The organism is Acinetobacter sp. YH16032 (genome assembly GCF_013417345.1).
Classification (GTDB): domain Bacteria; phylum Pseudomonadota; class Gammaproteobacteria; order Pseudomonadales; family Moraxellaceae; genus Acinetobacter.
In genome coordinates this window covers 57,672-102,503 of the sequence record NZ_VPEE01000008.1, presented here as the reverse complement: position 1 = coordinate 102,503, position 44,832 = coordinate 57,672, and the positions used below count along the sequence as shown (strand labels likewise).

Here is a 44,832-nt window from a genome sequence, read left to right as displayed (position 1 = left end):
GTTTTCATCATTTACTGCTGGTAAGGTGATATCAACCAGATCATTTAAACGACCTTGTAGCGCATCTTTTTCTGCTTGTACTGCCTCAGGTAACGCTGTCACTTTTGTTTGTGCTTCTGTTTTCGCAGCAAGTGCATCATCACGTGCTTGAGTCAGCTCAGCAAGTTCTGTTGGGGTGATTAAACCATCTGATTCGGCATCTGCTAGTGCTTGCTCTGCCTCAGCATATGCTGCTTCAGCTGCCTCTACTGCCTCTGTTGCTTCTTCAAGTGTAATATCTTCGCCGTCTGGTACGCCATCACCATCTGCATCATTGACTTCAGGTAAGTCAATATTTACAAGAGCATCTAGACGATCTTGTAAACCATCTTTAATCGCTCCATTTGGCAATACATTTACCTTATCTTGGGCAACTTCTTTTGCATCAAGTGCAGCCTGTACTTTCTGTTCAAGAATACTGAGTTCAAGCGGGTTAATTAAGCCATCTTTTTGAGCCAAAGCTAAATTATTAAGAGCTTCAGCATATTTAGCTTCAGCTGCTTCTACGGCTGACTGCGCTTCCTGAATCGCTTCTGGTAAGCCGTCTACAATGCCATCACCATCTGCGTCATTTACTTCAGGCAAACTTATGTCAGTCAGATCATCTAATCGATTTTGAAAGGCATCTTTCTGTTCCTGAACAGATTCAGGTAGAGCATTTACTTTACTTTGAGCAGTTGACTTAGCAATTTGTGCCTGCTCTAAAGCATTCTGTAAAGCATTAAGCTCTGTTGGATTAATTAATCCATCACGATTTGCAACAGTTAAAGCATTTTCAGCAGCGGCATACTTTGCTTCAGCTTCCGCAACAGCCAACTCTGCTTCAATGAGTGCTTCAGCGATATCATCTACGATACCATCATCATTTTCATCATTAATTTCAGGTAGGATGATATCCACTAAATCTTCAAGACGCTCCTGCAAAGCATCTTTTTGAGATTGAACTGATTCTGGTAATAAATTTGTTTTAGTTTCTGCTAAGGCTTTGGCACTCTCGAAAGCCTCCTTAGCTTGATCTAATTCCGCTCTTTCAGCAGGTGTAATCAGGCCGTTTTCATTCTTCTCTAAAATTAAATCTTTTAATGCTTCGTACGCTTGTTCAGCATTGGCTACAGCTTCTTCAGCATCTAGTAAAGCTTGCTCGAGATCATCTGGTACACCATCACCATTTTGATCATTAATTGCAGGCAACTCTTCATCAACCAAATCATCTAGTCGATCTTGTAAATCAGATTTTTCCTCGCCATCTACCAAGTTATCGACTTTATCTTGAGCAGCATCTTTAGCATCCTTTGCATCTTGTAATGCTTCCTCTAATTCAGCTTTTTCCTCAGGAGTAATTAACCCATCATTTAATTTATCTTCAATCAAATCTTTAAGATCTTGATAAGCTTTCTCTGCATCATTAACGAGCTGTTTTGCTTCTTCTAATTCATCGTTAATTGGTGGTTCTGGTTCCGGCGATACAGAATTAGATTTTTTATCAGAATCACTCATATTATCTGCAATAGCAACTACTCCAGCAGCTAATCCCCCTGCAATTAACCATGGAGTTAACCCTGTCAAAGCTGTACTTGAGTTTCCAGCGATAAGTGCTGAAATATCATCAATTGGATAATATTTAATAGTCGAAGCTATTTCATTGGCAGCATCTGTGAACTCAACCCAATAAAGCTGACCATTGTCATTAAATAAAATATTATGACTATTTAAGGGATCGTCAAAATAACTTTCTACAACTAATTGTTCGCCATTTTTAAAATTAATAACTAAAGAATTTCCTTCTTTCTGAAAGTTTAAGACCTCTTCGATTGATGCATCAATTTTCACAATTGAGTTCTGGTTTAATACGATTTTATTAGCAGTAGTCTTTTCTAAAACCGCCCCATCGTTTTTTGATAATATTTCTAAATTTTTCATGACATCACCCAGTATTATTAAGATATTCTTTAACCCTCTATTTTTTTATCAGATTGAGAATCAATGTAAACGTCATAAAAAGTCAGTTGAAAATCAATAAAAATTCATAGTTAAAAAATTTTTTTTACACCCCATTCGAGATTCTTAAAGCAATGTTTTTACTGAAAATATTAAATTTTTAACAAAATCACTATTTATAAATTAATTGTGAAAAATATATCACTATTTATTATTTTATATAAATTAAACATAAAATTTTCAAATATTGCAAAAAAATACCAGAAACAAAATTACACTATTACTTAATTAAAGCTACATAATAAAACCCAATGAAACAATATTTTATCTCTTGAAACAAATTAAATTTTATTTATTTTCAAAAACTTATTTTTACTAATTTATTTTTCCTATATAAAACATAAAGTTAGGATTAATGAGTTTATTTCAATTTTTTTATTCTTATTACTTCGAAATAACTTAAAAAATGGCCAAAAACACCATTGCAATGTAGAAGTTAAAATATATTTATAGAAATTTTCTAACCGTTAAAATATTGTTTTATATTGATAATTTAAAAATCATTTTTAAGTTATTAAGTTACTTTAAAAATAAAAAAACCGAGATTTAAATCTCGGTCTTTTAGATTCACTAATATTTTAGTTTGGAATTCTTAGAACCTGTCCCGGGAAAATATCATCGGCATTTTTAAGTAATGGTCGGTTTGCTTCAAAAATTTTGTTGTACTGATTTGCATCACCATAAAACTCTTTAGAAATTTTTGAAAGATTATCCCCTGATTTTACTGTATAGAATTTACTTTCAGGCTCTGGAGATGAAACAGTTAGTTGGTCATCGACTTGAGCAACATGATCAATATTTCCTACAGCCAAGATGATCTTTTCACGATCTGCTTGAGTTTGCACTTGTCCTTTTACAGTCGCTAAATCACTGCTTGCATTATAAGTCACAGACAGTCCTGTTACTGGTAAGCCAAGTGATTTAATATGCCCCAATAATTTATTCGCAATTTCTTGAGCAGATGGCTCTGCTGGCGTTGCTGGTGTAGCTTGTTGCTCAGCTGGTGCGGTATTCTTTTTCCCAATACCTTTCACAAAATCAAAAAGACCCATTGTTATTCTCCTATTGTTATTTCAGTTTGGTGATCAAATAATTTAGATCCCTTAATTTTTATACAGAAGAACTATACCTAACGCCGTTATCTTTCTTAAACTTAAGGTAACTTAATGTAATATTGCAATTTAATCCTTAATAAAAAAAAGCCACCATAAAGGTAGCTTTTAAGTTCGAAAAGAACTGAATCTGATGATTAAGCTAATTTCTTAGTTACATAATCGATAGCAGATTGAACAGTTGTAATTTCGTTAGAGTCTTCATCAGGAATAGTAATGTCGAAATCATTTTCGAAAGACATTACAAGCTCAACTAGATCTAGAGAGTCAGCACCTAAGTCATCCATGAAAGATGCTTCGTTTTTAATCTCTTCAGCTTTTAAGCCAAGTTGTTCAGCTACTGCTTGTTTGATACGTTGTTCGATATCGCTCACAGGAATTCTCCTCATTGCTTGTGGCGGCGTATAATGCCTATAGTTTAATTGAATCTTGATATATTTGAAAGTTTATACATCGCATTACGCCATGTATAAACCGCCATTCACGTGTAATACCGTACCAGTAATGTAACTTGCTTTATCAGAAGCAAGGAAACTTACTGCATTTGCGATATCTTGAGGCTGACCAAAACGGTTCAATGCCACTTGATCACTCATTTTTTTCTGAATTTCATCACTTAACTGTTCAGTCATCTCAGTTGCAATAAATCCAGGCGCGATACTATTGACAGTAATTTGACGACTGCCCATTTCTTTAGCCAAACTCCGGCTAAAAGCTTCAATCCCAGCCTTCGCAGCTGAATAATTTGCTTGACCTGGATTTGCAAAATGCGCAACGACAGAACTAATATTGATAATTCGTCCAAATCTCGCTTTCGTCATACCTTTCAATACACGTTTAGAGAGACGGAACACTGCTTTAAGATGAATATTTTGGATATCATCCCAATCATCTTCAGACATACGAAGCAGTAGATTATCTTTTGTGATACCTGCATTATTCACAAGAACAAGTACAGGACCAAAACTTTGTTCAATATCTGTAATGAGTGCATCAATTGCAGCTCCATCACGAACATCGAGTACTTTTCCTGCACCATGTTCAGCACATTGTGTAGATAATTTTTCAGCACCAGAATCAGATGTAGCCGTACCTACAACAAAAAAGCCATCTTCGATCAGCTGTTGTGCAATCGCAGCACCAATACCACGGCTTGCACCTGTCACTAACGCGACTTTACGTTCCTGCGTCATGCAATTTTCCCTTCTGCAACTAATACAGTATTTAAAGCATCTTCTAAACGAGATTTAGTATCTAAAGGCAATGCTTTTTCAACATGTGCTAGACGTTTTGCTAAATTTGTTAATACATTCCCAGGACCACATTCAACAACATAGCTCACATCTTGATCAGCCAATACTTGAAGTGTTTTAGTCCATTGGACAGACTGATAAAGTTGTGATGTCAACGCTGTACGCAATTCATCAACACTGTCAGCCACTTGTGCATTGACATTTTGAATCACTGGAATGCGAGGTAATTGAATATCAACATCTGCTAAAGCTTTGGCAAACTCTGCTGCCGCTGGCTTCATTAATGAACAATGTGATGGTACTGATACTGGTAACGCAATTGCTTTTGCACCTTGCTCTTTTACCAAAGCCATTAACGCTTCAACTCGTGCAGTATCACCTGCCACCACAACTTGACCCTGTGCATTATAGTTTGCAGCCTCCACCGAACCCTCACCTTGAGCGGTGACTTGAGCACACAGTTCTACAACCTTAGCATCATCAAGACCAAGAATCGCAGCCATAGCACCTTGACCCTGAGGGACAGCATCTTGCATCAACTTACCGCGTAAGTTCACCAATTTAACTGCATCTTTTAAGCTTAAAGATTCTGCAGCAACCAATGCACTGTATTCACCCAGTGAATGTCCCGCTAAATATTTAGGAACGACACCACCAAGCTCTAACCATACACGCCATAAAGCAATGCTTGCTGTGAGCAGTACTGGTTGTGTAAATTCAGTTTGGTTTAACCCTTCACCACTTTGCGCAATGTGCCATAAATCAAAGCCGAGTGCTTCAGAAGCTTCAGCAAACGTTTCTTGCACACTACTAAACTGTTCTGCAAGCTCCGCTAACATTCCTGCTTTTTGAGAACCCTGTCCAGGAAAAACAAATGCAGTTTTGGTCGCAAGAACGGCTTGCTCGAGGCGTTTAGCAGACATATAAAAATCCTTTATTCAGAGCTTGACTATTCAATTTTGATTCATTTCGATCATCTTGAACATCAAACTCAAGTCTTAACTGATTTGATGGAGCGAAATTTATCATTAAAAAAAAGCTTTGGTAATTGCCAAATACAACAAAAAATAGAAATAAAAAAAGGGAGCTTACGCTCCCATTTTTTCTACTAAGCTTGACGCTTAATACATCACCAATTATTCAGCATCAGCTGCTTTAGCGAATAATTGGCGACCACGGTAGACACCATCTTTAGTTACGTGGTGACGACGGTGAGTTTCACCAGTCGTTTGGTCTACTGTTAATGCATTCTCGGTTAAAGCGTCATGTGAACGGCGCATGTCACGGCGAGAGCGACTTTTACGGTTTTGCTGAACGGCCATGATGGCTCCTTACAAAGATCGAAAAAATGGATCAGAACAAATTCGATTGTCTTATACCTAAGAGTATAACACAAAAATTAGTTAAGTTTACCCTTCAAAGCTGCCAAAACACCAAACGGATTATCTCGTTTTTCTTCAACAACTTCTTCTTGGGCAGGTTGATGCTTATGCTCACAAGACTCATGTCTTGGTGACAAAGGAATCAACAATAACAATTCATCTTCTATGAGAGAAAGTAAATCAGCGGTTGCAGGTGCATCAAATGAACCTTTTGTCGTTGCTTCACTCTCACCTAAGACGATGAAATCAGCATCCTCATCCAAGCGCTCTATCAGTGACTCATCATCGACTAAAGCCAGATGAAAGTCCAATTCGAGAGGTAATTCAACAGTATCCAAACAACGTTGGCATTCCATTGGAACCTTCGTTTCAACACTACCATCAAGCCAAACGATACGATGATACGCATCCATTGATAGCTTACAGTCTATGTTGATCAATTGATTATCAATTGACCCAACAGCTTCACGGGATATACGAACAAAGCGCGACAATGGCAGTGTACCTGACCATGTGAAGCCCTGTTCAGCCCATTTAAACGGCTCAATCTGTGCCGGAAAGGTATTTGCTGACATAATTAAGGCGGCAATTCTACAAATTCATAAGTACTCTGTCAAAGATTAAGATACAATTTTGCACTTATTCAGACAGATCATTTGGGTTAATCAAGTCATGCATCAGTTGCAGCCGCAACCTGAAGTCACAACTTCATTACAGTTACACTATCCTTCGACCTCAAATTTGACCGATCACTTAGACCGCGTGCAACTCGCACCTTGGGTAAATCTGCAAACAGAAGCTCAACAGGTAGACTGGCTTATCTTACACTTTAATCATTGGTTTTCCCACTTAAATGTCACATTAGTCAAAGGCGACTTTGAACCTGAATACTTCCCTGCCTCAGACCAACAACCCGCTCGCATCCAATTCGCACATGGATTTTTCAATAGTGCTTTACATGAAATAAGTCATTGGACAATCGCAGGAGATCATCGTCGCACTCTTCCTGATCTTGGCTACTGGTATGCACCAGATGGTCGAACCGCTGAACAACAAGCCCTATTTGAACAAGTCGAAATTAAACCTCAAGCAATAGAATGGATGTTTGCCACAGCCTTTGGTCGAAAATTCCGCGTTTCTCTGGACAATTTAACGGGTGAAGGTGGTGATGGACAGTCTTTTAAAGACAATGTTTATGCTCAAGTACAGCGCTATTTTTCAGGTGACGCTCAGCTTCCAAGAGATGCTCAACACTTTATTCAGTGCATCTGTAAGTGTCTCAGAAGTGGCAAAACATTACATTTGGATGAATTTTCTCGTGCATCGCTAGATTAAGTCTAGTAAATATATATTCATGACATTGAAGTGAATGTCTATGCACGCAATAATACGAAAAAATAATCAGGAGAAAATAAAATGCTTCATTTAAGAGTACATCCTGACAATCCACAATCTCGACTTATTACTCAAGCAGTAGAAAGAATACGTGCAGGCGATGTCGTGGTTTATCCAACAGATGCGGCCTATGCCATCGGATGCCAAATTGGTAATAAGCAAGCAATGGAACGAATTGCTCAAATCCGTGATCTTGGTGCTAAGCATCAATATGCGATCTTATGTGCGGATCTCTCAGATATTGCAACGTATGCAAAAGTGGATAATGCAACTTATCGTCTGCTTAAAAATAATACACCTGCGATTACCACCTTTATTTTGCAAGCGACAAGTGAAGTCCCTCGTCGCTTGATGCACCCCAAAAAGAAAACCATTGGTTTACGTGTACCGAGCAACCCAGTCTGTCAAATGCTTCTTAAAGAGCTGGGTGAGCCTTTACTCACCAGCACCCTGATTCTTCCAGGTCAAACTGAGCCTTTGGATGATCCATATGAAATAGAACAACAATTAAGTAAAAGAATTGATGTTTTTATTGATAGTGGACTTGGTACATTAACCACAACAAGTATTGTTGATCTCTCAGGAAGTCAACCTGAAATTATCCGCCGTGGCGTGGGTGATGTGAGTGCTTTTGAGTAAAATGCCTCACCATTCATCTCGCTTTATTTAATTTACGCTGATTTTTCTTTATAAATACTTGGAGGGTCTTTATTTGTTGACCCTCTTGCGTAAAGTTGCTTGGTTCAAGCCAAGCTAAATAACTTTCTTTTAAAGTCAGCCACTCTTCATCCAACATTGAAAACCAAAGCGTGTTTCGGTTTCTTCCCTTGACCACTTTATGTTGTCTAAACATTCCTTCATATTGAAAACCGAATCGTAGCGCGGCTTTTTTGGAAGCTAAGTTCAACTCATGACACTTCCACTCTATACGCCTAAATCCTAAAGTAAAACACTCATTCAACAGTAAAAATAATACTTCTGTAGCAGCTCTAGACCGTTTTAAATCTGCTGAGAAGTATACATTCCCAATTTCAACCACTCCATCATCCAACCCGATATTCATCAATGCGATCCACCCCACTGGTTTTTTCGCTATGCGAATAACATAATAAATATACCCTTGTGTACCAAATTGCGATGAGAGTTTATATGACAAATCTTCAATCGAAGTTGGCGCATCGTAAGGCAAATAGGTAAAGCTTGAAATAAACTCATCTGTAATCTTGAGTGGGAATAGATCTCTTGCAAGCTCTTCAATATTTTGAATTAAATTTAAGGGATATAAATTTACATACGTTCCACTCAACGCTTTGAATGAGTCTATAGGGTGAGTACTTGAGTGAACTTTTATACCTACATTTTGTTCTACTTTTTGAAAATTATTCATACTGTTTTACTTCTCGTCGAATACACGCTAACAATGAACACCAGTTTACATTTATCAATTAAAACACTAAATACATCTATATAACCTTAAAAAATACTACCTATTTATTTCAAATTTTTTATCGTAAAACTGCGGATAAAGATATATTCAGCACTCGATTTAATTTAGAATACCCATATTGTTTTTATGCTATTCGAATCACTGTCCTTTTACTGATTTCGATATGTGATCTCCTGAATCGCCCAACATGCTTTTGAAAATTCGCGTGGCTAATAATTGTAATGACTCAAGCTATCCATAATCCCATGGACGCACTTCCACACATCCGTGTTTTAGATGAGTGGCAAGATACGATTCCTGAAGATTTATATATACCGCCTGCAGCATTCGAAATTCTATTAGAACATTTCGAAGGACCACTCGACTTTTTAATTTACCTCATCCAAAAAAACGGTTTCGATCTACTTCAGCTCGATATAGCTCCGATTGCAACGCAATATTTGTCATATATTGACAGTATGAAGTCACTCAATATTGAGTTGACCGCAGATTATATGGTGATGGCGGCTTTATTAGCAGATTTAAAATCACGCTTACTGCTGCCTAAACCTAAATCAATTCAAATTGAAAAAGATCCAAAACAAGAATTAATAGATCGTTTAGAGACATATTTAAGGATCAAGCAAGCTGCTGAGCGTCTCGGTCAAATGCCTATTTTGGACCGTGATACTTTTCTACCCAACGTTAGCCTTGGACAAATTAATACAGTAAATGAAGGTTATGAAGCCTCTCTTCTGCGCGATGCTATGTTTTGTATTTTTAATCGCCCAGAGCCTGTTACACACCAGATTACTCAAGAACCTGTTTTGCTTGAAGAACGTATTGCCTATATTGAACAGATGACAAAATCAGGTGAGGTTTTGAAATTTGATCAACTTTTAAAACCAAGTCAAGGTCGTATGGGGTTAGTGGTGACGTTTATGGCAATATTAGAGCTAACACGTCAGCAAAAAGTTCAAATTATTGCATCAGGTATTGAAGCCCCGCTGGCAATTCAAGGGGTAATGATATGACCATTGATCAATCAAACTCCTTTCAAGTTGATGAGTTACACCACGAAGTGCTCATGCAGCTCGAAGCTATTATTTTTGCCAGTGAAGCGCCTGTTTCTATTGCACGCTTGAAAGAGGCATTTCAAAACCAATTTTCCAAACAACAACTGCGCGCATATTTGCAACAGCTTGCAGTGTTACAACACGGTCGTTCAATTGAGCTGACTGAAACAGCTCAAGGTTTTCGCTTTCAAGTTCGTGCTAAGTATCGACAAGTGATTGCACAAACTTGGCCAGAACGTCCAACTAAATTATCACCATCATTGTTAGAAACTCTAGCAGTGATTGCTTATCATCAGCCCGTTACCCGAGCCGATATTGAGCAAATTCGAGGAGTCACGAATAACAGTCAGCAACTCAGAACGTTATTCGATTGGAACTGGATTAAAGAGTCTGGTTTCCGGGAACTTCCAGGAAGACCCGCGTTGTTGGTTACAACGCCACAATTTTTAAATGCTTTTGGTTTAAGTGATTTAAATCAACTGCCTCCCCTACAGGATGCCAAGGAAGCTTTTATGGCATTGGATGCTCACGCACCCAAGTCGTAAATAGGTGAACTGTTGATGATTATTTCTAAGGTTATGCTGTTATGAGTGAAAAATTGCAAAAGGTATTGGCACGTGTAGGTTTGGGTTCTCGCCGCTATATGGAAGAAGTCATTGCTGCCGGTCGTGTTAGTGTCAACGGTCAAGTTGCTCAAGTAGGTGAACGTATCGAACCAACCGATGAGCTTCGTATCGATGGTCGTAAAGTACAGTTCCAAATTGAAGATGAAATCCGTCGTCGTGTATTGATTTACTACAAACCTGAAGGTGAAATCTGTTCACGTAACGACCCTGAAAATCGCCCAACTGTATTTGATCAATTGCCATCAATTCCGGGTGATCGTTGGGTCATGGTTGGTCGTTTAGATATCAACTCAACAGGATTATTACTTTTCACAAACGATGGCGAGCTTGCAAACCGCTTAATGCATCCATCTAGTGAAATTGAACGCGAATACGCTGTACGTGTGATGGGTGAAGTGACCCCTCAACTGAAAAAGAACATGACAGATGGTGTCATGCTCGATGATGGTCCAGCAAAATTTGAGTCATTCTCTGAAATTGGTGGTGAAGGGATTAACCGTTGGTATCAAGTGGTTGTAAAAGAAGGACGTAACCGTGAAGTACGCCGCATCTTTGAATCACAAGGCTTGAAAGTCAGCCGTCTATTACGTACACGTTATGGTACAGTCATTCTGCCACGTGAATTACGTACAGGTCGTTGGATTGAACTTGATAAAAATGACATTGATAACTTAACTAAGTCTGTTGAGCTCAAACCACGTCAAGGTACTGGTCTTTACGGTATGGCGAAACGCCGCAATGAACGTATGCAAGAGAAACCACTTGCAGCACGTCGTGGTGGTTATTTACGCCAACAACGCCGTGACGAAGGCGAGCATCAAGAACCACGCCGTGACTTCCGTCAAGGTGGTGCTGATCAAAGCCGCAGTGATAATCGATTTAACAATCGCGCACCGCGTCAAGAAGGCTCAGAAAACCGTTTCAATGCACGTGCACCACGTCAAGAAGGATTTGAGAATCGATTCAACAATCGTGCCCCTCGCACTGAAAATCAGGATTTCCGCAATAAACGTCCTGAAAACAAAGGTGAAGTAAACGGCAATTCTGTTGATTACAAACCACGCAACGAAAATAAATTCGGTCAACGCAAACCTTTTGGTATTAACAAAGGCTTTAAGAAGTTCTAATTTTGAAATCCCTAAAAAAACCGCTCAATAGAGCGGTTTTTTTCATTTATTCAATAACAGGAATATCAAACCATTTAGCAGATGGAAAATGTTGTGATAAATACTTTTTTAAGTAGGTAGATGTATCACGTGAAATAAGCTCATCGTCAGATTCAGCATTCAAATTATATGCTAGAGCATATAACTCAAGCCCACGATGCTTCAGTGCCTCTAAGCTCAACAAAGTATGGTTGATGCTTCCCAAACGCCCCGAACTCACCAAAATTATGGGATATTTTTTATCCACCAAATAATCAATGGTTAAATATTGTGTTGTTAGAGGGACCATCAAGCCACCCGCCCCTTCAAGTAAAACAACTTCATATGAAGAGGACAACTGTTGAGTCGCTTGTTCAATTTTAGCGAAATCAATACTTCGCCCATCTATACGTGTCGCTAAGTGAGGCGATGCAGGATAACTGAAAATTTCAGGCATAGTGAGTTTTTGAGTATCTTCCTCTAACCAACCACATCCCATAATTTCACGATGTTTTTCAATATCTTCAGAAACATCCACATTACCCGTTTGAATTAATTTCTGAGTAATGACATTCCGCCCTTGTTCACGCCAAATTTTTGCCAAATAACCAGTGACGTATGTTTTTCCAATTCCAGTATCAATACCGCTCACAAAGTAGATTTGAGCACTCATGACTTACTCCGTGCGATAAAAAATATAGGGTGATACGTTAAAGGATATACAAGATTCTCTTGCTCATCAGTCGCAATAAATTGTCGGTAACCTAGATAAAACTGATTCAAACTTTCCTTCGTCCAACGAAACCCCTGTGAGGTTGCCGTCACACCTGTGGCCTGTAAATGTTTTAGGACCAATTTTGGGTGCGCGAAGTGTAATTGAGCCAATTGTTGTTCACAGTGCATCACTTCAAATCCGTTCTGCTCTAGTAAGCTTTTAATTTGGCTTTGATCAAAATATTTTAATCCTTGTCCAGTTAAGGATTTAATTTCTTTTAAGTTCTGAGGCCCATAAGTTGAAAAGCAAAAATAACCATTGGGCTTTAAAGCCGAATAAATTTTCTGTATCAATCTTTCAAACTCAGACATCCACTGTAATGCAGAGCTTGAGGCACATAAATCAAGGTCTTTGGGTAACTCAATTTTTTCGACATCACCAATACGCCACTCGACAGGCTGATGATGACTGATGGTATGCTCAACATCAGCATATAAATCATTCAAAATGACTTGATCCATTTTAAAATGATGAAGCATCTCTTGAGTTAGATTTCCAGTTCCACATCCAATTTCAAATACTTTAGCAAGCTCAGAAGATGAAACATAAAGACGCATCAGCTCGCTTAAATGCTTCGCTACATTTTGTTGAATACGTGCCTGATCTGCATAAGTCCAATGCGATTTTGCAAATCGAGTAGCAATCATTTCTTTTTGAATAAATTTGTTCAACATAGAGTCATTCATAATTGTTCTTTCAACCGCTCCAATTCATCTTGATTCAGCTGAGAATTCATACAAATTCTCAGGCGTGAACTTCCTTGTGGAACCGTTGGTGGCCGAACCGGCAAAATATAAAAACCAGATTGTTGTAATTGTTGTGCGCGCTCAAGTGCACGCTGAGAATCACCTAAAATTAAAGGAATAATCTGCGAGCTTGAAGGACATTCGTAACCTTGCTCAAGAATATATTGACGCAGTTGCAGACTCAAATCACTTAAATGAGCACGTTGCTCCTGCATTTTTTTCATTTTATTCCAAATAAAATGCGTCCAAGCCATGTTGATGGGTGGTTGTGCGGTACTAAAAATCAAAGAGCGCATTTTGTTGATTAAATAATCTTTTAAGATTGGATGACACACAATGTATCCACCAACAGATGCGAGTGCTTTCCCAAATGTTCCTACCAAGAAATCGATATCATCTATGACAGCATATTGTTCAGCGCAACCGAGTCCTTGCTTCCCCCGAACACCAATAGCATGTGCTTCATCTACATATAACATGATTTTACTGAACTGATATTTCAGACTCACCAACGCAGTTAAATCAGTTTCATCACCATCCATACTAAAAATTGATTCAGTTACCACAATGATTCTTTGATACAAGGGATCATCATGATATTGCTCGATCAATTGCTTTAAATGAAGCAGATCATTATGTCGATAACGTATCAGCTTCGCTTTACTTAAGCGAATCCCATCAATCATGCTGGCGTGAATCAATTTATCCGAAAGAATTAAAGTTTGACTATCAGCAATCGCAGGCAGAATACCAATATTCATGTGATAGCCACTGTTGAATAACAGAACTGCCCTTTGATTGAATGATTGACTCATGTCATATTCAAATTGCTCATATTCAGGATAATTTCCTGTGAGTAACCTTGAAGATGAAGAGCTCATTCTTTTTGAATCTGCTGAACAGTGATCAAAAAATGCTTCTCTTATTTGTAGATCTGACGCAATCCCTAAATAATCATTACTCGATAGATTCAACATTCTTTGTTGCTGAAGCTCAACCCATTTTCCATGCTGAACGATGGATTTAAACTGCCGAAAATTTCCAGTTTGTTTTAATGAGTCTAACTGCTCTGCGTAGTGATCCAACAGATTCATCTCATTTCCTCTGCAAGTTCCATCACAACACTCACCAACTGCGTTAGTAACTCAGTAAGTTCGACATCTGAAATCACAAAAGGTGGCATGACATAAACTAATTTTCCAAAAGGACGAATCCACACGCCTCGTTCTACGAAACGCTGTTGCAGCGTTTTCATATCAACATTTTGTTTAAGCTCAACAACACCGATAGCACCGAGCACACGAACATCTTGAATATGCGCTTGATCATCTAATCTATGTAAATAATGTTTTAGAATTTGCTCTATTCTTTGAATATTGGACTGCCAATCTTGTGACAATAAAAGCTCAGTACTCTTTAAGGCGACAGCACAAGCCAAGGGGTTCGCCATAAATGTAGGTCCATGCATAAATACGCCAGCTTCACCAGAGCTGATCACTTCAGCTACATGTCGTGTGGTCAGTGTTGCAGATAAAGTCATATACCCACCAGTCAGCGCCTTACCAATACACATGATGTCTGGTTCAACTTGAGCGTGTTCCCAAGCAAATAATTTACCTGTTCGTCCAAACCCCGTGGCAATTTCATCAAATATCATTAACACCTGATATTGATCGCATAGCCTCTTGGCTTCGCGTAAATATTCAGGATGATAGAAACGCATGCCTCCAGCACCTTGCACAATCGGCTCAATAATCATGGCAGCGATAGTGGCATGATGGTTTTTTAAAGTTTCTGCCAATACAAGAATATCTGCTGGATTCCAATCTTCATCAAATCGAGTCTGCGGTGCAGGAACAAAATAACGAGAAGGTAAACTAGAACCAAAGACCTGATGCATCCCAGTAACTGGATCACATACTGACATTGCATTCCATGTATCACCATGGTAACCAGAACGCGTCGTGATAAAACTGGTTTTATCTTTCTTATTTTGTGCGGTCCAATATTGAACTGCCATCTTTAGTGCGACTTCAACAGCGACAGAACCTGAGTCCGCATAGAATATTTTATCTAATTGAGGTGGTGTAATTTTTAATAATGCCTTCCCTAATTCAATCGCAGGATCATGAGTAAGCCCACCAAACATAATGTGTGACATGTGCTGCAATTGATCCGACACAGCTTGATTAAGTTGAGGATGGTTATATCCGTGAATGGCACACCACCAAGATGACATACCATCAATGAGTTGACGACCATCTTCAAGTTCAATCATGACCCCTGTAGCCTTTTTCACTTTATATGTCGGCAGTGGGTTTAACATCGAAGTATAAGGGTGCCATAAGTGTGATAAATCGAATTCGTCAACCATCCTGGAAAAGTGTCCTTATTAATCTAGACAGAGCATAACGCGAATTATTTTTGTTATGAATTGCCTGATTAGACAATATTCATCAGGATTTCTCATTCTTTCTTAGATATTGAACGATTTTGTCACTTAGTTGTGTAGCTCTAAAAATTGAAAAGCAATGAGAGCCTGGAATAATTTCGAATTTAAAAAACTTTGCATCTATCTTTCGAATATTATCTAGAACTTTGTTACTAACTAATCCATCATCATCAGCAAATACATGTAATTGTTTTCCGACATAATTTTTCAATATCTCGACAGTATTAAGATGATACAGTAAATCCAAGCCCTGCTTTTTTAAATCTAGCTCTTCACTCGTAATTGAATTTTGCAAAGATTGCCAATCTTGTTTAGCAGTTTGGCTGCCCTGTGAGACCAGATAACAGAATCGCTTTAAAGTGGTCATGGGGTCATTTTCAAAAGACTCTCTAAAACTTTGAAAAGTAGAAAGCGGCATACCTGTACACCAGCGCTCATTGGCAACGAAGCAAGGATTCGATGCTAAAGTAATTAACGTTTTTGCCTGACCTGAAAGCTCGAAAACCTTTTGGGTGAGCAACGTTGCTAATTGTCCGCCTAAAGACCACCCCATAATGACATCGACTTTTTTGGCTAACTCTACATGTTTAGATAATTCAATAGGATCAAGTGCATTAAAGATATTAATCAGATCGATTTGAAATCCTGCCATGTCCAAAGCAGTTTTTAAGTTTTCAAGTGGTTTTGTTCCGAGTCCCCAACCAGTTATTAATAAGATTTTACTCATGATTGCCAATCCTTAGCTGATCGTTTTCGGTCAGTATATAAAGCCAAGCACAATAACTCATTGAGCAAATCATTCAATTTCACTTTGATTTTTAGATAATTATTAAAAATGAGCCAATTCTGACAAAACTGAGGTATAAAAAAACCCAGCCTTGCTGGGTTTTAACTTACATTTGAGACTGAATATAGTTTTGTAAACCAATTAGTTCAATTAAGCGAAGCTGTTTTTCCAACCAATAAGTATGATCTTCTTCGGTATCCGACATTTGTTGACGCAACATATCACGTGTCACGTAATCGCCTTTTTCCTCACAAAGCTTTACACCTTGCGCTAATTTTTCACGCACTTCGTACTCAAGCTTTAAATCGGCTTTTAAACATGAAACAACGTCTTCACCTACTTCGATATCATCACGACTCATATTCGGTGTGCCTTCCAAGAATAAGACACGGCGAATAATAGCATCAGCATGTTGTGCTTCTTCTTGCATTTCGTGATCGATACGCTCAAAAATCTTAGTGAGACCCCAATCTTCATACATACGTGAATGAATGAGATATTGATCACGAGCAGCCAGTTCACCACCGATCAACATATTTAAGTAATCTACGACTTCTGGATTGCCACGCATTTCAATCACTCCATTCTTTAATAGCAATATTATGAACAATCAGAGCTTATTTTGCAAAAAATATAATGTGTAAGTTTATGATTTTTATATAATTAAAATGAGAAACATACGCATTTGCAGTTTGAATCACTTATTTTTTACTTAAAAAATAACCCCTTGCATACAGTTAAAAAAATTCGAGAGCAGTTTTAAACAAATTTTAGCTCTATTTAATTTTGTAACCAATCGAAGTGACTCTCATTACATTTGAGTTAATGTTGAAAATGATCAAGGACAAATCCTTTTTTTAATTTTAGAATGAATCTATTTGACCATCAGGCAATAACAATGATGACGACTACTGCCCCGATTTTGGTGACAGGTGCAACTGGCTATATTGCTGGTTGGGTAATTAAACAATTATTAGAACAAGGATACACCGTTCACGCCACTGTACGAGACTTAACTAAAAGTTCAAGTTTTCAACATTTAGAACAAATCGCATCTCAAACTTCAGGCGCTTTAAAGTTATTTCAAGCAAATCTTTTAGAAGAAGGTTCGTTTTATGAAGCAATGAAAGACTGTGAAATTGTGATCCATATGGCGTCACCTTTTTTAGTGACTAATTTTAAAGATCCAATCACAGACTTGATTGACCCTGCACTAAAAGGTACGACCAATGTACTGAACAGTGTCAATCGTACAGATACAGTAAAACGTGTCGTTGTCACATCTAGTATTGCTTCAACTTATGGCGATGCAGTGGATATTTTGAAAACTGAGCAGAACCAGTTTGAAGAAAGCCATTGGAATACCACCAGTAGTGCCGAACACCAACCTTATTTTTACTCTAAAGTCGCAGCAGAACGTAAAGCATGGGATATGCAAAAGGCACAATCTCGATGGGATTTAGTGTGTATCAATCCCTCATTGGTTGTTGGACCATCACTCACACCTTCTACGCAATCTGGAAGTGTTGAAGTCATTCAACAATTTGGAAATGGCATGACATTATTTGGTGTTCCTCCAATGTGGAATGGGTTAGTCGATGTTCGAGATGTCGCTCATGCGCATATCCAAGCAGCACTTAACCCTAAAGCACATGGACGATATATTATTAATGCTAAAACGATGACCCTACTCGAAATGGGTAAAACATTACGACAACATTTTGGTGGACGTTATCCTTTCCCACGAATGATTGCCCCCAAGTTTTTATTTAAATTACTTGCTCCTCTGTTTGGCTATACGCGAAAATTCGTTGACTTGAATGTGGGTTACCCCATTTACTTCAATGCTGAGCGTAGTAAGCAAGAATTAGGCATGCAATATCGTGACGTTGAGACAAGTATCGTAGAACATTTTCAACAGCTACTTGACGATGGCATTATCAAAAAACGTGGTTAATATCTAATTACTCGAGAAAAAAGGGCATCTATTGATGCCCTTCGTTATGTGCAAGATACACTTAAGACTCAGGTTCAGTGAGCTGACCATGCTGAATCATAAATGCAATAAACTCAGCTTCATTCATCACCGGAATACCTAGTTTTTCTGCTTTTTCAAGTTTGGAACCTGCCTTTTCACCAGCAACCAAGCATTTCGTTTTACTGGATACACTACCACTCACACGTGCACCTAATGCCTGTAAGAGTTGAGTCGCTTCATCTCGTCCCATACTGCTTAAAGTACCAGTCACCACCCAGCTCTCACCATTTAAAGGTTGTCGAGTCGGTGCTATCGGTGCATCCCAATGAATTCCAGCCTCAATTAATCGATTTAATACTTCAATATTATGTTCAGCTTTGAAAAAGTCTAATATCCATTCTGCAGTAATATCACCTATATCAGGGGTTTTCTTCAATGCTTCTAAATCAGCAGATTTCAGCGCATCTAAAGTCTGGAAAGTATTGGCTAACATTCGAGCCGTAGTCTCGCCTACTCCTCGAATGCCTAGTGCGTAAATAAATGCCGCTAATGTTGTTTTTTTACTACTTTCAATTGAGTCGATGAGATTTTGTACAGATTTCTCACCCATTTTTTCAATAGTCAATAATTTTTCACGATGCTCGTGCAAGTGATAAATATCTGCAACATCTTTGAGGAGTTCAAGATGTAATAAAGACTCAACCCAACGATCACCCAAACCTTCGATGTCCATTGCTTTACGTGATACAAAATGACGGATCGCCTCTATACGCTGTGCCGCACAATAAAGCCCACCAGAACATCGTGCTAAAGCTTCGCCTTCAGGCATCACAACTGGAGAAGCACATACAGGACATTGTTCTGGCAATTGAATTTCAGTGGTTTCTAGAGGTCGAAATTCTGGCCAAACCTTTTCAACTTTAGGAATAACATCTCCGCTACGATAGACACTCACCGTATCTCCAACGCGCACGTCCAAGCGATGTATTTCACCAATATTATGTAAAGTCACGTTTGATACAGTGACTCCGCCAACCGACACAGGATTTAATCGAGCTACAGGCGTTAAAGTACCTGTACGCCCTACTTGCCAATCAATATTTTCAACCGTTGTTAGCGCAGCTACTGCAGGGAACTTATACGCTGTTGCCCATCGAGGTTCACGACTTAAAAAGCCTAATTGTTGTTGTTGTTTCAAATCATTGACTTTGATTACCATCCCGTCAATTTCAACTGACAGGTTTGGACGCTCCTGATTTACAGATTCATAAGCCGCTTGAACCTCTTCAATACTGTCACAAACAAAATGTTTTTCCCCAACAGCAAAGCCCAACTGTTCAAGCCAATTTAAGCTCTCTGACATCGTGCTCAGACCATGATGTGGCACGCATTGCGCAATACCATAAGCATAGAATGCAAGTGGTCGTGATGCTGCTATGGTCGGATCAAGTTGACGTAAACTTCCTGCTGCTGCATTTCTTGGGTTAGCAAATGTTTTCTCACCTTTGGCATCATTTTCAGCATTTAACTTTACAAATCCGGCTTTTGGCATTAATACCTCACCACGAACTTCAAGTAGTGTGGGTATTTCTACAGAATCAGAACTCAAAATCTTAGGCAAATTACGAATTGTTTTTACATTTTGGGTTATGACTTCTCCTGTTTCACCATCCCCACGTGTAACCGCTCGAATCAACACACCATGTTCATACCATAGCGAGATCGCAAGCCCATCAAATTTAAGTTCGACGTCGTATTGGATTTTCTGGTTAGGTAAACGCTCTTCAATACGACGTGCGAAGGCAAATAACTCTTCTTGATTAAAAACATTACCCAAAGACAACATTGGAACAGTATGTGTAATATTTTCAAACTTAGATAAAGGTTTATCACCCACTTTATTGGTCGGTGTATCCGCCTGTACTAAATCAGGATATTGTTCTTCTAAGTTTTTTAGTTGATGAAACAATTGATCATATTCACTGTCTTCAATTGTCGGCTGATCCATCACGTAATAAGCATGGTTATGCCGAGCCAGTAATTGAATGAGTTGGCGCATTTGCGCAACGACCGGGTTCTGATCCATATTTTCACCATATAAAAGGGCGGAAAATTCCGCCCAATAACTTCAACCTAAACAGTATAAATGACTTTACACAAATACAGTAAGTCACCTAGGAATTAAACAGCCTGACCTGATCTATAGTCGATCGCTTTATGGCGCCAGTGTTCTTTTAACTGCGGTGTAAATTCAAGATTATTTTCATCATAGACGGTCCCATCTGTTTCACGTGCAATAAGCCCTGCAATACTAACCATACTGTCATAGCCTTTTTGAACATTATGATGCGGTAATGCTAAGAAGAATGCTAAACCTTGAACTTGTTCACCAGATAATGTTTCTAAATCAAAACCTGCAGGACCCTGATCTGTGATTCTGAGTACGGAAAACAGCAATGGGCTGACTGCATCAGGAGTTTCATAACGATGGAAACAGTTCATTTCGCCAAAGCGCAATCCATATTTCATTAACACTTTCAAAGCTTTATCACCAGAAAGTGCTTTTCGAGGGTTCGGATACATATTCAAACTAATAATGTATTCGGCATTTGCTAAAGCACTTTCATCATCAAAACGTTGCTGTTCATGTAAATGCACATCCAAGATGCTGCTTTCTTCTTCAAATTCTTTGATTTCAGCAGTTTGAATATTCGGATTTAATACAAAACTTGGCTCAACTTTTTTCGAGTCTTCAATTGTAATTTCTACGATTGAATCTTTGGAAATAAGATCTGCACTTTGAGTGTCTGTTACACCATCAATCGACTGAGCTTTACTCTCAATTGTTTCTGTATTTTTTTCTAATGGGTCAGTCTCAGTGCTATCCGTGTTTTTACTGGAGTCGAGCAGAGATTTACTTTCTTTCTCTGCAAGGTCTACCGAAGTATTCAATTGCACTGTATCTACCACTTCTACAGTTTCTTGAATATTTTCAGGCGTCTTTGTAGCTTGTTGAACAGCTGTTTGATCCAATTGAGCCACTTCACTCGCTTCAATGTCTTTCAAACTTGGTTCTACGCGCTCAGAAGAAGCCAATGGAGCGGCTTGCGCCTGTAAAAGACTACGAACATGACGCGGAATGACGGGTTGATTACATTGTTCATTTATATGTAATTCAGCATCTAATGACGGTGCTTCATCACTCGGCTTGCGCAGGATCATAAACAACCCTATGCAACAGATCACGATTGCGATCACAATTCCGATAATGGTACTGATTTCCATATTAAGACTCCGCAGCTAAACCGTATTCTTTCGCTTCTTCTAGATCAACAGTGACTAACTTCGATGTTCCTGGCTCAGGCATTGTTACACCAAGTAAGTCAGTAGCCATCGTCATCGCAACTTTATTGTGTGTAATGTAAATGAATTGGACCTGTTCAGAAAGCTCTTTTACTAAATTACAAAAACGTCCAACATTTGCATCATCTAACGGTGCATCAACCTCATCCAATACACAAAATGGTGCTGGATTCAGTCGAAATATAGCAAAAACTAATGCTAGTGCTGTTAGTGCTTTTTCACCGCCTGATAACAATGCTAAAGAGCTATTTCGCTTTCCTGGTGGTCGAGCCATTAGCTTTACACCAGATTGCCAATCATCTTCTAAACTTAAACTTGCTTCACCACCATTAAACACCTTTGGGAATAAGTTTTGCAATTCCGCATTTACTTGATTAAAGGTAGTCATGAATAGCTTTTTAGTTTCTTGATCAATGCTTTTCATCGCATCTTTTAATTGTGCGACTGTTTTTTCAAGATCTTCAATTTGATGGCTTAAATCTTCATAGCGCTTTGATACTTCTTCATACTCTTCTGAAGCTGCTAAGTTCACAGCGCCTATTTTGTCAAACTGACGCTGTACTTGCTCTAACTGCTGTTGGTGCTGACTCAGATCGATTTGCATATTTTCTAATAATTCAGCATTAAGCTCTTTTAATTGTTCAGCATAATGTTGTAAATCAGATTTAGCCACTTGCCATGCTAAACGCTTCTCTTCTAACTGGGTTCTAAAGTGCTCATCACTTTGCTGATGATTTAACCGTAGCTCCGTCAATTTTTGTTGCTTGGACTGAATTTCATTAAGCTCGACTTGCCATGAGGACCAAGTCTTTTGTAATTTTTCAGTCTGCTGCTTTTGAGCCTCATATTGGCTTTGCAAAGTGGGTAATTCTAATTGAATCGGATCCACGAAATTTTTAGCTTGTGTAATTTGAGTGATGATCTGCTGATATTGAGTTTTTAGAAAACTTGCATCTTTTTCCAACAGCTCAATTTGTTGCTGATTTTGCGTATGAGTACGGCGGTTTTTTTCTAACTCTTGTTGTTTTTTGTAGACTAAGTCCTGAAGATGCTCAACCTGATTATTCAATTCTTCAACTTGAAACTCTAAAGTTTTGTAGTGTGGAAGATTGTGCTCAATCTTGAGCATCAATGCATGTAAATCGATTTCCAAATCATCTTTTTGCATCGCATCTTCTTCAAGCTGCGCATCAAGTTGAGCAATTTGCGACTCGATGTGTAGATTTTGCGATTCAAAAGCCTGCTGAGCCATTTGCTGTTTTGCAATCTTCACTTCAACTTGGTGAGCAAGGGCTTGATGATTTTTTAACGCTTTTTGTAACTCCGTACATTCACTATTTTTTTGTTCAAGCTTTAATTGCATCTCAGCGAGTTCGAGCGTCATTGACTCATGCGCTTTCACCATTTGTGTCAACTCTGAATCAATTTCATCTAATCGAATTCGGTGGCTAAGTGCTCCTTGAGCATCTTGACTCGACTCATCAAAGTACAGACCAATCATCCAGTCAGGACCAATATGATAGCCATCCAAACTTAAAATAGACTCACCTGGTTTTAATTGAGGCTGTAATTGAAGCGCCTGCTCAAAATCTTGAGCTATCGCAACGTTTAACCATAATGAGTTTTGGGGGAAATCAATCCAGCTCGCTAATGTGGGTAAACCAAGTACAGTCCCAGATACATCTTGCTGAATAACTTTTAATTGACGGGCAGATTCGGTCTGAAATAAATCTTCACTCTTTAACGTATTCGCATGCAGCCACTTTGACAGAAATTTTTCGACCAATGCTGCAAATGGTTTCGCCTGATCTTTTAGCTTCAAAATTTGCATTAAAGGGTCATTGCTCTTCGATGCATGTCGACTGACTTTCACCACAAGCTGTTGTAATTGTTTTTGTTCAGATTTCAAAATCTGTATGTGTGAATTCAAATCTGTGCATTGACTTTTTTGCTCAGTCAATGAGATTTGATCACGTTTCAATTGAGTTTCTAATTTCTCAATTCTTTCTTCTAGACGAACGATTTCAATCTGTACATCATTTTTTTCATGCAGGAGATTGTCAATATCATCCTGTTCATACTGTGCTTGATTTTGAGATTTTTGTTCGAGCAAAGTTTGTTTTTGCTGCTCAATTCGAAGCACATTTTTAGCCAATTGATCACTCTGCGCCAACATTTGTGCACGTTGCTGTTGTTGCTTTTCAACCAATGCTTTTATTTCAGAAAATGATTTTTGCGCTTCAAGTTGCTTTGCCTTCAGCTCATTGAATTGTTGTAAATCAAGCTGTGCACTTGATTCAGTATCACTCAATGTTGTTGCTTGATGTTCTTGCTGGAGTATCAAATCTTCCAACTGAATATCAATCAGTTGCATCCGCTCTTTGGTTTGTATTTTTTGTTCTTCAAGCTGCTTTAAAGTTAAAGTATTTTGAGCAAACAATTGCTGTTTTTGATCCAAATTGGCTTGTAATTCAGCCAGCTTTTTTTCAGCTTGTTGCCATTCTTGCTGAAGTGGTGTGGATTGTTGCATTAATCGCTGAAATAACTCATTTGTTGCTGTTAAATCATGCTCAACAGTGGTGAGTTCAGAACGAACAAGCTTAAATTGCTCACCCAATTCAGTCATTTCAGTTGTATATTCTTGTTGAATTCGTTCACTTTGATGGCATTGAAATGAAAGTATCTCAACTTTCAAAGTTCGAATTTCAGTCTCTAAGGCTTTATATTGAAGTGCAGCTTCTGCTTGACGCTTTAGTGTCTTTAATTGGGATTTTAATTCAACAGCAATGTCATTTAAACGACTTAAATTTTGATGAGTATGTTCTAAATGTTGCATCGTCTCACGACGACGTGCTTGATAACGTGATACTCCAGCAGCTTCTTCGATATAAACGCGCATTTCATCTGGTTTTGCATCGACCAAACGATTAATCATGCCTTGTTCAATAATCGCATACGAACGAGGACCTAAGCCTGTTCCTAAAAAAATATCTGTAATATCACGGCGGCGGCATTTTGTGCCATTGAGAAAATATTCAGATTTACCATCGCGATTGACTTGGCGACGTACCGCCAACTCACTATAAGCGTTGTATGCTCCACCTAGTTTGCCATAGGTGTTTTCGAAGCGTAATTCTACACTGGCCATTCCCACTGGTTTACGCTTTGCTGTCCCAGTAAAAATGACATCCTGCATACTTCCACCACGTAACTGGCGTGCGCTTGACTCTCCCATCACCCATCGGATTGCATCGATGACGTTGGATTTACCACAACCATTTGGTCCCACGACTGCGGTACGGTTGGCTTTAAATTGTAAGGTGCTGCTATCCGCAAAAGATTTAAAGCCAGAGAGTTTTAAGCTGCTTAATCGCATAGTGTCCTGATTATCTGCGCGATCTCCGCGCCCAAGCTAGTTCAATTTGTTTCATTCGTGTCAGTGACTCTAACACTAGATTGCGCAAGTGTCGGCAAAAATCTTCCATAAATAAAGTAGCTTGTTGTGATTTTCGGATCAAAATTGCATCGATCACGAGCTTAATTAATTCAAGTGCTTCTTGGAGCTCTCTACGCGAAGTATTTAAGGTTAAAAAATAACTACGACGTATAGATGGCAACAGTTCGCGATAAAACTTCATTAAGTATGGGTTGGCTACCATATCTTGTTGCTTAGCTAAAAATTGAAATACACCATCGTAAAATTTTTCAGTATTACTTTGTTTAACTTGTTCAATTAAATATTGCAAAAGTTGCTGAAGCGCCTCAGCTTCATGATTACGCCAAGTTTCACTCATACGCTGGACGATCTGCCCTAACATAAGTGCACTCGTATCAAATAAAGCTCGCACTTGTTGGGCAGACATTTCTGACACAATTGCGCCGCGTCTTGGATAAATTTCAATTAAATGCGTGCGTTCAAGTAATAATAAAGCTTCACGTACCGAACCTCGACTCACGTCTAATTCTTTAGCGATACGCAATTCTTGTATACGTTCACCTTCGACCAATTCGCCACTAATAATCTGTTCACTTATATGTCTGGCTATTTGCTCTGAAAGGCTGTCCACTTCTTCCAATTGCATAATATTCCTATTTATTTTTTTTCTCATACTTCATCAAGCATGATGCTATATTATTGTTTTTATACCAATAGCATCATACTGGCTATGTCTTTGTCTGACAATTTATCAAATTTTTAAGTCAATACACATCATTATTTTCGAGAATGATTTGGCATATTTTTCTCAAAATACGCCTTGATAAATAAAATAAATCCCTACAGTTGTAAGCAAAGCTGCAAAACATTTTTTCAACATCGCTGCTGACAGTTTATGTGCAACTTTTGCTCCTACTTTTGCGGTGATAAAACTCATTACACTAATGCCAATGAATGCATAAACATGAACATATCCAATGGCATTTTCGATTTCAGCAGGTGCTTTTTGTCCGTAGAACATAAATCCAAATGCACCTGCTAAAGCAATCGGCAGTCCACATGCAGCAGATGTTGCAACAGCTTTTTGCATCACCACCCCATGATGATTTAAATAAGGTACGGTTAAACTTCCTCCACCGATCCCAAAAATTGCTGAAGCCACACCAATTCCACTTCCCGCCGCCAATTGAGCAGGTACAGAAGGTAGTTGCTTTGATTGATCGACCACCACATTAGCTCCACTGAACATACGGTATGCGACCCAAATTGCGAAACAACCGATAATCAATTGCAGCATTGGTCCAGAGATAATACTGGCCAATCCAGCACCAAAAAATGAACCCAATACCAAACCTGGCGCTAAATTTTTAAATACTGGCCATAGCACTGCACCTTTTTTATGATGGGCCATAACCGAGCTAATCGATGTGACCACAATCGTAGCTAACGATGTTCCAAGCGCCATGTGCATAATGACAGTTGGGTCATAACCCATTTGGGTAAATACAATAAATAAAATGGGTACGATGATTAATCCACCGCCCACGCCAAACAACCCTGCAGTAAAACCAGCGATTGCACCAATAGCTAAATATATGATTAACTCCATAAATCTTTTACTCTTCTCAGATTCAACATGGATTTAGAGACTCGCCACCTCAGTCAGCTTTTAACTGAAGCTCAACAACTTCCAGAAGTTTTACTGTTAAAACAGAGCACCACTTCAACCAATGATGAAGTACGCGCACTCATCAAAAAAGGTGTACAGGGTATTCTTGTATGCAGTGAGACTCAAACTCAGGGACGTGGACAACATCAACGACAATGGGTTTCCCCAGTCGGGAATATTTATTTAAGCACATTGCTAGAAACCAAAACACCCTTAGATGGTCGACTATCCCTTGAGATTGCACTCAATATTTTGCAAATTCCTTCATTTAAGTCATTGGATCATTTACAAATCAAATGGCCAAATGACCTTTATAGTGCGCAAGGCAAATGGGGTGGCATTTTGGTAGAGCCTGTAACCCCACATCAGGCGATTGTTGGTGTTGGTATTAATTTATTGCCTGTTTCTGATGCAGCAATCGAACAGCAAACCACATCAATCATGCAATTGGGTTTAGCTCATCCAAATCGAATTAAGATTATTTCAGAGCTTTATCTTGCCATCATGCAAGCTGGACAATGGTTTGAGCATGGAAGTTATAACCTCTCGGGACGTTTCAATCACTATGCTGCTTTTATGAATCAGACTGTAGAGTTTGAGCAAGTGAATAAAACAGTACAAGGTATCTTTAAAGGTATTGGAGATGATGGTCGAATTAATATTTTGACTGAACAAGGTTTAATCGGTTTGTATCAAGGGCGTTTACGCTTAAAAAAATAAAGAAAAGATAGGTCAGCGAATACATGATGAAACGTCTTTGGTTAGATATAGGCAATACGCGTTTAAAATATTGGATCACGGAAGGTGAGCAAATCTTGGAGCATGTGGCGGAGCTTCATCTACAATCTCCTGCGGACTTAATGTTGGGTCTCATCCAACACTTTAAATCTCAAAACCTATCAGAAGTCGGTATCTCATCTGTTCAAGACAAGAAAAATAACGATCGTATACTCAAAATTTTAAAACTGCTGGATATCCCAATTGTCGTTGCTAAAGTTCATCAAGAATATGCAGGACTCCAATGTGGATATACAGAACCGAATCAATTGGGTATCGATCGTTGGCTACAAGTTCTAGCGGTCGTCACCGATCCTCAAGAGAAATATTGCGTGATCAGTTGTGGAACGGCCTTAACAATTGATTTAGCAGATGGATTTACACATTTAGGGGGATATATCGTACCTAATCTCTATCTACAACGAGACTCACTTATTCAAAATACCAAAGGGATCAAAATCCCTGATGCTGCATTTGATGAGTTAAGTCCTGGGCAAAATACAATGGATGCTGTTCATCATGGTATTTTATTGGGATTGGTCAGTATGATCGAAAAAGTTTTAACAACATCTCCAAGAAAATTAATCCTTACAGGTGGAGATGCAGCACTTTTTGCTCAATATTTACAATCTTATGACCCGAAAATTGAAACCGATTTATTATTAAAAGGCTTACAACGCTATCTTGCTGTCACGCAACAAAAAACATAACTTAGTCATCAGGTCTGCTGAACTGAGTGTCTCTTAAAACAAAAAATTATTCACTCAGTGTCAGTACACACATCCAAAATACAAAAAAACAGGCTGAACAACATGAATAACAGGACGTTAAACGTTTGGAATATCGCGAAGAAACTGCCCTTTGGGAAAATACTTTTCAATCAAGTGATCCAACTCAAAACACCTTATTTCAAGTCGATTCGCACGAAAATTATTGAATTGAGACCAGATTTTTGTCAGGTCCAGATGTCTAAAGAAAAAAGGGGTTTAAATCACCTCGATACTGTACATGCGATCGCATTGTGTAATTTGGCAGAGCTTACTGGTGGTCCAATGACAGAAGTCACTCTTCCACCAAGTCATCGATGGATACCCGACGGTATGCAAGTCAACTATATTAAAAAAGCAACGACCGATTTAACAGCAGTTGCTTATCCTCTGACGCCAATTCAAGCGGGGCAATCCATACCAAATAGATTTGTAGCGTGTGTCGAAGTCCATGATCAAAACCAAGCGCTTGTCTTTAGAGCAGAAATCAATATGTGGGTGACATCACGTTAAACACGTCAGTGAGAGCCTATAGCTTCTGAATTAATCTCGAATAATCTCAGCCCAGACCTCAGGCAATGCCGTACAACCTTCTGAATCAATAAAATGGCCTTGATGTTCAGCAGCAACGACATGTGCATCAATACTTTCAGCTTGCTGGAAACTAAATTTAGGCAGAACGCGCTCATCACCTTCAGAATAAATGACCACGCGATCATGAACTTGGTCACGAATGAGTTCAAAATCTATATCAGCAGCATCAATAAATGGATTGACTTGCTCAAGCCGCCCTAAACGTCCATTGAAACCAGCAACTAGAATTAATTTTTTGATTTTTTGGTTTAAAAGCACTTGGCTTAAGTAATGTAAAGTTGCAATACACCCGAGACTGTGAGCAACAAAAATTGTTTGATCATCAATTTGAGCTATTTGCTCTTTCATTTGTTGTTGCCACGTTCCTAATAGTGGCGTCTCAGAAGGATCTAATCTCAATACTTTTAATGGAATACCATACTGATCAGCTTGTTGTTGTATCCATGGAAACCAATTTTCTTCAGGGCTTGCCGTATATCCATGCACAACATAAACCTGTGTCATTTTCTTGCACTCTTGACTGTATTCTCAACATCATGAATTGATTATTTTTTAAACTAAATAGTAAGTTTGCAAAATTATGTAGCATGAAAAAAGGCGCCACAGCGCCTTTTTAATTTTTGGGAATTATTTTGGATCTTTTCCACCGAATAACGGACCAACGCCACCGCCGCCACCAAATTTCTTTTGCATACCGCTTAATGATTTCATCATTTTCGCCATACCCGATGGATTCGCAAATTTTTTCATCATTTTTGCCATTTGGGCATGTTGTTTGATCAGCTTATTGACTTCAGCAACATCCATACCACAACCTGCTGCGATACGTTTTTTACGGCTTGGATTCATCAAGTCAGGATTGCGACGCTCTTTGATGGTCATCGATTGAATAATCGCTTCCATTTTCTTCACTTGCTTTTCAGGATTTGCTTGAGCAATCGCATCCTGAATTCCTGAGTTACTCATGCCAGGCAACTTGTCTAAGAAGCCCATCATACCGCCCATTTTATTCATTTGTTCAAACTGCATCAGCATATCTTCAAAGTTGAAGCTGCCGCCTTTTTGCAGTTTTTTCGCCATTTTTTCAGCTTTTTCTTTGTCGACTTTACGTTCAAGCTCTTCGACCAAAGAAAGCACATCACCCATACCTAAGATACGTTGTGCTACACGCTCAGGATGGAATGGTTCAAGGGCATCGAGTTTCTCCCCCATCCCCAAGAATTTAATAGGCTTACCAGTAATTGCACGAACAGAAAGTGCCGCACCACCACGCGCATCACCATCAGTTTTTGTAAGAATCACACCGGTTAAAGGCAATGCATCATTGAATGCTTTTGCTGTATTTGCAGCATCCTGACCGGTCATTGCATCTACAACGAACAGTGTTTCTGTAGGATTAATCGCTGCATGCAATTCTTTAATTTCGCCCATCATATCGTCATCGATATGTAAACGACCTGCAGTATCGACAATCAATACATCCGCAAATTGAATTTTAGCTTGTTCAATTGCTCGGTTTGCAATCGTAATTGGTTTTTCATCAGCACTTGATTCAAAGAAAATCGCGCCGACTTCACCTGCTACAGTTTGGAGTTGCTTAATCGCTGCAGGACGATAGACGTCGGCAGAAACCATTGCGACTTTTTTCTTTTGTCGCTCTTGTAAAAAACGAGCTAATTTTGCAGCAGTCGTCGTTTTACCTGCACCTTGTAAACCAGCCAATAAAACAACAACGGGAGGCTTTGCAGCAAGATCAAGACTTTCATTTGCCTCACCCATCATTTTGGTGAGTTCATCATGAACAATTTTGACGAATGCTTGGCCTGGAGATAACTGTGACATCACCTCTTGACCTAATGCCTCTTCCTTAACTTTCGCGATAAATTCACGAGTTACAGGAAGTGCAACATCGGCTTCAAGAAGTGCCATACGCACTTCACGTAACGTATCTTTAATATTGTCTTCGGTCAGTTGCCCAGAGCCAGTAACATTTCTTAAACTCTGCGTGAGTCGTTCTGTTAAGGTATCAAACATTGCAAAATCCGCTTAAAATGGTTGTTGCAAAAAAATCTTTCTTAAAATAGAAAATTTATGCATAAGATGCTATAGGATACTGTAGTTCGTTTGGAATTTATATCTTATTAGATGAATATTCAGCATCCATAAAAAGGTTTGACATGATTAGCCTCTCTTTGGTTTACACAATTTTAGCATTGATCGCCTATACCACTGCCTTTTGGTATTTGCTTACCCATTTAATGACTAAACGTGTCCCTAATCATTGGCTTATCAGTCTCGTAGCTGGATTAGGCTTGATCTTGCATGCTGTCGTCTTATTGATAGATATGAAAACGCCTTTCGGCATTAACTATAATGTTTTTAATCTCCTTTCATTTACTTCAGCACTCATGTTGTTATTGAGCCTGCTTTATAGCACTTATCGACCTGTACTTGCGCTAAATCTGATTGGAATACCAGTAGCTGCATTGGGTTTAATTTTAGGCTATTCCTTGAGCCAGCCTATACTTACACTTAAACAGAACACACTTGGACTTGATGTCCATATTATTTTGTCACTCTCAGCTTATGCAGTGCTATTAATGGCAACAATTCACGCAGTTTTGTTGTGGTTACAAGATCGTGAGTTAAAAAACAAACAGAAACATCGTGTTTGGGTAAATCTATTACCCTCCTATCAAGCAATGGAATCTCTGTTATTCGATATGCTTGTTACAGGTTTCATTTTATTAAGTACTGCACTTATCTTCGGCTTTTTTACGATTGATGATTTTTTTGCACAGCATTTGGCACATAAAACAGCGTTTAGTATTGTTTCTTGGTTTGTTTACGGTGCACTTTTATTTGGACATTATCGTTTTGGTTGGCGCGGTCAAAAAGCGAGACGCTTTACCATTATTGGTTTTATTTTACTTGCAATAGGCTTTATTGGATCAAAATTTGTATTAGAAATGATTCTAGGAAAATAACCATTATGTGACATAAATCACAATATATAATAATAATCAAATAAATATCACATTATATTAAATTTTATATAATTTAACTATATTTAAAATATAGGGAAATAAATTTAAGTATAAATAAATTCTTATATTAAAAATAGTATTTAAAATCAATTACTTAAAAACCAAAAATTAGAACAACCCCTTATGATAATTTAATAAACAATAGTTAATATTATTTGAATTATTTAATTAATTAATATTAATAATCTGTTCATCGCTTAATACCCCCCATTAATCTCCTATAAGTTGTTATTATTTAGGTTAGTAGCTAATGTTACAGTTAGTAAATGGATATTTTTGGTGATTATTTTGGGGTGTGTATGAAATTGCAAAAAGGTTTTACCTTAATCGAATTAATGATCGTCATCATTATTGTTGCAATCTTGGCTGCAATTGCAGTACCTAGTTATCAAAACTATGTCACCAAAGCAAAAATCAAAGAAGCTCAGTCGAATTTAATTGCGCTTTCATTAGCAATTGAAAACTCATATCAGCGAACTTTAAATTATCCCAACTCAATCGGTTCAAATCAAATAAACACTGCATTTTCATCATGGAAACCAAGTACCACCGCTTTCGATTTTGAATATGAAAAATTAGGACCTAACTCATATCAGGTAAAAGCTATTGGTAAACAGTCAAAAGTTTCAGGATGTATATTAATTTTGAAAAACACAGGACCTTTACCACCAACTAATTGTGGTTCAGTTACAAAGTGGGGAAATTAATATGAAAAAAATTTCCCATAGAACTTATCATCAATTAGGTTTTACATTAGTTGAATTAATGATCACCATTGTAGTGATAGCTATTCTACTTTTTATGGGAACTTCATTAACACGTGCTTGGATAGATCAAGGACATGTTGATAATACTATTTCCGCACTAAAAAATGCCACATTTCAAGCTCGTGCTGCTGCATTAAGAAATACGAATAATCAACCATCTACTTTTGCCGCTGCCAGTGTATGTTTTGATCGAACGAACCAAAATATTCTCGTTGTTCGTGCTGCCCAATTTTCAACAGATGGTTGTACTCCCAGTGCAACCAATGCCACAGATGGTAACTTTATTTTACAAAGCATCCCACTCGATAAAAATGTCAATTTAACAGTAAACAGTGTTGATTTTAACTGCTTGGCGTTTAACTCCGCTGGTATCTTGGTGAATTCAAGCTACTCAAGCCAAGTTTGTTCAAATTTTTCAGATATTAAAATAACTATCAAAAAAAATAAGGAGATCGCTGATGTTCAAATCAATTAATCAGCAGGGTTTCACACTACTCGAATCTCTAGTTGGTCTACTTATTTTTTCAATCATTGTTTTTGGCAGTGGCTTAGCGATTAGTAAAATGTTGAACACTCAACGCAATATGAATATCGACAATATTCTGATCAATGAATTGCAAAATAAATTACAAATTGCGGAACAAACAGCCACAACAGCAACGATTTGTGATGCAGATATTTTTAAAACGAATATTGTAATTAATGAGACCACTTATTTTGTTGCGTGTGCATTATTTAGCACTGAAATTGAAGCACTTAAAGGATCTTCAAACTCTAGTCAAATGAGTTGGCCAGTAATAGCAGCAAGTTCAGAAAGTAAAATTGTAGCTCAACAATGTGCTCAGGGTGTTCTAGGCGCATCCTGCTATCGCGTAGGGAGATAATCATGTCACAAAAAGGATTTACCCTCATTGAGTTAATGGTCGGACTCGTGATCGCCTTACTTTGTATGATCATGATGTTGATGCTCTTTAAACAAACAACTCAGATTGGTATCAACTCCTCTCAAGATTCTGAATACGATGCTCAAATCAGAACAGGCTTACTGGTCGCGCAAAAATTGATTCAGAATGCGGGTTATGGCACAGGTAACAGTAACGATATTGTTTCAGGTACTTTTTATAGCAACCCAGCCATTTTTTGGCGCTTCATTCCAAATATTGGAACTACGCCAACCACTTATCAGTGCCAAGGTTTAGCAGAAAAAATTTCCGATGATGGCAACTCAAAACTTCACCGACTAGTTCTTTTAAAAAGAAACTGTGGTTCTGACACAGATTTAACGGACGCAAATTGGCTAGAGGATCAAGTTATCGTCGCTTTTCGCAGTTCATCCTCCAGTCCTATCTTCAGTTATGCATTGAACGCGGGTAAATGCACCCCTTACGGAATTGATAAAAATAATTCTAATGGATTAAAAAAGTTAACAATAACAGCTCAACGTGAACACATGACAGGCACAGGTGGAAGTATCAGAAATACAGTCTGCCTGAACAATATTATTAAATCTTAAAGTGAGATCAAAATGAATAGCTTAAATAAACAGCAAGGCATGGCCACTATTCTATTGGTCTTGCTGATCGGCCTTACAGTAATGGTTATTACTTCTACTGTAGCTCGAACACTTCTTTCAAATAAAGAAGCAAACGTCGCAGCTCATGCTCAAACCAACGTGCAACTCATGGGGTGGTCTGGTGTAAGTGCATTACGTACTTATTTAATGAATGCTTATAAGGAAAAGAAGGTCACTGAGTTAAGCCTTTTGGAAGGTAAAACTATATCATTGCTTAATGATGTAACAACTGGCAGATTAATTAGTGCAAAAATAATTAAAGTTACAGGTTGTACTGGAGCAACTATTAAAATCGATAACGTCGAAGGTACTCCCTGCGTTATTTCTGCCGAAATTAGCTCAAGCAGCGCTGAATCTAGAGCTGCGACAAGCATTCAAGCTGTATATGATTTAAAAGCAGGTCAAGCAAGTATTAAAGATAGTAAGCCATCACTTAACTATGGTGGTAATACATTTCTATCGGGTACGACTTTATCAGCAGAGAACCCAGGAACTGAAGCTGTATTGAATGTAGATGGTGGTCATGCATCAATCCAGGCAGGTTTCAAAACGAATAATATTTCTGAACTTACAATTAATGTTAAAAAACGTGATGGTAAAGGTGGTGATGTCATTATTGATTGTTCCTTTACCAAATGTGGAAACACTAAAATTAATATCAATGCCGAAGGTTATGTGCATATTATTCACCCAGGTGATTTTGGATCAATCAAGGCTCTAGAATGGGTCAAATTACAAACTGGTGTAAAAGCTGACTCCATTGAAGCTTTAGGAAACGTACATCTGGCATTAAACTCGAGTGCTGGATTAATTAAGACTAATGGTAAAGTTACATTAAGTGAAGGGTCTTTCTCAGGCGATATCAAGACAAATGGTGATGTGATAATTTACACCAATGTAAAAGTTGGTTCAATTGAAACTTTAGGCGCTGTCACCGCTTCAATTTTGAGTAACATAAATGGCGATGTGAAATCTGGGAAAAGTATCAATCTTTCCAGCAGTACAATTACTGGCAGTGCATATGCTTATGAATACGTCGACTTGGATACCAATTCAAAAGTCTTCGGTTCTATTTATGCAAAAAACAAATCTAAAACTGGCATAGGTATTTACAACGCCGCAGTTCGTTTAAGCACAAGTTGGGTTGGAGGTAATGTTTATGCTGATGGTCATCTCAGACTGCTTGATAGCTTGATAGGTGAGGATGTTAAAGGATCTGTAACGCTTACAGGGGAAGTTAAATCTCTTTTCACCAATACTATTAAAGGTAGAATCAAGGAGAAACAAAATTTAGCGTCCATCCCTGAACTTAATTTCACAGTGAACAGTCCTTTTAATCCTACAGAATTTCGTTCTCAGTTTACATCTGACATTGGGAAAAACATGAAATTTGTGACGCGTATTGATGTAACCAAATATAAACCTTACGCAAATTACATTTTCACTCGCACCTACGGTGTTGCGCGGATTTATTTAAACCAGTTAAAAAATGAATCCACTGGTGAAATATATGTACATAAAATTGATACAGATGGCCGCTGGAAACAGTTTGTTAAAGCATCAGAAAATATCAGTGATGGAGATGCAACTTTATTGAATGAAGAAGGTTTTTATCTTGGTAAATACACCCGCAACGGTAAACACTATGTTGGGGCAATTTGTAAAGAGATTCAGGAACCTCAAGCACTTTCCAATAGTGCATTAATTCTAAAAGATCATTATAGCGGTTACTGTAAAAGTGAAATTATTGGATATCTACCACGTGTAAGCATGGATTTTATAGGACTAAATGGTTCTGAAAGAAGCATCTTTGGATTCCCGAATGACTATGACTTTACCTTACCTGAAACATTCTATATTCGCTCAACGAAAGTATCTTCAATGGATAATGCTGCGTTTGCACCAGGTATCATGTATTTCCATGGCAATGTGATTATCTCAGGTGATGCAAATATTAATGGTGACAGTATGACCACTACATTCACCAACACATTCTTGGCTGAAGGAGATATCGATGCGATTGCGTTTTCTCCGCGAATCTATTCACCTTACAATGTGACAAGAGAATCTAATCCTTCTACGATTTGTTCTAGAGATTTGACATCAGTTAATGGTAATAAATTCACAAGTGGGCCACCAGCGACTCAACCAACAACCATATCCCAAAAGTTTTTGACTCCAATTAATTTATGTAAGGATGCAAACACTTTTCGCTATGATATGAACAAAGATGCTAATGGTGAAATCACTCTTTGGGATATTGATGGTGTTACAGTCAAAAAACTAGATTTAGGTTTAGTTGCACTAATGTCTAACCGAATCGTTCGTATTGGTGCCTGTGCACGAATATACGGTGATGTACTTGCTCGAAGTACCGTTGAAGGCAGTGCTGCATGTGGTATTACTAATAATAAAAACTCAATCGTAGGTAGTATCAGTTCACAAGGTAGAGCACCATATATCGATGGAATAGAACAGGTGAATACTTTCGGTGCAGGTACAAACTTAGTCATTCCTGACAGCAAATATACCAACTCAAAAGACTCAGTCGTAACTAAACCTGGAATTGCAGTTACTGACGCTGACTTACAATGGGCTAAATATCAATAATTGGAAGCGAAAAGCCCAAACATAAGTTTGGGCTTTTTTTTGTGTGAAATTTCTGACTAGACAAGCTATACAAAACACCGTATAACACCGTTTTTCGCATATTCAGGTGACCAAGTGAAACTCGTTTTAGCACCCATGGAAGGTTTAACTGATCCCATCATGCGTGATGTTCTCACACATGTCGGCAGCTTCGACTGGTGTGTAACTGAGTTTATCCGTGTCACTGATTCTGTCCTTCCAGATCACATCTATCATTCTTACTGTCCCGAATTATTGAACGATGGCAAAACAGCATCAGGAACACCCGTTCATGTTCAATTTTTAGGGAATAATCCAACCATGTTGGCTGCCAATGCCGTTCGAGCGGTGGAGTTAGGTGCACCTGCAATTGATATGAATTTTGGCTGTCCAGCTAAAACAGTTAACCGACATCGAGGTGGTTCTGTATTATTGGATGAACCTGAAACAGTGTATCAACTGGTTAAAGCTGTACGTGATGCAGTGCCTGCTGAAATACCAGTTTCAGCAAAAATGCGTTTAGGTTATATGGATCGTAATTTCACCCTGGAAAATGCACATGCTATAGAAGATGCTGGTGCCGCTTGGGTGACCGTTCATGCACGAACAAAAGCAGATGGCTATACCCCACCCGCCTTTTGGCATCAACTTCAACCCATTCGTCATGCGCTTAGCATTAATGTGATAGCCAATGGTGAAATCTGGAATAACCAAGATGCGCGCCAGTGTTTAATAGAGTCAGGTTGTGAAGATCTAATGATTGGTCGTGCAGCAGTGACAACACCCGATGTCACACAATGCATCCGACATAATAAAGACGAAGCGATATTACAATGGAGCGATTTAATTACACTCCAAATTCGCTTCTTAAATGGTTCTTATAAAAAAGAAATGAATATGGTCGGACGTTATAAGCAATGGCTAGGTATGATGTCTAAACATTATCCTGAAGCAAAACTGTTATGGGATGAAGTGAAACGTCTGAAACAAGTAGATGAAATCATTGCTAAGCTCAATCATTTTCAAAACATTATGCCAACTGTCTAATTTCTAAATTCTAGAATGAATAACTCCGAACTTCACCTTGAAAATTCAGACAGTCTTGAACACGAGTGCGTTGAACCTCAGACAGTTGCTCTGGACTAAACCATGCATATTCCGTATGTTCCTCAGAGAGTTGAATTTGGGCGTTATTTTCAATCATGCATCTAAAGATAAAGGTGTGTGAGTTTACATGTGCGTGATAGTAAACCCCAGACAAATACTGGATGCTTACATCACAACCTATTTCTTCTTTACACTCTCTTAGCAATGCTTGATGTATGGTTTCACCTTGATCTAAACCACCACCAGGCAACCCCCAACTGTAATTGGCATAGTTTGCTTTCAGTAATAAGACTTGTCCCTCTGGGTTGGTGATCACCGCATGAGAACTCAAACGATAAAAATCATAAAATCCCATGACACGTCTCCAGAATTTAACTCATTCATGAAAGATAACACTGTTTAAGCCCATCTAAATGCTCAAGATAAGCTAAACCACAAGCCTTAATTTTGATTTATCCTTCAAGATGATAGCCTTTCCCGTTGCTAAGTCTACAGGCATAGAAATATGTTGGTGTACCATCACCCATTGTTCATTGGTTTTTTGTAGACATAATGTTGTACGACACCAAGGCATTTGCAACTGACCTTTTAAGGCTTTATGTTCCACTTTAGAGTGACAATGTAATACAACCAAATGATCACTCGCATGCACTTTTACATCACGGCGAGTGATTTGCATTCCATCGAAGAAATAGGGACTAAATTTTTGCCATTCTTTTCGATAAGCTTCAGCTCCCTCAAGTTGGGTGCTGACATCAAACATACTTACATTTTGCGCACATTGTTCGATTAACGCATCAACATTATTACCTACTAATGCTGAATCCCATTCTTTTAATTGCGCTAATACTTCATGAGCAGCAACAACATTACCCTCAATCTGAATAGACATGATGTGACCTTATTGTTATTAGTGTGATGAAGTTAACACTTTTAAAGAAAAACTGTAATGTTATTTTGTGCCAAGCAAAGAAATTTTTATTCTAATTTGTATCTAAAATTCAATTTAAATTGATAAAAAACAACCATTATTTATTAAAACTTATCATTATGATCAAATTAAAACCAACGACGAGTTATTATCACATAAAAAAATTGGCCCCAGTTTCACTGAAGCCATTATAAAAGCTTATGCTTTCTTTACATATTCGGACTTAAGTTTCATTGCGCCAAAACCATCTACTTTACAATCAATATCATGACCGTCCGTTGCATCTGGCAACAAACGAATACTTTTTGCTTTAGTACCGACTTTGATTACGGATGATGAACCTTTAATTTTTAAATCTTTGATAACCGTTACGGTATCGCCATCTGCAAGAAGATTGCCATTTGCATCTTTGATCTGAACCACTTCTTCGAGTGTCTCTCCTTCTTTCCATTCATGTGAACATTCTGGGCAGATCAAGAGGTCCCCATCTTCATAAGTATATTCAGAGGAACATTTTGGGCAATTTGGCAAAGACATAAAAAATCCAAAAAATAAAAAATTTTGCTCAATATACCACTTTCATCTAGCGAATAGAAAAAAACCTTAAATTTTATAAGGTTTAAATAAAAAAAACCTAAGTTCAATCACTTAGGTTCTTTTATTGGCTCTAGCCTTGTTTAGCTTTGAAACTCATCTTCTATATCTTCATCATCATATACATATGCCATACATCCCCATCCATCGTACTCACCGTCATAGTCATTGGCTATTTTGGTAAACCACTCTTCTAAATCCACAATATCTGAGTATTCTGGCTCCATATACACATAAATCGTGATAATCCATTCTGCGGATTCAGACTCTTCATCAATAAATAAACTGATCTTTTGTTCTTCCTGAAGCAAGAACAAGGCACATTTTTCAGCTTTGTCTTTAGAGCTAAAAGCAATTGAGTACTCAATCTCATGCGGCTCGCTTAAATCATCTCCATCCTGGAACATTTGCCACAGTACATCGCCATTATCATCATTTGGAAATTGTTCTAAATCACGGCTCATACGTTCATCCTTATTGTGGTTATTGCGTATACAATATCCTAGAGTAGCCTATATTTATTTCATTTTGGAGAAGAATTCATTAGAAATTGTTCTTAACTTTATATGATCGTAATTGTTAAATTTTAGTTAGGCACTCACAATACGTATTTTGCTTGAAGCGTTTCATTCAAAATGGAACTTCACTCACAATTTTAATTTCAATACCACTCAACGGTTGTTGAAACTCTAAATAACTCGCATGCAAAGCCATACGCCCTAAATCACTGAGTTTAGGGTTTGGATGATAGAGTTTATCACCTGTGATCGGATGACCTATGGCTTGCATATGTACGCGTAATTGATGTGAACGCCCCGTAATTGGCGTCAACAAGACACGACTAACATCTAAATGCGCATCATAAGCGACCAATTCAAACAGTGTTAAGGCTGATTTTCCAAGTTCAAAATGAACGATTTGTCTCGGTCTGTTTTCCCAGTCCGTAATTAAAGGCAAGTCTACTTGTCCCTGTTGTGCAATTTTACCTTGCACCAGTGCCACATAATTTTTTTTCACGGTGCGCGCTTGGAACATTTTGCTCACAGCCACTTCAGCATCGCGATGTTTTGCAAACATCAAAATTCCAGAGGTTGCCATATCTAAACGATGGGTAATTTTTGCATTTGGATATTGAGCTATCACTCTTAAATACGCACTGTCATGATGCTCAGGCAAGCGTCCTGGCACAGACAATAATCCTGCTGGTTTATCAATGACCACCAAATCATCATCTTCATAGACGATGTTAAGCGGACCTTGAGGTGGCATATATACAAAATTATCGTCTAAAGGCATGTGAACAGAGCATTTCTTTGGGATGCGGAAAAATAGCAACTGATCAACTCAGTGTCAATTTATAAGATGAGCGATTTGAGAATTGAGAATTGAGAATTGAGAATTGAGAATTGAGAATTGAGAATTGAGAATTGAGAATTGAGAATTGAGAATTGAGAATTGAGAATTATAATTTTTTTTAAGAGAATTTTGAGGGTGTCAGGGAAAACATGTTGTTTACTTCAACTATTATAACTTTGTAAGTTATAACCCTATTGCCTATAAACTTCTGGTTTATAGCGTCCTAAGCCGAATCAAGACCTTTTGGGTAAGTACTACACGCACGCGGTACGCAACTGGTAGCAATCTACTCTTTTCGATCCCGTCACACCCTTGAGATATATAATAGCGAGACTGCGTCGGGATTAATTTCCTAAGATTAACGAATTTTAGCATCGAATAAAAAAATATTTCATATCACCTTATAAATATAATATTTTTTCCCAAATAGGTTCATTGATACACTTTTTTTAGCGATTTTTAGCTAAATATTGCAATTAAAATTCAAGTTGACCTTCCATTTTAGAGACTGGCTTGAATCCAAGATGCAATGCTCCACCACAACATCATGGCAAACATGCCACACATAAGATTAGCTATTACTTTTTGTAGTTGAGATAATTCAGATTTATAAATTTTGAGGTTAATTGTATAAGCAATTGCACCGAGTGAACCACCCACAGCACCACCAATAATCAGTAGTAACAACGGCCAGCCTGCCATCATGTGGACTTTAAAAGGAAGTTTTGCGCGGGATTTTTCTTGTACTGTATTCACAGGGTGATCCTATAAGTTTATTTCAGTCTTCAATGAGCTTAAGTGCTATAAATCTAAAGCAAGCTTTAGACCAATGCTGAGCTAAAATAGCTGTAAAATTGATCGTGGTTTTTAAATATTTAAACAATCTCACTTAAAAATCAAAGATATAGTTTATTCAGAAGTCTGTAAATTCAATTCATCCACTGAATAATTTAGATATTTACTTGAACAAACGTCAGAATGATAAACAATATTACAGCTAAACCCATTAAAGGCTGTTTAGGCGCAATACTGTTAATTAATCTGGCAATTCTCTGAGCACTCAGCATAAATAATAGAAAAATCAGTAGTGTTGGTAGCGAAATCACCCACATTATTATGTAATAGATGACAAATAAGCTTGTCAAAATAAGACTACCTAGAAGCCCCATAATAATTGGATGATGCATCCCGCTCGGTTCCAAATGCAGTGTCTGTGCGAGCGTGTTGTATATCTGAACAAATATTGCTGTAAAATTTAATGAAAAAAGATAGTCCATTATTCCTGCAATAAAAGGCGTTACACTTAAAAAAGCAACTTGCTTTGCCATCGAAAGGATCATGTTTTTATGATCAATTGTCCAGGTCAAAGACAACCAAACAAATATACAAGCAACAAATGCAGCGGACAGAAGATGAAGCAAATAAATTTGTGAAGGCCATAATTTTTGGATAACGAGAAATATAATGATAAAAATTATAGATAAGTAACCATGAATCTTCTTCAACAAAAATAAGCCTGATTTTGCATTTGAATCTTTGAGCTTGTGATTCCAATTTGAAAAATTTTTTTCAGTATTTTGTAAAAAACCATCAATCTTTGGATTCTGTCTAATCAGATCACCCAAAAAGTAAAGCCCAATTAAAACTTGAAATAATGCCAATATATTTTTCATTCTTTATCCGAGATTTTTAATACTTCTTTTATAAATTTACTGAGCATCAGCTTGACGCTGCTTTTTCTTTTTGAACCAACGTACTGTCCAAACCACACCAATTAGTAAAACGATTACTACCAATACTGGTATAAAGAATGACAATACGGAAATCACCAATGCGCTGACCCACTCACCTGTAGAAACCACAGGATTTGCCACGCCACCCGTGGTTGCGGTCGATACACCCCGTGCTGCCACTGTCCCAAGTTGCACTGCTCCTGCTGTTCCACCACCAACGATGATTGCAGCAGCCCAACTTGCAAATTGCGACATTTCGCCAGAGCTGACCGCCATCGTGGTCAGTGTACCCGCCACCAATGCCGCAGGCGTCGCAATAGTATCCAGTAAGTTATCAATCCAAGGAATGTAATACGCCCCGATTTCAAAAATGGTGGCAACACCCAATGCAATACAAACCGCTGGCATCGCCAACCATTCAAAACCTTTTATGGGTTCAAAAATGCCCATAATAGCGGCAATACTCATCACCAATAATGGAACAAATACGCGGAAGCCACATGCAGCACTTAATCCTATACCAAGACATAAACCGAGTATCGTTTCCATAGTGAACCTTTTTATTAATATGTTTTTAATTTTCTTAAGGTAACAAAAAAGCCCTATGGTGTAATAGGGCTTTTGTTTAAAACAGTAGTGTCTGTTTTAGTGTGTTTGCTTGAGCGAATTATTTTTTAAATTGATTGCTTAAGCATTTGGTACACGGTGGTAAACGATCAGTACCAATTTCTAAGTAAGCACGATGCCCACATTGAACGCAAAAATAGAAACCTGTTCCTGGTTTAGAGCCAGCTGTAACCATTTTTGTTCTCCGTATAATTTTAGAAATGGTGGAATCACTATAACGGAGAATGAATGGCTTTTTATTGTCCATTTCGACGGATGATGGTGGCATAAAAGCTAAAAATGATAATAAATGTATGAGTTCTTGGATTAATAAAATTTTTAGATAGTCTGTAATTCTCTAAATAACATAACCAATCCTATTAAAAACTTATCAAAACTATCTCTATAATTTTCTTCATTAATTTCATATTTATTCATCTGCTTAGCATATTCAGAACCTTTACGATGAGCAACGCCTGTTGATCTGATAGATTGGAGCCCTCTAAGCAAATCTGTGAAATCTCTGTATCTTTCTGATTTTTCGACTAACATTAAAATTAAATTGATTGATTTACTTTCTTCACTATTTAAAAATTTGCTAAGTTCTTTTACATTTACAGAATCTATTGTAGTTTTTGCTAAAGCTAAAACCTGAGAATCAAACTCAGCTTGCTCATTTGAGAGTAATGTTCTGATAGAATTAAAAAAATGTTGGTCTTTCTCAGCTAACGGTAAGAAAAAATACCAACTATTTTTTTTGAACCAATATTCTTGGAAAGTCTTGAACTCTGATTTAAAAATGTGTTCAGCTTTTTCTGAATCAAAAAAATTTCCTAAAAAGCTCCTTTCATAATTTGCCGTACTGATTTTTCTTCCATCAGGAATTAAATTAAAACTTTTCCAATACAATTGTTCTTTTTCAGGTAAATCACGCCCCAAATCACCTAAAAAAACGGAGATATGGTCATTTGAATTATTATCAAACCTTAATCGCCATAATCCATTTCTAATTAAATAGCCATCTTCAATTATATAGTCAGAATTACCATAATACTTATTCATTACTTCATTTTTAAAAAAGACAGGTGTTAAATAATGTGGGGACTGAGGATTTTTACCGAAATAATTTGATAGTTTCTCTGGGTTAGAAGTAAATTCAATTAATTTATCCTCATCACCGCCAATGATATATGACTGATACTTTTTTTCTTTCTCAAATGGCCAAATATTACAACTCTCTATATTTTCACATGCTATTAATTTTTTCCCGCAAATTCTTATAAACCTTGAATAACCATCTACATAACTATCACCAGAATACACGGTGTACGTTAAGTTTTCTTCTTTAACATCATATTCCAACGCAATAGGTTCTGAAGTATGCCAAGTAGATTCAAAATACAATAAAAAGTCCATTTGTTTAAAAGCTATAAATGATTCCAAATATCTTCTTCTTATTTTCACTTCATCGTTTTCAAATTTTATAACTTCTATCAGCTCCCCTAAATCGTCAAAATCTAAATATCTGTTATTTTTTTGATCATGATACAGATTAAATAACAATCTAAACTCTTCCAAAATCTCTACTGAATTATCCACAATACCATGATAATCGATAACCAATACTAACCTTAAAAAGGGCTCATCAATATTTGAATGATAACGCACAACTTTTTCAGCATTCTCATAAGAAT

The 44,832-nt window shown here is 37.8% G+C and carries 47 protein-coding genes (1 of these 47 cut by a window edge); 16 read left to right on the top strand and 31 right to left on the bottom strand.

What is annotated here, in order from left to right:
• The 7 genes from FTV32_RS07490 to FTV32_RS07460 form a co-directional block, all read right to left on the bottom strand.
• On the bottom strand, nucleotides 1-1,959 hold a 1,959-nt coding region (locus FTV32_RS07490; protein ID WP_180028324.1), incomplete at its 3' end, for a BapA prefix-like domain-containing protein.
• A 656-nt stretch (nucleotides 1,960-2,615) separates the two neighbouring features.
• Complete coding sequence (gene lysM / locus FTV32_RS07485) at nucleotides 2,616-3,089, bottom strand: peptidoglycan-binding protein LysM (protein WP_035269196.1); 474 nt, start codon at nucleotides 3,087-3,089, stop codon at nucleotides 2,616-2,618.
• Between the two features lie 197 nt (nucleotides 3,090-3,286).
• A complete protein-coding gene (acpP, locus tag FTV32_RS07480; protein WP_035269198.1) occupies nucleotides 3,287-3,523 on the bottom strand; it encodes an acyl carrier protein in 237 nt (78 codons plus the stop codon).
• Between the two features lie 84 nt (nucleotides 3,524-3,607).
• Entirely contained in the window at nucleotides 3,608-4,342 is a 735-nt protein-coding gene (gene fabG, locus FTV32_RS07475) for a 3-oxoacyl-ACP reductase FabG (protein WP_180028323.1), read from the bottom strand.
• A complete protein-coding gene (gene fabD / locus FTV32_RS07470) occupies nucleotides 4,339-5,325 on the bottom strand; it encodes an ACP S-malonyltransferase (protein ID WP_180028322.1) in 987 nt (328 codons plus the stop codon). The genes fabG and fabD overlap by 4 nt, the downstream gene beginning before the upstream one ends.
• Before the next feature lie 213 nt (nucleotides 5,326-5,538).
• Complete coding sequence (rpmF, locus tag FTV32_RS07465) at nucleotides 5,539-5,724, bottom strand: 50S ribosomal protein L32 (RefSeq protein WP_035269206.1); 186 nt, start codon at nucleotides 5,722-5,724, stop codon at nucleotides 5,539-5,541.
• 77 nt (nucleotides 5,725-5,801) lie between these two features.
• Nucleotides 5,802-6,359, bottom strand: a complete 558-nt coding sequence (locus FTV32_RS07460) for a DUF177 domain-containing protein (RefSeq protein WP_179999015.1) — start codon at nucleotides 6,357-6,359, stop codon at nucleotides 5,802-5,804.
• Between the two features lie 97 nt (nucleotides 6,360-6,456).
• Here FTV32_RS07460 and FTV32_RS07455 point away from each other — a divergent pair, with 97 nt between their 5' ends.
• Together FTV32_RS07455 and FTV32_RS07450 are read left to right on the top strand one after the other, a co-directional pair.
• Nucleotides 6,457-7,119 carry an elongation factor P hydroxylase gene (locus tag FTV32_RS07455; protein ID WP_180028321.1) on the top strand — a complete coding sequence of 221 codons (663 nt, stop codon included), beginning with the start codon at nucleotides 6,457-6,459 and terminating at the stop codon, nucleotides 7,117-7,119.
• Nucleotides 7,120-7,200: 81 nt separating this feature from the next.
• Nucleotides 7,201-7,818 (top strand): L-threonylcarbamoyladenylate synthase, encoded by a 618-nt coding sequence (locus tag FTV32_RS07450; protein WP_035269212.1) that lies wholly within the window; start codon nucleotides 7,201-7,203, stop codon nucleotides 7,816-7,818.
• Between the two features lie 13 nt (nucleotides 7,819-7,831).
• On the opposite strand, the gene FTV32_RS07445 is transcribed toward FTV32_RS07450, so the two are convergent.
• A complete protein-coding gene (locus FTV32_RS07445; RefSeq protein ID WP_180028320.1) occupies nucleotides 7,832-8,566 on the bottom strand; it encodes a GNAT family N-acetyltransferase in 735 nt (244 codons plus the stop codon).
• Nucleotides 8,567-8,847: 281 nt separating this feature from the next.
• Between FTV32_RS07445 and FTV32_RS07440 the strand changes: the two genes are divergently transcribed.
• The 3 genes from FTV32_RS07440 to rluB are packed head-to-tail and all read left to right on the top strand — an operon-like array spanning nucleotide 8,848 to nucleotide 11,434.
• Nucleotides 8,848-9,639, top strand: coding sequence for a ScpA family protein (locus tag FTV32_RS07440; RefSeq protein ID WP_035269217.1), 792 nt, complete (start codon nucleotides 8,848-8,850; stop codon nucleotides 9,637-9,639).
• Nucleotides 9,636-10,226, top strand: a complete 591-nt coding sequence (gene scpB, locus FTV32_RS07435) for an SMC-Scp complex subunit ScpB (protein ID WP_035269219.1) — start codon at nucleotides 9,636-9,638, stop codon at nucleotides 10,224-10,226. The genes FTV32_RS07440 and scpB overlap by 4 nt, the downstream gene beginning before the upstream one ends.
• A gap of 41 nt (nucleotides 10,227-10,267) precedes the next feature.
• Nucleotides 10,268-11,434: a 23S rRNA pseudouridine(2605) synthase RluB gene (gene rluB, locus FTV32_RS07430; protein WP_081403293.1), complete on the top strand. Its 1,167-nt coding sequence runs from the start codon at nucleotides 10,268-10,270 to the stop codon at nucleotides 11,432-11,434.
• 46 nt (nucleotides 11,435-11,480) lie between these two features.
• On the opposite strand, the gene bioD is transcribed toward rluB, so the two are convergent.
• From bioD to bfr, 6 genes are all read right to left on the bottom strand, one after another.
• Nucleotides 11,481-12,125 carry a dethiobiotin synthase gene (gene bioD / locus FTV32_RS07425; RefSeq protein WP_035269221.1) on the bottom strand — a complete coding sequence of 215 codons (645 nt, stop codon included), beginning with the start codon at nucleotides 12,123-12,125 and terminating at the stop codon, nucleotides 11,481-11,483.
• Entirely contained in the window at nucleotides 12,122-12,901 is a 780-nt protein-coding gene (gene bioC / locus FTV32_RS07420) for a malonyl-ACP O-methyltransferase BioC (protein ID WP_035269234.1), read from the bottom strand. The genes bioD and bioC overlap by 4 nt, the downstream gene beginning before the upstream one ends.
• A gap of 8 nt (nucleotides 12,902-12,909) precedes the next feature.
• Complete coding sequence (locus tag FTV32_RS07415) at nucleotides 12,910-14,067, bottom strand: 8-amino-7-oxononanoate synthase (protein ID WP_180028319.1); 1,158 nt, start codon at nucleotides 14,065-14,067, stop codon at nucleotides 12,910-12,912.
• On the bottom strand, nucleotides 14,064-15,347 hold the full coding sequence (bioA, locus tag FTV32_RS07410) for an adenosylmethionine--8-amino-7-oxononanoate transaminase (protein WP_180028318.1): 1,284 nt from the start codon (nucleotides 15,345-15,347) through the stop codon (nucleotides 14,064-14,066). The genes FTV32_RS07415 and bioA overlap by 4 nt, the downstream gene beginning before the upstream one ends.
• An 82-nt stretch (nucleotides 15,348-15,429) precedes the next feature.
• A complete protein-coding gene (locus FTV32_RS07405; RefSeq protein ID WP_180028317.1) occupies nucleotides 15,430-16,152 on the bottom strand; it encodes a hydrolase in 723 nt (240 codons plus the stop codon).
• Between the two features lie 166 nt (nucleotides 16,153-16,318).
• Nucleotides 16,319-16,783, bottom strand: a complete 465-nt coding sequence (gene bfr, locus FTV32_RS07400; protein ID WP_035269243.1) for a bacterioferritin — start codon at nucleotides 16,781-16,783, stop codon at nucleotides 16,319-16,321.
• A 321-nt stretch (nucleotides 16,784-17,104) separates the two neighbouring features.
• Here bfr and FTV32_RS07395 point away from each other — a divergent pair, with 321 nt between their 5' ends.
• A complete protein-coding gene (locus tag FTV32_RS07395; protein ID WP_373683321.1) occupies nucleotides 17,105-18,169 on the top strand; it encodes an SDR family oxidoreductase in 1,065 nt (354 codons plus the stop codon).
• A 61-nt stretch (nucleotides 18,170-18,230) separates the two neighbouring features.
• Here FTV32_RS07395 and ligA read toward each other — a convergent pair whose 3' ends face one another.
• The 5 genes from ligA to FTV32_RS07370 form a co-directional block, all read right to left on the bottom strand.
• Complete coding sequence (gene ligA / locus FTV32_RS07390) at nucleotides 18,231-20,276, bottom strand: NAD-dependent DNA ligase LigA (protein ID WP_180028315.1); 2,046 nt, start codon at nucleotides 20,274-20,276, stop codon at nucleotides 18,231-18,233.
• Nucleotides 20,277-20,371: 95 nt separating this feature from the next.
• A complete protein-coding gene (locus tag FTV32_RS07385; RefSeq protein ID WP_180028314.1) occupies nucleotides 20,372-21,475 on the bottom strand; it encodes a cell division protein ZipA C-terminal FtsZ-binding domain-containing protein in 1,104 nt (367 codons plus the stop codon).
• A gap of 1 nt (nucleotide 21,476) precedes the next feature.
• Nucleotides 21,477-24,929 carry a chromosome segregation protein SMC gene (gene smc / locus FTV32_RS07380; protein ID WP_180028313.1) on the bottom strand — a complete coding sequence of 1,151 codons (3,453 nt, stop codon included), beginning with the start codon at nucleotides 24,927-24,929 and terminating at the stop codon, nucleotides 21,477-21,479.
• 10 nt (nucleotides 24,930-24,939) lie between these two features.
• Nucleotides 24,940-25,635 carry a GntR family transcriptional regulator gene (locus tag FTV32_RS07375; RefSeq protein ID WP_035269253.1) on the bottom strand — a complete coding sequence of 232 codons (696 nt, stop codon included), beginning with the start codon at nucleotides 25,633-25,635 and terminating at the stop codon, nucleotides 24,940-24,942.
• Between the two features lie 162 nt (nucleotides 25,636-25,797).
• Nucleotides 25,798-26,598: a sulfite exporter TauE/SafE family protein gene (locus tag FTV32_RS07370; RefSeq protein WP_180028312.1), complete on the bottom strand. Its 801-nt coding sequence runs from the start codon at nucleotides 26,596-26,598 to the stop codon at nucleotides 25,798-25,800.
• Between the two features lie 27 nt (nucleotides 26,599-26,625).
• Between FTV32_RS07370 and FTV32_RS07365 the strand changes: the two genes are divergently transcribed.
• The 3 genes from FTV32_RS07365 to FTV32_RS07355 all read left to right on the top strand — a co-directional run bounded on the left by FTV32_RS07365 (nucleotide 26,626) and on the right by FTV32_RS07355 (nucleotide 28,715).
• Nucleotides 26,626-27,378: a biotin--[acetyl-CoA-carboxylase] ligase gene (locus FTV32_RS07365; RefSeq protein ID WP_092767469.1), complete on the top strand. Its 753-nt coding sequence runs from the start codon at nucleotides 26,626-26,628 to the stop codon at nucleotides 27,376-27,378.
• A gap of 26 nt (nucleotides 27,379-27,404) precedes the next feature.
• Entirely contained in the window at nucleotides 27,405-28,145 is a 741-nt protein-coding gene (locus FTV32_RS07360; RefSeq protein WP_035269271.1) for a type III pantothenate kinase, read from the top strand.
• A gap of 102 nt (nucleotides 28,146-28,247) precedes the next feature.
• Nucleotides 28,248-28,715, top strand: a complete 468-nt coding sequence (locus FTV32_RS07355) for a hotdog fold domain-containing protein (RefSeq protein WP_180028311.1) — start codon at nucleotides 28,248-28,250, stop codon at nucleotides 28,713-28,715.
• A gap of 30 nt (nucleotides 28,716-28,745) precedes the next feature.
• Here the strand turns inward: FTV32_RS07355 and FTV32_RS07350 are convergent, their stop codons facing one another.
• Both FTV32_RS07350 and ffh read right to left on the bottom strand, forming a co-directional pair.
• Nucleotides 28,746-29,300, bottom strand: coding sequence for an alpha/beta hydrolase (locus tag FTV32_RS07350; protein ID WP_180028310.1), 555 nt, complete (start codon nucleotides 29,298-29,300; stop codon nucleotides 28,746-28,748).
• A 123-nt stretch (nucleotides 29,301-29,423) separates the two neighbouring features.
• A complete protein-coding gene (gene ffh / locus FTV32_RS07345) occupies nucleotides 29,424-30,830 on the bottom strand; it encodes a signal recognition particle protein (RefSeq protein ID WP_035269264.1) in 1,407 nt (468 codons plus the stop codon).
• A gap of 143 nt (nucleotides 30,831-30,973) precedes the next feature.
• On the opposite strand from ffh, the gene FTV32_RS07340 reads away from it, so the two are divergent.
• The 7 genes from FTV32_RS07340 to FTV32_RS07310 all read left to right on the top strand — a co-directional run bounded on the left by FTV32_RS07340 (nucleotide 30,974) and on the right by FTV32_RS07310 (nucleotide 37,858).
• Complete coding sequence (locus FTV32_RS07340; RefSeq protein WP_180028309.1) at nucleotides 30,974-31,783, top strand: inner membrane protein YpjD; 810 nt, start codon at nucleotides 30,974-30,976, stop codon at nucleotides 31,781-31,783.
• A gap of 359 nt (nucleotides 31,784-32,142) precedes the next feature.
• Nucleotides 32,143-32,550, top strand: a complete 408-nt coding sequence (locus FTV32_RS07335) for a type IV pilin protein (RefSeq protein WP_180028308.1) — start codon at nucleotides 32,143-32,145, stop codon at nucleotides 32,548-32,550.
• A gap of 1 nt (nucleotide 32,551) precedes the next feature.
• Nucleotides 32,552-33,085: a prepilin-type N-terminal cleavage/methylation domain-containing protein gene (locus FTV32_RS07330; RefSeq protein ID WP_180028307.1), complete on the top strand. Its 534-nt coding sequence runs from the start codon at nucleotides 32,552-32,554 to the stop codon at nucleotides 33,083-33,085.
• On the top strand, nucleotides 33,069-33,494 hold the full coding sequence (locus tag FTV32_RS07325; RefSeq protein WP_180028306.1) for a type II secretion system protein J: 426 nt from the start codon (nucleotides 33,069-33,071) through the stop codon (nucleotides 33,492-33,494). The genes FTV32_RS07330 and FTV32_RS07325 overlap by 17 nt, the downstream gene beginning before the upstream one ends.
• Nucleotides 33,495-33,496: 2 nt before the next feature.
• Nucleotides 33,497-34,123, top strand: a complete 627-nt coding sequence (locus tag FTV32_RS07320) for a PilW family protein (protein WP_180028305.1) — start codon at nucleotides 33,497-33,499, stop codon at nucleotides 34,121-34,123.
• A gap of 12 nt (nucleotides 34,124-34,135) precedes the next feature.
• The gene (locus tag FTV32_RS07315; RefSeq protein ID WP_180028304.1) at nucleotides 34,136-36,793 is read left to right on the top strand and encodes a polymer-forming cytoskeletal protein; all 2,658 of its coding nucleotides are present in this window, start codon (nucleotides 34,136-34,138) and stop codon (nucleotides 36,791-36,793) included.
• A gap of 114 nt (nucleotides 36,794-36,907) precedes the next feature.
• Complete coding sequence (locus tag FTV32_RS07310; protein WP_180028303.1) at nucleotides 36,908-37,858, top strand: tRNA-dihydrouridine synthase; 951 nt, start codon at nucleotides 36,908-36,910, stop codon at nucleotides 37,856-37,858.
• Between the two features lie 10 nt (nucleotides 37,859-37,868).
• On the opposite strand, the gene FTV32_RS07305 is transcribed toward FTV32_RS07310, so the two are convergent.
• The 10 genes from FTV32_RS07305 to FTV32_RS07260 all read right to left on the bottom strand — a co-directional run.
• A complete protein-coding gene (locus FTV32_RS07305; protein WP_035269847.1) occupies nucleotides 37,869-38,273 on the bottom strand; it encodes an NUDIX hydrolase in 405 nt (134 codons plus the stop codon).
• 72 nt (nucleotides 38,274-38,345) lie between these two features.
• Nucleotides 38,346-38,810 carry a nuclear transport factor 2 family protein gene (locus tag FTV32_RS07300; RefSeq protein WP_092767489.1) on the bottom strand — a complete coding sequence of 155 codons (465 nt, stop codon included), beginning with the start codon at nucleotides 38,808-38,810 and terminating at the stop codon, nucleotides 38,346-38,348.
• Between the two features lie 237 nt (nucleotides 38,811-39,047).
• A complete protein-coding gene (locus FTV32_RS07295; RefSeq protein ID WP_035269853.1) occupies nucleotides 39,048-39,386 on the bottom strand; it encodes a zinc ribbon domain-containing protein YjdM in 339 nt (112 codons plus the stop codon).
• A gap of 140 nt (nucleotides 39,387-39,526) precedes the next feature.
• Entirely contained in the window at nucleotides 39,527-39,907 is a 381-nt protein-coding gene (locus tag FTV32_RS07290) for a ribonuclease E inhibitor RraB (RefSeq protein WP_035269856.1), read from the bottom strand.
• A 166-nt stretch (nucleotides 39,908-40,073) separates the two neighbouring features.
• A complete protein-coding gene (locus FTV32_RS07285; protein ID WP_180028302.1) occupies nucleotides 40,074-40,739 on the bottom strand; it encodes an RluA family pseudouridine synthase in 666 nt (221 codons plus the stop codon).
• A gap of 561 nt (nucleotides 40,740-41,300) precedes the next feature.
• Entirely contained in the window at nucleotides 41,301-41,504 is a 204-nt protein-coding gene (locus FTV32_RS07280) for a hypothetical protein (protein ID WP_180028325.1), read from the bottom strand.
• 245 nt (nucleotides 41,505-41,749) lie between these two features.
• Nucleotides 41,750-42,472: a hypothetical protein gene (locus FTV32_RS07275; RefSeq protein ID WP_180028301.1), complete on the bottom strand. Its 723-nt coding sequence runs from the start codon at nucleotides 42,470-42,472 to the stop codon at nucleotides 41,750-41,752.
• Nucleotides 42,473-42,508: 36 nt separating this feature from the next.
• Entirely contained in the window at nucleotides 42,509-43,081 is a 573-nt protein-coding gene (locus FTV32_RS07270; RefSeq protein ID WP_180028300.1) for a DUF4126 domain-containing protein, read from the bottom strand.
• 118 nt (nucleotides 43,082-43,199) lie between these two features.
• Complete coding sequence (locus tag FTV32_RS07265; protein ID WP_257227605.1) at nucleotides 43,200-43,406, bottom strand: zinc ribbon-containing protein; 207 nt, start codon at nucleotides 43,404-43,406, stop codon at nucleotides 43,200-43,202.
• Between the two features lie 71 nt (nucleotides 43,407-43,477).
• On the bottom strand, nucleotides 43,478-44,832 hold the 3' portion of the coding sequence (locus FTV32_RS07260) for a hypothetical protein (RefSeq protein WP_180028299.1). Its footprint extends 217 nt past the window's final position; only the last 1,355 of its 1,572 coding nucleotides appear in the window; its start codon lies beyond the right edge, outside the window — the gene reads right to left on this strand; its stop codon occupies nucleotides 43,478-43,480.

Bases quoted from the DNA above. Each gene is read 5' to 3' on its own strand.
- lysM (WP_035269196.1), bottom strand. From the start codon at position 3,089: ATGGGTCTTTTTGATTTTGTGAAAGGTATTGGGAAAAAGAATACCGCA.
- fabG (WP_180028323.1), bottom strand. From the start codon at position 4,342: ATGACGCAGGAACGTAAAGTCGCGTTAGTGACAGGTGCAAGCCGTGGT.
- fabD (WP_180028322.1), bottom strand. From the start codon at position 5,325: ATGTCTGCTAAACGCCTCGAGCAAGCCGTTCTTGCGACCAAAACTGCA.
- rpmF (WP_035269206.1), bottom strand. From the start codon at position 5,724: ATGGCCGTTCAGCAAAACCGTAAAAGTCGCTCTCGCCGTGACATGCGC.
- FTV32_RS07460 (WP_179999015.1), bottom strand. From the start codon at position 6,359: ATGTCAGCAAATACCTTTCCGGCACAGATTGAGCCGTTTAAATGGGCT.
- FTV32_RS07455 (WP_180028321.1), top strand. From the start codon at position 6,457: ATGCATCAGTTGCAGCCGCAACCTGAAGTCACAACTTCATTACAGTTA.
- FTV32_RS07450 (WP_035269212.1), top strand. From the start codon at position 7,201: ATGCTTCATTTAAGAGTACATCCTGACAATCCACAATCTCGACTTATT.
- FTV32_RS07445 (WP_180028320.1), bottom strand. From the start codon at position 8,566: ATGAATAATTTTCAAAAAGTAGAACAAAATGTAGGTATAAAAGTTCAC.
- FTV32_RS07440 (WP_035269217.1), top strand. From the start codon at position 8,848: ATGACTCAAGCTATCCATAATCCCATGGACGCACTTCCACACATCCGT.
- scpB (WP_035269219.1), top strand. From the start codon at position 9,636: ATGACCATTGATCAATCAAACTCCTTTCAAGTTGATGAGTTACACCAC.
- rluB (WP_081403293.1), top strand. From the start codon at position 10,268: ATGAGTGAAAAATTGCAAAAGGTATTGGCACGTGTAGGTTTGGGTTCT.
- bioD (WP_035269221.1), bottom strand. From the start codon at position 12,125: ATGAGTGCTCAAATCTACTTTGTGAGCGGTATTGATACTGGAATTGGA.
- bioC (WP_035269234.1), bottom strand. From the start codon at position 12,901: ATGTTGAACAAATTTATTCAAAAAGAAATGATTGCTACTCGATTTGCA.
- FTV32_RS07415 (WP_180028319.1), bottom strand. From the start codon at position 14,067: ATGAATCTGTTGGATCACTACGCAGAGCAGTTAGACTCATTAAAACAA.
- bioA (WP_180028318.1), bottom strand. From the start codon at position 15,347: ATGGTTGACGAATTCGATTTATCACACTTATGGCACCCTTATACTTCG.
- FTV32_RS07405 (WP_180028317.1), bottom strand. From the start codon at position 16,152: ATGAGTAAAATCTTATTAATAACTGGTTGGGGACTCGGAACAAAACCA.
- bfr (WP_035269243.1), bottom strand. From the start codon at position 16,783: ATGCGTGGCAATCCAGAAGTCGTAGATTACTTAAATATGTTGATCGGT.
- ligA (WP_180028315.1), bottom strand. From the start codon at position 20,276: ATGGATCAGAACCCGGTCGTTGCGCAAATGCGCCAACTCATTCAATTA.
- FTV32_RS07385 (WP_180028314.1), bottom strand. From the start codon at position 21,475: ATGGAAATCAGTACCATTATCGGAATTGTGATCGCAATCGTGATCTGT.
- smc (WP_180028313.1), bottom strand. From the start codon at position 24,929: ATGCGATTAAGCAGCTTAAAACTCTCTGGCTTTAAATCTTTTGCGGAT.
- FTV32_RS07375 (WP_035269253.1), bottom strand. From the start codon at position 25,635: ATGCAATTGGAAGAAGTGGACAGCCTTTCAGAGCAAATAGCCAGACAT.
- FTV32_RS07370 (WP_180028312.1), bottom strand. From the start codon at position 26,598: ATGGAGTTAATCATATATTTAGCTATTGGTGCAATCGCTGGTTTTACT.
- FTV32_RS07365 (WP_092767469.1), top strand. From the start codon at position 26,626: ATGGATTTAGAGACTCGCCACCTCAGTCAGCTTTTAACTGAAGCTCAA.
- FTV32_RS07360 (WP_035269271.1), top strand. From the start codon at position 27,405: ATGAAACGTCTTTGGTTAGATATAGGCAATACGCGTTTAAAATATTGG.
- FTV32_RS07355 (WP_180028311.1), top strand. From the start codon at position 28,248: ATGAATAACAGGACGTTAAACGTTTGGAATATCGCGAAGAAACTGCCC.
- FTV32_RS07350 (WP_180028310.1), bottom strand. From the start codon at position 29,300: ATGACACAGGTTTATGTTGTGCATGGATATACGGCAAGCCCTGAAGAA.
- ffh (WP_035269264.1), bottom strand. From the start codon at position 30,830: ATGTTTGATACCTTAACAGAACGACTCACGCAGAGTTTAAGAAATGTT.
- FTV32_RS07340 (WP_180028309.1), top strand. From the start codon at position 30,974: ATGATTAGCCTCTCTTTGGTTTACACAATTTTAGCATTGATCGCCTAT.
- FTV32_RS07335 (WP_180028308.1), top strand. From the start codon at position 32,143: ATGAAATTGCAAAAAGGTTTTACCTTAATCGAATTAATGATCGTCATC.
- FTV32_RS07330 (WP_180028307.1), top strand. From the start codon at position 32,552: ATGAAAAAAATTTCCCATAGAACTTATCATCAATTAGGTTTTACATTA.
- FTV32_RS07325 (WP_180028306.1), top strand. From the start codon at position 33,069: ATGTTCAAATCAATTAATCAGCAGGGTTTCACACTACTCGAATCTCTA.
- FTV32_RS07320 (WP_180028305.1), top strand. From the start codon at position 33,497: ATGTCACAAAAAGGATTTACCCTCATTGAGTTAATGGTCGGACTCGTG.
- FTV32_RS07315 (WP_180028304.1), top strand. From the start codon at position 34,136: ATGAATAGCTTAAATAAACAGCAAGGCATGGCCACTATTCTATTGGTC.
- FTV32_RS07305 (WP_035269847.1), bottom strand. From the start codon at position 38,273: ATGGGATTTTATGATTTTTATCGTTTGAGTTCTCATGCGGTGATCACC.
- FTV32_RS07300 (WP_092767489.1), bottom strand. From the start codon at position 38,810: ATGTCTATTCAGATTGAGGGTAATGTTGTTGCTGCTCATGAAGTATTA.
- FTV32_RS07295 (WP_035269853.1), bottom strand. From the start codon at position 39,386: ATGTCTTTGCCAAATTGCCCAAAATGTTCCTCTGAATATACTTATGAA.
- FTV32_RS07290 (WP_035269856.1), bottom strand. From the start codon at position 39,907: ATGAGCCGTGATTTAGAACAATTTCCAAATGATGATAATGGCGATGTA.
- FTV32_RS07285 (WP_180028302.1), bottom strand. From the start codon at position 40,739: ATGCCTTTAGACGATAATTTTGTATATATGCCACCTCAAGGTCCGCTT.
- FTV32_RS07280 (WP_180028325.1), bottom strand. From the start codon at position 41,504: ATGATGGCAGGCTGGCCGTTGTTACTACTGATTATTGGTGGTGCTGTG.
- FTV32_RS07275 (WP_180028301.1), bottom strand. From the start codon at position 42,472: ATGAAAAATATATTGGCATTATTTCAAGTTTTAATTGGGCTTTACTTT.
- FTV32_RS07270 (WP_180028300.1), bottom strand. From the start codon at position 43,081: ATGGAAACGATACTCGGTTTATGTCTTGGTATAGGATTAAGTGCTGCA.
- FTV32_RS07265 (WP_257227605.1), bottom strand. From the start codon at position 43,406: ATGGACAATAAAAAGCCATTCATTCTCCGTTATAGTGATTCCACCATT.